This window comes from Metapseudomonas resinovorans DSM 21078, from assembly GCF_000423545.1.
GTDB lineage: Bacteria > Pseudomonadota > Gammaproteobacteria > Pseudomonadales > Pseudomonadaceae > Metapseudomonas > Metapseudomonas resinovorans.
The window spans coordinates 1-57,671 of the sequence record NZ_AUIE01000002.1; the positions used below are offsets into that span (position 1 = coordinate 1).

At 61.6% G+C, this 57,671-nt stretch carries 50 protein-coding genes (1 of these 50 running past the window's edge); 35 read left to right on the forward strand and 15 right to left on the reverse strand.

Going from position 1 to position 57,671, the window contains the following annotated elements; genetic code table 11:
• Positions 1–7 precede the first annotated feature (7 nt).
• The 13 genes from G559_RS30850 (at position 8) to G559_RS0102635 (ending at position 16,491) form a co-directional block, all read left to right on the forward strand.
• Positions 8–166, forward strand: a complete 159-nt coding sequence (locus tag G559_RS30850; protein ID WP_276325054.1) for a hypothetical protein — start codon at positions 8–10, stop codon at positions 164–166.
• 19 nt (positions 167–185) lie between these two features.
• Complete coding sequence (gene tnpC / locus G559_RS0102580; RefSeq protein WP_028626748.1) at positions 186–1,691, forward strand: IS66 family transposase; 1,506 nt, start codon at positions 186–188, stop codon at positions 1,689–1,691.
• A gap of 198 nt (positions 1,692–1,889) precedes the next feature.
• Positions 1,890–2,501 (forward strand): sulfotransferase family 2 domain-containing protein, encoded by a 612-nt coding sequence (locus tag G559_RS0102585; protein ID WP_028626749.1) that lies wholly within the window; start codon positions 1,890–1,892, stop codon positions 2,499–2,501.
• 760 nt (positions 2,502–3,261) lie between these two features.
• A complete protein-coding gene (locus G559_RS0102590; protein WP_028626750.1) occupies positions 3,262–4,698 on the forward strand; it encodes a mannose-1-phosphate guanylyltransferase/mannose-6-phosphate isomerase in 1,437 nt (478 codons plus the stop codon).
• A gap of 92 nt (positions 4,699–4,790) precedes the next feature.
• Complete coding sequence (locus G559_RS0102595; RefSeq protein ID WP_051246364.1) at positions 4,791–5,513, forward strand: ABC transporter permease; 723 nt, start codon at positions 4,791–4,793, stop codon at positions 5,511–5,513.
• 2 nt (positions 5,514–5,515) lie between these two features.
• Positions 5,516–6,190 (forward strand): ABC transporter ATP-binding protein, encoded by a 675-nt coding sequence (locus tag G559_RS28395; RefSeq protein ID WP_051246367.1) that lies wholly within the window; start codon positions 5,516–5,518, stop codon positions 6,188–6,190.
• The gene (locus tag G559_RS29530; RefSeq protein WP_051246369.1) at positions 6,187–8,217 is read left to right on the forward strand and encodes an FkbM family methyltransferase; all 2,031 of its coding nucleotides are present in this window, start codon (positions 6,187–6,189) and stop codon (positions 8,215–8,217) included. Before G559_RS28395 ends, G559_RS29530 begins: the two co-directional genes overlap by 4 nt.
• A 30-nt stretch (positions 8,218–8,247) precedes the next feature.
• Positions 8,248–10,773, forward strand: a complete 2,526-nt coding sequence (locus G559_RS29535) for a glycosyltransferase family 4 protein (protein WP_051246373.1) — start codon at positions 8,248–8,250, stop codon at positions 10,771–10,773.
• Positions 10,774–10,779: 6 nt separating this feature from the next.
• On the forward strand, positions 10,780–12,117 hold the full coding sequence (locus tag G559_RS0102615; RefSeq protein WP_028626753.1) for a sulfotransferase family protein: 1,338 nt from the start codon (positions 10,780–10,782) through the stop codon (positions 12,115–12,117).
• A 171-nt stretch (positions 12,118–12,288) separates the two neighbouring features.
• Positions 12,289–13,323 (forward strand): GDP-mannose 4,6-dehydratase, encoded by a 1,035-nt coding sequence (gene gmd, locus G559_RS0102620; RefSeq protein WP_028626754.1) that lies wholly within the window; start codon positions 12,289–12,291, stop codon positions 13,321–13,323.
• The gene (locus tag G559_RS0102625; RefSeq protein WP_028626755.1) at positions 13,323–14,219 is read left to right on the forward strand and encodes a GDP-mannose 4,6-dehydratase; all 897 of its coding nucleotides are present in this window, start codon (positions 13,323–13,325) and stop codon (positions 14,217–14,219) included. The genes gmd and G559_RS0102625 overlap by 1 nt, the downstream gene beginning before the upstream one ends.
• Positions 14,216–15,361: a glycosyltransferase family 4 protein gene (locus tag G559_RS0102630; RefSeq protein ID WP_036996813.1), complete on the forward strand. Its 1,146-nt coding sequence runs from the start codon at positions 14,216–14,218 to the stop codon at positions 15,359–15,361. Before G559_RS0102625 ends, G559_RS0102630 begins: the two co-directional genes overlap by 4 nt.
• A complete protein-coding gene (locus tag G559_RS0102635) occupies positions 15,361–16,491 on the forward strand; it encodes a glycosyltransferase family 4 protein (RefSeq protein WP_028626757.1) in 1,131 nt (376 codons plus the stop codon). Before G559_RS0102630 ends, G559_RS0102635 begins: the two co-directional genes overlap by 1 nt.
• Positions 16,492–16,506: 15 nt before the next feature.
• On the opposite strand, the gene G559_RS30210 is transcribed toward G559_RS0102635, so the two are convergent.
• A complete protein-coding gene (locus tag G559_RS30210; RefSeq protein ID WP_155945665.1) occupies positions 16,507–17,484 on the reverse strand; it encodes a sulfotransferase family protein in 978 nt (325 codons plus the stop codon).
• Positions 17,485–17,511: 27 nt separating this feature from the next.
• Here G559_RS30210 and G559_RS30215 point away from each other — a divergent pair, with 27 nt between their 5' ends.
• The 13 genes from G559_RS30215 (at position 17,512) to G559_RS0102705 (ending at position 33,187) form a co-directional block, all read left to right on the forward strand.
• Positions 17,512–18,015: a hypothetical protein gene (locus G559_RS30215; RefSeq protein ID WP_155945666.1), complete on the forward strand. Its 504-nt coding sequence runs from the start codon at positions 17,512–17,514 to the stop codon at positions 18,013–18,015.
• Positions 18,012–18,623, forward strand: coding sequence for an adenylyl-sulfate kinase (cysC, locus tag G559_RS0102650; protein WP_028626759.1), 612 nt, complete (start codon positions 18,012–18,014; stop codon positions 18,621–18,623). The genes G559_RS30215 and cysC overlap by 4 nt, the downstream gene beginning before the upstream one ends.
• A gap of 114 nt (positions 18,624–18,737) precedes the next feature.
• Positions 18,738–19,802, forward strand: coding sequence for a dTDP-glucose 4,6-dehydratase (gene rfbB / locus G559_RS0102655; protein WP_028626760.1), 1,065 nt, complete (start codon positions 18,738–18,740; stop codon positions 19,800–19,802).
• A complete protein-coding gene (gene rfbA, locus G559_RS0102660; protein ID WP_028626761.1) occupies positions 19,799–20,671 on the forward strand; it encodes a glucose-1-phosphate thymidylyltransferase RfbA in 873 nt (290 codons plus the stop codon). The genes rfbB and rfbA overlap by 4 nt, the downstream gene beginning before the upstream one ends.
• Positions 20,668–21,213, forward strand: a complete 546-nt coding sequence (gene rfbC, locus G559_RS0102665; protein ID WP_028626762.1) for a dTDP-4-dehydrorhamnose 3,5-epimerase — start codon at positions 20,668–20,670, stop codon at positions 21,211–21,213. The genes rfbA and rfbC overlap by 4 nt, the downstream gene beginning before the upstream one ends.
• On the forward strand, positions 21,210–22,073 hold the full coding sequence (rfbD, locus tag G559_RS0102670) for a dTDP-4-dehydrorhamnose reductase (RefSeq protein WP_028626763.1): 864 nt from the start codon (positions 21,210–21,212) through the stop codon (positions 22,071–22,073). Before rfbC ends, rfbD begins: the two co-directional genes overlap by 4 nt.
• A gap of 137 nt (positions 22,074–22,210) precedes the next feature.
• A complete protein-coding gene (locus tag G559_RS0102675; RefSeq protein WP_028626764.1) occupies positions 22,211–24,022 on the forward strand; it encodes a sensor histidine kinase in 1,812 nt (603 codons plus the stop codon).
• Positions 24,019–25,392 (forward strand): sigma-54-dependent transcriptional regulator, encoded by a 1,374-nt coding sequence (locus G559_RS0102680; protein ID WP_028626765.1) that lies wholly within the window; start codon positions 24,019–24,021, stop codon positions 25,390–25,392. The genes G559_RS0102675 and G559_RS0102680 overlap by 4 nt, the downstream gene beginning before the upstream one ends.
• 792 nt (positions 25,393–26,184) lie before the next feature.
• Positions 26,185–27,612: an arginine-ornithine antiporter gene (gene arcD, locus G559_RS0102685; RefSeq protein ID WP_028626766.1), complete on the forward strand. Its 1,428-nt coding sequence runs from the start codon at positions 26,185–26,187 to the stop codon at positions 27,610–27,612.
• Between the two features lie 19 nt (positions 27,613–27,631).
• A complete protein-coding gene (gene arcA / locus G559_RS0102690) occupies positions 27,632–28,882 on the forward strand; it encodes an arginine deiminase (protein ID WP_028626767.1) in 1,251 nt (416 codons plus the stop codon).
• 103 nt (positions 28,883–28,985) lie between these two features.
• Positions 28,986–29,996: an ornithine carbamoyltransferase gene (locus G559_RS0102695; RefSeq protein WP_028626768.1), complete on the forward strand. Its 1,011-nt coding sequence runs from the start codon at positions 28,986–28,988 to the stop codon at positions 29,994–29,996.
• A gap of 72 nt (positions 29,997–30,068) precedes the next feature.
• Positions 30,069–31,001: a carbamate kinase gene (arcC, locus tag G559_RS0102700; RefSeq protein WP_028626769.1), complete on the forward strand. Its 933-nt coding sequence runs from the start codon at positions 30,069–30,071 to the stop codon at positions 30,999–31,001.
• A gap of 278 nt (positions 31,002–31,279) precedes the next feature.
• Entirely contained in the window at positions 31,280–33,187 is a 1,908-nt protein-coding gene (locus G559_RS0102705; protein ID WP_028626770.1) for a beta-ketoacyl synthase, read from the forward strand.
• Between the two features lie 143 nt (positions 33,188–33,330).
• On the opposite strand, the gene cysQ is transcribed toward G559_RS0102705, so the two are convergent.
• Both cysQ and nudE read right to left on the reverse strand, forming a co-directional pair.
• On the reverse strand, positions 33,331–34,152 hold the full coding sequence (gene cysQ, locus G559_RS0102710) for a 3'(2'),5'-bisphosphate nucleotidase CysQ (RefSeq protein ID WP_028626771.1): 822 nt from the start codon (positions 34,150–34,152) through the stop codon (positions 33,331–33,333).
• Positions 34,149–34,715 (reverse strand): ADP compounds hydrolase NudE, encoded by a 567-nt coding sequence (gene nudE / locus G559_RS0102715; RefSeq protein ID WP_028626772.1) that lies wholly within the window; start codon positions 34,713–34,715, stop codon positions 34,149–34,151. The genes cysQ and nudE overlap by 4 nt, the downstream gene beginning before the upstream one ends.
• Before the next feature lie 129 nt (positions 34,716–34,844).
• On the opposite strand from nudE, the gene yrfG reads away from it, so the two are divergent.
• The gene (gene yrfG / locus G559_RS0102720) at positions 34,845–35,507 is read left to right on the forward strand and encodes a GMP/IMP nucleotidase (protein WP_028626773.1); all 663 of its coding nucleotides are present in this window, start codon (positions 34,845–34,847) and stop codon (positions 35,505–35,507) included.
• A 5-nt stretch (positions 35,508–35,512) separates the two neighbouring features.
• Here the strand turns inward: yrfG and lysM are convergent, their stop codons facing one another.
• Positions 35,513–35,953 (reverse strand): peptidoglycan-binding protein LysM, encoded by a 441-nt coding sequence (gene lysM / locus G559_RS0102725; protein WP_028626774.1) that lies wholly within the window; start codon positions 35,951–35,953, stop codon positions 35,513–35,515.
• Between the two features lie 129 nt (positions 35,954–36,082).
• Between lysM and G559_RS0102730 the strand changes: the two genes are divergently transcribed.
• The 5 genes from G559_RS0102730 (at position 36,083) to G559_RS0102750 (ending at position 41,750) form a co-directional block, all read left to right on the forward strand.
• The gene (locus G559_RS0102730) at positions 36,083–36,979 is read left to right on the forward strand and encodes a LysR family transcriptional regulator (RefSeq protein ID WP_028626775.1); all 897 of its coding nucleotides are present in this window, start codon (positions 36,083–36,085) and stop codon (positions 36,977–36,979) included.
• 96 nt (positions 36,980–37,075) lie between these two features.
• Positions 37,076–37,921, forward strand: coding sequence for a formate dehydrogenase accessory sulfurtransferase FdhD (gene fdhD / locus G559_RS0102735; protein WP_028626776.1), 846 nt, complete (start codon positions 37,076–37,078; stop codon positions 37,919–37,921).
• The gene (locus tag G559_RS0102740; protein ID WP_028626777.1) at positions 37,918–40,239 is read left to right on the forward strand and encodes an FdhF/YdeP family oxidoreductase; all 2,322 of its coding nucleotides are present in this window, start codon (positions 37,918–37,920) and stop codon (positions 40,237–40,239) included. The genes fdhD and G559_RS0102740 overlap by 4 nt, the downstream gene beginning before the upstream one ends.
• 452 nt (positions 40,240–40,691) lie before the next feature.
• Positions 40,692–41,180 (forward strand): hypothetical protein, encoded by a 489-nt coding sequence (locus G559_RS0102745; protein WP_028626778.1) that lies wholly within the window; start codon positions 40,692–40,694, stop codon positions 41,178–41,180.
• 171 nt (positions 41,181–41,351) lie between these two features.
• Positions 41,352–41,750 carry a glycine zipper domain-containing protein gene (locus G559_RS0102750; protein ID WP_028626779.1) on the forward strand — a complete coding sequence of 133 codons (399 nt, stop codon included), beginning with the start codon at positions 41,352–41,354 and terminating at the stop codon, positions 41,748–41,750.
• A gap of 59 nt (positions 41,751–41,809) precedes the next feature.
• On the opposite strand, the gene sstT is transcribed toward G559_RS0102750, so the two are convergent.
• The 5 genes from sstT to G559_RS0102775 form a co-directional block, all read right to left on the reverse strand.
• Positions 41,810–43,054, reverse strand: coding sequence for a serine/threonine transporter SstT (gene sstT, locus G559_RS0102755; RefSeq protein ID WP_028626780.1), 1,245 nt, complete (start codon positions 43,052–43,054; stop codon positions 41,810–41,812).
• 350 nt (positions 43,055–43,404) lie between these two features.
• Complete coding sequence (locus tag G559_RS0102760; protein ID WP_028626781.1) at positions 43,405–43,842, reverse strand: acyl-CoA thioesterase; 438 nt, start codon at positions 43,840–43,842, stop codon at positions 43,405–43,407.
• A 93-nt stretch (positions 43,843–43,935) separates the two neighbouring features.
• A complete protein-coding gene (locus tag G559_RS0102765; protein ID WP_028626782.1) occupies positions 43,936–45,099 on the reverse strand; it encodes an iron-containing alcohol dehydrogenase in 1,164 nt (387 codons plus the stop codon).
• A gap of 59 nt (positions 45,100–45,158) precedes the next feature.
• Positions 45,159–46,949 (reverse strand): acyl-CoA dehydrogenase C-terminal domain-containing protein, encoded by a 1,791-nt coding sequence (locus tag G559_RS0102770; RefSeq protein ID WP_028626783.1) that lies wholly within the window; start codon positions 46,947–46,949, stop codon positions 45,159–45,161.
• 2 nt (positions 46,950–46,951) lie between these two features.
• Positions 46,952–48,190, reverse strand: a complete 1,239-nt coding sequence (locus tag G559_RS0102775; protein WP_028626784.1) for a 3-hydroxyacyl-CoA dehydrogenase — start codon at positions 48,188–48,190, stop codon at positions 46,952–46,954.
• 105 nt (positions 48,191–48,295) lie between these two features.
• Here G559_RS0102775 and G559_RS0102780 point away from each other — a divergent pair, with 105 nt between their 5' ends.
• Complete coding sequence (locus G559_RS0102780; RefSeq protein ID WP_028626785.1) at positions 48,296–49,195, forward strand: LysR family transcriptional regulator; 900 nt, start codon at positions 48,296–48,298, stop codon at positions 49,193–49,195.
• 104 nt (positions 49,196–49,299) lie between these two features.
• Here the strand turns inward: G559_RS0102780 and G559_RS0102785 are convergent, their stop codons facing one another.
• From G559_RS0102785 to G559_RS0102805, 5 genes are all read right to left on the reverse strand, one after another.
• The gene (locus tag G559_RS0102785) at positions 49,300–49,902 is read right to left on the reverse strand and encodes a nitroreductase family protein (RefSeq protein ID WP_028626786.1); all 603 of its coding nucleotides are present in this window, start codon (positions 49,900–49,902) and stop codon (positions 49,300–49,302) included.
• Between the two features lie 117 nt (positions 49,903–50,019).
• On the reverse strand, positions 50,020–51,957 hold the full coding sequence (locus G559_RS0102790; RefSeq protein ID WP_028626787.1) for a RecQ family ATP-dependent DNA helicase: 1,938 nt from the start codon (positions 51,955–51,957) through the stop codon (positions 50,020–50,022).
• A gap of 201 nt (positions 51,958–52,158) precedes the next feature.
• Positions 52,159–53,703 carry a phosphoenolpyruvate carboxykinase gene (locus G559_RS0102795; protein ID WP_028626788.1) on the reverse strand — a complete coding sequence of 515 codons (1,545 nt, stop codon included), beginning with the start codon at positions 53,701–53,703 and terminating at the stop codon, positions 52,159–52,161.
• A 194-nt stretch (positions 53,704–53,897) separates the two neighbouring features.
• Positions 53,898–54,785 (reverse strand): Hsp33 family molecular chaperone HslO, encoded by an 888-nt coding sequence (gene hslO / locus G559_RS0102800; RefSeq protein WP_028626789.1) that lies wholly within the window; start codon positions 54,783–54,785, stop codon positions 53,898–53,900.
• 144 nt (positions 54,786–54,929) lie between these two features.
• Positions 54,930–55,331, reverse strand: coding sequence for an RNA-binding S4 domain-containing protein (locus G559_RS0102805; protein ID WP_028626790.1), 402 nt, complete (start codon positions 55,329–55,331; stop codon positions 54,930–54,932).
• Between the two features lie 120 nt (positions 55,332–55,451).
• On the opposite strand from G559_RS0102805, the gene rimB reads away from it, so the two are divergent.
• Together rimB and rimK are read left to right on the forward strand one after the other, a co-directional pair.
• Positions 55,452–55,916, forward strand: a complete 465-nt coding sequence (rimB, locus tag G559_RS0102810; protein ID WP_028626791.1) for a retropepsin-like aspartic endopeptidase RimB — start codon at positions 55,452–55,454, stop codon at positions 55,914–55,916.
• A complete protein-coding gene (gene rimK / locus G559_RS0102815; RefSeq protein ID WP_028626792.1) occupies positions 55,913–56,818 on the forward strand; it encodes a 30S ribosomal protein S6--L-glutamate ligase in 906 nt (301 codons plus the stop codon). Before rimB ends, rimK begins: the two co-directional genes overlap by 4 nt.
• A gap of 32 nt (positions 56,819–56,850) precedes the next feature.
• Here the strand turns inward: rimK and G559_RS0102820 are convergent, their stop codons facing one another.
• Positions 56,851–57,671, reverse strand: partial view of a bifunctional diguanylate cyclase/phosphodiesterase gene (locus G559_RS0102820; protein ID WP_028626793.1) — the 3' portion only. It continues 2,965 nt past the right edge of the window; the window shows 821 of its 3,786 coding nt (coding positions 2,966–3,786); its start codon lies beyond the right edge, outside the window — the gene reads right to left on this strand; the stop codon is at positions 56,851–56,853.

Here is a 57,671-nt window from a genome sequence, read left to right on the forward strand (position 1 = left end):
CTTCTGCCTGTGGTTCAAGCGCCTGCAGGCTGAGCGCTTCAAGACCAAGCCCAATGCTGATGAGCCCATCGTGTTGACGGTGCGGGAACTGAATCAGCTGCTGGCCGGTTTCGACCTCTGGGGGAACCAGCCACACAAGGTGCTGACCCCGCGTTTTGTGAGCTGAGCCGGTATAATCCGGCGCCATGAAATCTGGCGCCGACAACCTTCCCGACGATCCCGTCCTACTCAAGGCCCTGGTTCTGCAATTGCAGGAGCAGGTCGCTCTGCTGCGCCACAAACTGTTCTCGCCAAAGTCCGAGCGCAGCCCCGAGGATGCCGACTCCCCGCAACTGGCCATGTTCAACGAGGCTGAAGAGCTGCTCGAAGAGCCTGCTGGCGGATCGATTGAGACCGAGGTCGAAGAAGTTGTCGCCCCCGTGAAACGACGTGGCAAGCGCAAGCCTCTTCCAGCCGAGCTGCCGCGCGTGGAAATCGTCCACGAACTACCTGAGCACGAGCGCACCTGTGCCTGCGGCGCCTGCAAGCAGGCCATCGGCGAAGAGACCAGCGAGCAATTGGAGATCATCCCGATGCAGGTACGGGTGATCCGCCATATCCGCAAGACCTACGCCTGCAAGGCCTGCGAAAGCGCCCCGGTCACGGCCGACAAGCCAGCCCAACTGATCGAGAAAAGCCTGGCCAGCCCCAGCGTGCTGGCCATGCTGCTGACCACCAAGTACGCCGATGGCATCCCGCTGTATCGTTTCGAGAAGATGCTCAGTCGCCATGGTATCGACATCCCCCGCCAGACGCTGGCGCGCTGGGTGATCCAGTCCGGCGAACAGTTGCAGCCCCTGCTCAACATCATGCGCGACCAGTTGCTGGGCTACCCGGTGTTGCACTGCGACGAAACCCGGCTGCAGGTATTGCATGAACCCGGGCGAGATCCCTCGGCGCAGTCCTGGATGTGGGTGCAGAGCGGCGGCCCGCCGGAGAAACCCGTCGTCCTGTTCGACTACAGCACCAGCCGTGCGCAGGACGTGCCGTTGCGCCTGCTCGAAGGCTATCGCGGCTACCTGATGACCGATGACTACGCCGGCTACAACACCGTGGCCGCGCAAGAGGGGATCGAGCGCTTGGCCTGCTGGGCCCACGCCCGACGCAAGTTCATCGACGCGCAGAAGGTGCAGCCCAAGGGCAAGATCGGACGCGCCGACATAGCCTTGAACCTGATCAACAAGCTCTACGGCATCGAGCGCGATCACAAGGACAGCGGCGACCTGGAACGCCATGCCGTACGACAGCAGCGCAGCCTGCTGGTCCTGGAGCAGCTCAAAGCCTGGCTGGACAAGACTCAGCCGCAGGTCGCCGTCCAGAACGCCCTGGGCAAAGCGGTGAACTACCTGGCCAGCAACTGGAACCGGCTCGTGCGCTATGTCGAAGGCGGGCATCTGCCCATCGACAACAACCGTGCCGAGAACGCCATTCGCCCCTTCGTGATCGGCCGCAAGAATTGGCTATTCAGCGACACACCCAAGGGCGCCACGGCCAGCGCGCAGATTTACAGCCTGATCGAAACCGCGAAAGCCAACGGGCAGGAGCCCTATGCCTGGCTGCGCTACATCCTCGAACGCGTGCCGCTGGCCAATAGCATCGAAGACTTCGAAGCCCTGCTGCCGTGGAACTGCCCACCGACAAACGCATCCTGATCACGGCAACTCGTCAAAGGAAGACGGGGTTTATGGAGCGGATACGAACCATTAGGCTGGAAAGGTCAGGCTAATTCATCCCAACCGTAACACTAATCCGAGCGAGCGACGAATATCGATTGAGCTAGAGATTCAGGGCCTGTTATGTTCACCCCCAAAAATATCACATCGCCACCAAGCACTAGCCCAGGTCACAGAATGATTATCTCTCACAAGCACAAGTTCATTTTCATCAAGACAAGAAAGACAGCAGGAACTAGCATAGAGGCCTATCTATCGCCGCTTTGCGGTGACGCTGATATATTCACTCCCATCAAGCCTCACGTGTCACCGCACTTGCCACGCAATCACGAAGGATTCTTCAACCACATACCTGCTCATAAGGTGCGCGATGCTCTTGGCCAGGACATCTGGGATAGCTACTTCAAATTTTGCGTAGAGCGTAATCCGTGGGACAAGATGGCATCCTTCTATCATTTCATAAATAAATTCAGATATTCAGGCGAGCTTTCCCTAGAGCAGTTTTTCGAATCAAAGTATTCGTGCTCCGACGTGGATAAATACACAGAGCCGACTAATCACAAGAACATCATGGTCGATAAAATCATCAGGTATGAAGAACTGAAAGGCGGGTTGCACGAAGTATTTGACCGATTGGAAATACCTTTCAATGGCAATCTAGGAATTTACGCAAAGTCAGAGTTTAGGGATGACAGGCGGCATTACACAGAATTCTTCAACAAGGAGCAACTCAACCATATACAGAATGAATTTTCCCGAGAAATAGACCTGCATGGGTACCAACTTTAATTACACGCGCGGCATCCACCGAACAGAATGAACGATACGGCTACGCAGCAGCGGCGTGACCGAACGCGAAGGCACTGGCTTCTGAGTGTCCGCACGCTCGTTTCCATCCACCGATCAAACCATCCAGCGCCCCCGCCTCACGACCGTTGAAATCCCGACGCCGCAATCTGCCTGGGCTGCACGTTTCGACTGGAAAAATCTGTGGCGCTGTAAGTAAAATCCGCAGTTCAGATGAAGTTGGTCTGTCAGAGCGGGCGCAATTGCGGCTCCTTTGACTAGCACCAAAAGGGACAAAAAAGCTTGCAAAGCGGGGAGCTACCAGCCCTTCGAGCAAGAAAATGCAGCAAAGGAAATGCTCCGTGGCATCGTGCCCACTCGCATTGAGCAGTGAAGCTCAATCCAAAGCATCAGAAAAACGCTACCCGCCTCTTCGCCCGCCAGCCTGTCAACGGCGCCGCCCAGCAGTTGGACGCACCACCATGGTTCACGTTTACCGACGCATGACGTGTGACCCATTGGCCCCTTGCCGTATCCTACACATCGATTTGCAATTCCTGACACAGTTCACAAAACGAGGCTTTGAAGGCTCCCGGTACCTCTATGTCGGAAACTCAAGGTCTTCAATGACTCTAAGAATCTCACTCCCAGGAGATCGTTGACTTGCATAACATCCCCACGAGCCTTCCGGAAACGGCACGCTTCATGCTGCCAGTCATGCAACGCCTCACTCCGCCTTCTCACTGGCTGTAACGGACTACCCATGAAGCTCATTCCCGTAATCATCTGTGGCGGCGCCGGCAGTCGTCTTTGGCCGATCTCCCGTACCTGCCACCCGAAACCCTTCATGCCCTTGCCTGAGGGCGGGAATCTGATTCAGAAGACCTTCCAGCGCGCGGCCAAGCTGGATGGCGTAGGCGAAATCCTGACGGTGACCAACCGCGAGCTGTTCTTCAAAACCGACGACGAGTACCGTCAGGCGGGGTTCCCGAACTGCCGCGCCAGCTTCGTCCTGGAACCCTTCGGTCGCAACACTGCCGCCGCCATTGCAGCCGCAGCACTTGACCTCGCTACCCGTGAAGAGCCGGACACCATCCTCCTGGTGCTTCCTGCTGACCACCTGATACGCCAGGATGATCAGTTCGCGACTGCCGTGGCGAATGCCGCCAAGCTAGCCGCCCACGGCTGGCTGGTAACTTTCGGCATCAAGCCGGAATATCCGGAGACCGGATTCGGCTACATCGAACTTGATCCATCAGCGAAGCTTGCCTCCGGGTTCAAGGTCAACCGGTTCGTGGAAAAGCCCGACCTTGCCACTGCGCAGGGCTACCTGGAATCGGGCAACTATCTCTGGAACTCGGGCATGTTCTGCTTCCGGCTGGGCACCCTGCTCGATGAACTGCAACAGCACGCCCCCGACGTAATGCAGAGCGTGTCGGCCAGCCTGACCGGTAACGTCCTGTCCGATGGCAAGGGCCAGCACTGCACCAACATCGATCCCGACCAGTTCAACACGGTGCCGGACATCTCCATCGACTATGCATTGATGGAGCGCTCGGCCAAGGTAGCCACCGTTCCCTGCGACATCGGCTGGAGCGACATTGGCTCCTGGAACGCTTTCAGCGAACTCACCCAGGCGGACGAAAGCGGCAACCGCTGCAATGGCGAAGTCCTTCACCATGGCGCGAAGAACAACTTCATCCATAGCCAGGATCGACTGACCGCCCTGGTCGGCGTCGAAGACCTGATCGTCGTCAATACCCCCGATGCCCTGCTGGTGGCCCACAAGGACAATGCCCAGGACGTCAAGCATATCGTTGGCCAGCTGAAGAGCCGGAACCACGATGCGCACTCGACCCACCGCACGGTTTCCAGGCCCTGGGGCAACTACACCACCCTCGAAGAGGGTGAGCGCTTCAAGATCAAGCGTATTGTCGTCAAACCGGGAGCCTCGCTGTCCCTTCAGATGCACCACCACCGCAGCGAGCATTGGGTTGTCGTGACCGGCATGGCAAAGGTGACGAATGGCGAACAGATGCTGATGCTGAACAGCAATGAGTCGACCTTTATTCCTGCAGGCCACAAGCATCGCCTGGAGAATCCCGGGGTCATTGATCTGGTGATCATTGAAGTGCAATCCGGCGACTACGTGGGAGAAGACGACATCGTTCGCTTCGAAGACCACTACGGTCGCGCTTGAAATTTCCCGCAGTCGAGCAGTCCATGCATAGGAAAACAACTCGCTCAGAAGCTATTTCTCGAGTTCTCCAGGTTTCTTGGCTACGAGCAGTAATGGGGTTGAAATCAGAATCCCGGGGCACACGGCTCGGCTATCTCTGGTGGATTATCGAACCGGCGATGCACCTGGCTGTGTATTACCTCGCCTTCGGCGTGCTTCTCAAACATGGTGGCGATGATTACGTCGCGTTTCTCCTGATTGGTATCGTGCATTGGCTCTGGTTCTCCAAGAGCATCATGAACGCCAGCCAATCGATCCTGGTGGGGCGGGGCCTGATCCTTCAACTGCCCCTTCATACGGGAATCTTCCCGCTCGCCGAAATTTTCCGGGACCTGATCAAGCAGATCATCGTTGTCGTGATCCTGCTGCTGATACTCAGCATCATGGGATATCTGCCAACGACGTATTGGCTCATCTATCCGGTCATTTTCCTGCTGCAGATTCTCCTGACACTCCCGTGCGCGGGTCTGGTTGCAGCGTTGATGCCCTTCATCCCGGATCTACGCGTGATAGTTCCTGCCTGCCTGCAACTTGCGATGTTTCTATCAGGTGTCTTCTTCTCCAGTGACCTGGTGCCGGAGAGCTTTCACTGGGTACTGAACCTCAACCCCGCGTACCTCTTGCTGGAAGCCTACCGGGACATTCTGATCAGGCAACAACAGCCCGACTGGCACATGCTCGCAAACCTCCTGGCAGCGCTCTTGCTCTTTAACATTCTTGTTATTGCGCTGTTTGGCCGGTTCAACCGGCAATACGCCCGAATCATTCAGGAGTGAGCATGACTCGCCTGCTGTTGGAAATGCACGACGTGCATCTGGCCTATCGCCTGCGCAAGTCGCTTCTTCGCAGTGACTATCACCCCGTCATAAATGGCGTCAGCCTGAAGGTTCACCAAGGGCAACGCCTCGGGATCATGGGACACAACGGCGCGGGCAAATCGACACTGCTAAGACTCATGGCGGGCATCTACGCGCCTGACCGTGGACGCGTAACCAATCATGGCGCTCGCGTTTCACTCCTGTCTCTGCAGGCCGGCTTCGATCCTCGCCTGAACGGCTGGGACAACGCCTTGCTGAGCGGCGTGCTGATGGGCATGAGCCCCAAGGAAGTCAGGCTGCGTCTGAAAGGCATACATGAGTTCTGTGAACTCGGCGATCAGATGAATGATGTGCTTGGAACCTATTCGTCAGGCATGCGCGCCCGCCTTGGCTTCGCGGTCGCCCTGGCAATGGAAGCCGATCTCCTGTTGATCGATGAAGTCCTCTCGGTGGGGGACCAGGACTTCCAGGAAAAGTCTGAAAAAGCCGTGATGCATGCCGTCAACCAGGGTTGCGCCATGGTCCTGGTCTCCCACTCGCCGATAAAACTCAAGAAGTGGACCGACTCAGTCCTTACATTCGAGAAGGGCATGATCTGCCTTCCCGCACCAGAAAAGGCCGTATCTTCCGCATGATCAGCTACGCCCAAAACTTCGAAGACGTCATCCTAGAGCGCATATTCAAGGATAAGGAATCTGGCTTCTACGTCGATGTAGGGGCGTGCCACCCGGTCTATGACTCCGTTACCTATCACTTCTATCTGAAAGGCTGGAGTGGCATCAATGTCGAGCCGCAGCCAAAGCTTTTCTCTGAACTTGAGGCGATGCGCGAACGGGATACGAATCTCCGAATGTGTGTTGGCGCCCGAGAGGGAAGCGAAACCCTCTTCATCACACGCGATGTGGGTACCTCCACGCTGAGCCAATCTATCGCGGAAAACTACCGCAGGGACCTGAACATCGACGAGGAGCTGACGGTCGAGTTGGTCACCCTGGATCAGATCTGGTCCCAGCACGTAGGCGATCGACAGGTCGACTTCTTGAAGATCGACGTTGAGGGTTTCGAAAAGGATGTACTGTCTGGTGCCGACTTTTCCAAGGTCGCTCCATCTATCCTGGTCATTGAAGCCACAACCCCGAACTCCCAGGAGCTTTGCTACGACCAGTGGGAAGCCCTGATTCTGGAGTACTACGAGTTTTTCTACTTCGATGGGCTGAACCGCTTCTATTCCCGCAAGGGATATCCGCTGGACAAGGCTACTTTCAGCACCCCGCCAAATGTCTTTGATCAGTTCAAGGTATTACCCCAAGTACTGGTAGAGCAGGCAAACGAGAGCCTCGCCATCGAAAACCAGGAGCTGAAGAAGCAGCTCTTGATGAGCCTTGCGCAACTGAGCCGTAAAGACGAGGCCCTGGACGACGCTGGCAACGCATACGCTGACTTGCAGTCCGAAGATCAGAACCTGCACCAGCAACTTGAGCTGGCTAACAAAGCTGTTTCAGGTCACCAGGCGGAAATTGCCAAGGCCCAACGGGCATACGAGTCCCTGCAGGCGGCCTTTGGCACGAAGGAGAAGGATCTCCTGGACGCCCTGGAATTCCTTCGCGCCAAGGAGAGCGCGCTGGCCAACGCGAGCGAGACCTACAAAGCGCTCCAGGAAAAACACCTCGAGCTACAAGCCTCGCTTGAAGCGTCATTCCAGGAAGTCAGGCAACTGACGGATTTCGTCCAGCAGAAGGAAACCGCACTCGTCGAGGCATCCTCTGCCTACGAGGCCCTGCACATAGAGTTCCAGGCCAAGGAAGCCGAGCTGCGGCTGTTGCAGGGGCATCTCCACGACAAGGACGCCGCGCTTCAGCACGCGACAACTGCGTTCCAGGCCCTGCAGGACGAACTGAGCCAGCAGCACCACGTCTTGCAGGCGACGCATTCGTTGTTCGAGGACAAAGACGCCGCCCTCCAGGATGCGACTCGGGCCTATGAGGCCTTGCAGGCGGAATTCAGTCGCTCTCAGCAGGAAATCCGCAATATCGGCGAGCTTCTGGGCGCAACCAAAGCGAGCTACGAGCAAGCCGCAGACGCGTACACCAGCCTGCGCACCGAGTTCGAGCACAAGCTGAGCGAACTCGCGACACTCGAAGCAATCCTCCAAGAAAAGGAAAGCGCCATACAGGCAGCTGGCGTGGCATACGAAGTGCTGAAGGCAGCATTTGATGACGCGCAAACCGGTGCCCTGCATGCCTCCGAGCTATTCCAATCAAGCACCCGCAGCCTGGAAGAGGCGAGCACGGCCTATGAAGCGCTGAAGACCCAGTTCGAAGAGAAGCTATCGGAGCTGGCTCGGACGCAGCATCTCCTCTCTCAAAAGGAGTCGGCTGTGCAAGAGTCGGTAGGCGCCTGCGCTGAACTGCATCAGACACTGGCCAACGCCCAAGCGCAGCTCCAGGTATCTTATGACCGTCAGAAGGAAAGTGACCAGGCACTGAGCGAGGCCACTTTGTACTGTGAGTCCCTCGCGGCCCAGCTTCAGCGCAAAGACGACGCGCTGGCCGACGCCGCCAAGGCCTATCAAGTCCTCAAGGAAGAATTCGATGAAAAGATCCGGGAATTGGGAGAGCTGCACGACCGGCTCTCCAAACAAACACAATCAAAAGACCAATAAGCATCTGCCAATAATCTGAACGAGCATCGTATGACCCAGAATCTGAACAGCGACGTTTGTATTTTCACAATCGTCTCGAACAACTACCTGCACTATGCAAATACCCTCTTCGAGAGCCTGCAGGAACATTGTCCCCAAGCTGACCTTGTACTGGGCCTTTGTGACCGGAAGACACCGGAGACTTATTGCCCTGCAGCTGAAATCGTCGAAATCAATGAGCTCGACATTCCTGAACTGGGCACATTCACCTATCAGTATTCAATTCTGGAACTGAACACGGCCATCAAGCCCTACGTGGTCGAGCTGCTGATGAATCGCGGCTACAAGAAGGTCATCTATTTCGACCCTGACATTCGCATCTTCAACAGCCTTGACTCGATGCTTGGGCTGCTGGACGAACACAATGTCTTGCTGACCCCGCACCTCACCAACCTGCTGGACGACGGCAAGTGGCCAACCGAGCTCAGCATTCTCCAAGCGGGATCGTACAACCTTGGCTACATCGCGCTGAGCACCTGCGAAGAAACGCGCAAGCTGGTCAAATGGTGGCAGGCCAAGCTCTACAAGGAATGCGTCGTAGACCTTCCGCGCAACCTGTTCGTCGACCAGAAGTGGATGGACCTGGTTCCGTCGATGTTCGCAGGCGTCTATATCAACCGCGACCCGAGCTGGAACATCGCGTACTGGAACCTGAATCACCGCCGCCTGGGGCAACGTGCCGATGGTGGCTTCGACGTTGATGGCAAGCCGCTCACCTTCTTCCACTTCTCCGGCTTCTCCATCGAGGCGACGACGCTCAGCAAACACCAGAGTCGCTTCGACAAGGGACCACGCGGGACTCCGCTGAGGGAGCTGTGTTCCCTTTATGAAGATGCCCTGACGCGCAATGGAATCGAACGCTTCAAGAGCCTTCCCTACGCGTTCAGCAATTTCGCGGATGGTACCAAGGTGCCCGACGCCGCCCGACGCCTGATTCGCACCAGCGACGCACTGGCAGGGATTGATTTCTTCGACCAGAAACAGTGCCCCCACATCCATGCGGTACTCAATCGCCTTGTGCACTCCAAGAAGGGCGGTATCAGCTTGACTGCACTGGCGCTGGCGCTATGGGAGTCGCGTGCCGACCTCCGTGACGCCTTCCCCGCGGTGGAGAGTGTCGACAGCATCCGGTTCGCCGAGTGGTTCCTCGATGCGGCCCCCCGTGAAGCGGGCTTCAGTGAACTTTACCTGGCGCCGGTTCGCGAGCAACTTGAACGCGCGCGCGCGACAATTGCGGCGCAACCCCAGGCAATCAGCGATACCGTGATGAGCAAACTGTGCCGCATTGCATGGCAGCAGCGTCGTCGTATCCCGCTGAAAATGCGTATTGCCCTGGCCCCCTATGCAGGCTGGGCGCTAAGGCGTGCTTACCCCCGCCCGGAATTGCTGCCGGCGCCTGAACGCAGCAGCGAGACTGGGGTTAACCTCATCGGCTATCTCCATGCTGAAAGCGGAGTCGGCGAAGCAGCACGCGCCTCGCTGCGTGCCCTGCGACAGTCCGGCCTGCCATTTTCATTGGTCGACTATCGCCTGGGGAACATTTCCCGCATGGGCGAAGCGGTGCACGGCAATGGTGATCAAGTGCGGTACCCGATCAACTTGGTTCACGTGAATGCGGACCAGAGCAAGATTGCTCGGGACCATCTGGGCGACGAGCTGTTCCGTGATCGTTACACCGTTGGCTACTGGTACTGGGAAATGCCGGTGTTTCCAGACTTCCTGCATTTCGCCTACGACCAGGTGGATGAAATCTGGGTGTCGACCGAATACAACCGCGCTGCGATTTCCCAGTTCACTCACAAGCCCGTGACGCTCATTCCGCCGGCTATCGAAGTGAACATCGAGAAACCGCTGACGCGTAGCGAACTGCACCTCGACGAGGACGCCTTCATTTTCCTGCACATGTCCGACACGCTCAGCATGCCGGAACGCAAGAATCCCTTTGGCGTGATCAGAGCTTTCCAACTGGCATTCGGTGACAAACCGGACCTGAACGTGAAGCTGGTCATCAAGCTGTCCAACCTCGACCGTCAGCCGGAACTGGCGGCGGAAGTCTACGCAGCCATGGAGCAGGACCCGCGCATACAGCTTATCGATGGCTACCTGGACCGAAACACCCTTAACAACCTGGTTAACGCCTGCGATTGCTATGTAAGCCTGCACCGCGCAGAAGGCTTCGGACTGCCCATCGCGGAGGCGATGTATCTGGGCAAGCCCGTGATTGCCACGTACTGGTCCGGAAACGTCGACTTCATGAACGAAGAGAACTCGCTGCCAGTGCATTACTCCTTGGTAGAGCTCGAAAGGGATATTGGCCCCTATCAGAAAGGCCAGGTTTGGGCAGAGCCGGATATCAATGACGCAGCAGAAAAAATGTTCCACATCGTCAGTGACAAAGAGCTCTCCGTCCAGCTGGGTCAAGCTGCAAGCGAAACCATTCGCAAGAATTTCAGCCCTAGCAACACTGCCAAGCTAATCAGCGCGCGAGCAGCTGATATTAATTTCATTGCGAGCTGAGTGAAGATGATTTCTGAGCCCCTGTCTTTTAACGTTGCCACCATTGAGCTTCTGAGTCTTCCAGAAGAAGTGGAAGGTTTCAGTCTGGATGCGCCGACCGCGAACGCGCAGTACAACGGCCATAGCCTCCCAATTGCAGGATGGGCATCCGGGCGATCCCCCTACGTTGTACCATCCATTGAAATCATGAATGGGGAAACGCTTCTCAAGCGTGTGCCGATTCAAGTTCCAAGGCCAGATGTGGCCGACTATCTAAAGAAAGCTCCAGGGGCAGGAAACAAATTCGGATTCCACGGATTCATCGGGACGCTCGGCCTGCATAACAGCACCAGACTTGATATCGTCCTGAACATTTACGACCCACGCGATCAAAGTCGAGTAAAGAAGAACGTCGCCACGATTCGCGGAAAGAAGAACAATAGTCTCTTGACAGAGAGCAAATACCAGCCGCTTATGCTTACAGCGATAGGACGGAGCGGTACAACGCTTGTCATGCAGATACTTGGCGAGCACAACAAGATACTTACCTCAAACTTTTACCCTTACGAGGTAAAACAGTCGGCCTATTGGATGCATCTTCTAAAGGTCCTCAACGACCCAGCCGACTTTGATAATTCATCGCATCCAGATAAATTCGAAAGCAACCTTGGCTTGATTGGCCACAACCCCTACACCCACCAGGAGTCCATGCGCCAATTCAAAGAGCCAGATCGTTTCTATGACTACTACAACAAAAAACTTCCTCGAGAACTAGTTAAGTTCTCCGTATCGCGCATAGAAGAATTCTACGACCTGATTGCTGCCAGCGAAAAGCGGCCCGATGCAGTTTATTTCGCTGAAAAATTCCTGCCGACTCATTTGCAGCCAATGTTCAACGATGTGTTCACCAAGCCGAAAGAAATAATTCTAACCCGGGACTTCCGGGACATGATCTGCTCAGCACAGTCTTTCAATGAGAAGCGAAACAGCCAGGCATTTGGAAGAGAGCGCGCTTCTGATGAGTTCGACTGGGTCCACCGGATATTCAGCACCGGAGCGAGAAGAGTTGTCGAGGCCTGGGAGGACAGAAAATATTCTGCGATCCATGTTCGTTACGAGGACCTCATCCTTGAGCCCGAAGCTCAAATGAAGAGAATATTTGAATACCTGGAGATCGATAGCTCCACGTCATTGATACACAAGATAAAAGAGAAGATCTTCAACTCCTCTGGAAGCACTCACCACAAGACATCGGAAAACCCCGAAAAGTCTATTGCACGCTGGAAGAACGAAATGCCTAAAGAGCTTCTTGAGTATTGCAACGAGAAGCTGTCGAAAGAACTGAAGACCTTTGGCTACGAATGAAATACAAGCCGGGCAACTACGTCTCACGCGCACACACCCAGAGACTGCCCCATCAGAACCTCACCAATTGTTAAAATGCTCATCTCTCGAAGCGAGCAAAGAAAACAATGCAATCAATTGAGGCCAGCGTTCTTTAATCGCCTCGACTTTATAGGAAGGTAGGGAATGACGATGAAATCCGCCATCATCACAGGTATCACTGGTCAGGACGGAGCCTACTTGGCCCAACTTCTCCTGGAGAAAGGCTATAGCGTCTACGGGACCTTCCGTCGCACCAGCTCAGTAAACTTCTGGCGTATTGAAGAGCTTGGGATCAAGAACGATCCGAATCTCCATCTGGTCGAGCATGACCTGACCGATCTCAGCGCCAGTATCCGCCTGATGGAAAAAGCACAGCCGTCGGAGGTCTACAACCTCGCCGCGCAGAGCTTTGTTGGGGTCTCCTTCGACCAGCCCCTGACCACGGCTGAGATTACCGGCCTCGGTGCCGTGAACCTTCTCGAGGCGATCCGCATCGTCAACCCGAAGATCCGCTACTACCAAGCCTCCACATCCGAGATGTTCGGCAAGGTCCAGGCCATTCCGCAAATCGAAAGCACACCGTTCTATCCACGCAGCCCCTATGGCGTGGCCAAGCTCTATGCACACTGGATGACCATCAACTATCGGGAGTCCTATGACATCTTTGGCAGCAGCGGGATTCTGTTCAATCACGAATCCCCGCTGCGCGGCAAAGAGTTCGTCACCCGCAAGATCACTGACGCGGTAGCCTGCATCCAGTTGGGCAAACAGGATCGCCTGGAGCTCGGGAACATGGACGCCAAACGCGACTGGGGCTTCGCCAAGGAATACGTGGAAGGCATGTGGCGCATGCTGCAGGTCGACACCCCTGATACCTACGTGCTGGCCACCAACCGCACCGAGACGGTTCGCGACTTTGTCACGATGGCGTTCAAGGCTGTAGGCACGGAACTCGAGTGGCGTGGCGAAGCCGAAAACGAACAAGGACTCGATGCTTCCAGCGGGAAGGTGTTGGTCGCGATAAATCCGAAGTTCTATCGCCCGGCGGAGGTTGAACTGCTTATCGGGAACCCTGAAAAAGCGAAGAAGGAACTGGGCTGGGAACCGCGAACCAATCTGGAAGAGCTGTGCCAAATGATGGTTGAGGCCGACCTACGGCGTAACCAGAGCGGATTTTCTTTCTGATGATCGACACAGCCAAGCAGGTCCTTATCACCGGAGCACAGGGTTTTACCGGCCGTTACATGGCCACGGAGCTTCGCAACCACGGCTACCGCGTTAGCGGCATTGGCTCGCAACCCGGCAACTCGCCTGGCTATTACCAGGCCGACCTTGCCGATGCTGAGGCGCTCAAGGCCTGCCTGGCTGAGGTTCAACCCGACATCATCATCCATCTGGCAGCCGTGGCCTTCGTGGGTCACGGCGACGCGAATGCGTTCTACCAGGTGAACCTGATCGGGACCCGAAATCTCCTCGAAGCCATTTCGGCCATGGGCAAGACTCCGGATTGCGTATTGCTGGCCAGTAGCGCCAACGTCTACGGCAATGCCTCAGCCGGGGTGCTTGGCGAGAGCTCGCCTCTAGCCCCTGCCAATGACTATGCCGTGAGCAAGATGGCAATGGAGGCAGCCGCTCGGTTGTGGACCGAGCGCTTGCCAATCCTGGTCACTCGGCCGTTCAACTACACAGGGGTGGGCCAGGCGGATAACTTCCTACTCCCGAAAATTGTCTCCCACTTCCGGCGAAAAGCTGCCCATATCGAGCTGGGTAACCTTGACGTCTATCGGGACTTTACTGACGTTCGCGCGCTGACAGAGGCGTATCGCCGCCTGGTCGAGCACAAACCGGCGGGTGAAGTCGTGAATGTCTGTTCTGGTATGACGCACTCTCTCCGGGACGTAATCGCCATGTGCGAAGCGATCACTGGCCATCACATGGAGATTCGGGTGAACCCCGCCTTTGTGCGGGCAAACGAGGTCAAGTCTCTTTGCGGCGATGCGTCGACGCTACGTCGTTTGATTGGTGCCTGGGAAACCCCGCCACTTGAAGAAACACTTCGCTGGATGCTCGAGGCCGAATGACCAAGGTCATACTTTCGGTCGAACCCATTCGTTTTCCACTGACGGGAATTGGGCGTTATACCTTCGAGCTGGCCAAGGCACTTGCGGCGGACAAGGGCGTGGACGAGTTGCTGCTGTTTGGTGCAACCCGGTTTCTCGATACCATCCCGGAGGCAGTGGAAAGTGCTGGCAAAGTTCATCAACTGAAAGGATGGGTTCAGAAGAGCCGACTTGCCACTGAGGCCTATCGACTAATCACCCCGGTAATCAAGCAACGTGCCTTGCGTGACTATCAGGACTTCCTGTTCCACAGCCCGAATTTCTACCTGCCTCCCTTTCCGGGCCGCAGGCTCACCACATTTCACGACCTGTCGCCCTTTACCTGGCCTGATTGCATCCCCCCGGAGCGCAGACGCTTCATGCAAAAGGAATTGGAGCTGGCAGTAAAGCGGGCAGATGCATTCATTACGGATTCCGAGTTCAATCGGCGGGAACTGGCCGCCTACTTTGGCTTGCCCTTGACGAAAGTCTTCGCCGTCCCGCTGGCCAGTAGTGAAGAGTTCCATCCTCGCTCAGTGGCCGAACTCGCGCCTATCCTGTCGAAGTACAACCTGGCGCCGGCAGGCTACAGCCTCTATGTTGGAACAATCGAGCCGCGCAAGAACCTGAAGAACCTTCTGGCCGCTTATGAGTGCCTGCCGCTCTCGCTGCGCCGACGCTATCCACTGATCCTGGCCGGATACCACGGCTGGCAGAGTGAGGAGATTCATGCAGCAATCGAGCGTGCTACTCGGCAGGGGTGGGCCAGATATCTGGGCTTCGTGCCGGCCTTAGACTTGCCGTTCCTCATTGCAGGCGCCCGGCTGTTCTGCTTCCCGTCCTGTTACGAAGGATTCGGCCTCCCTGTCCTGGAAGCCATGAGCTCTGGCGTTCCCGTTGTCTGTTCCAACAGCTCTTCTTTACCCGAAGTGGCAGGAGGCGCAGCCCTGATGGTCGAACCTGAAGATGTGGACACTCTGAGCACACATATTGCCAGGGGTTTGCAGGACGAACCGTGGCGGTCCTACGCCCGAGAGTCAGGCCTGGATCGTGCAGGATCCTTTTCATGGCGGAACTGCGCGCGCAGTACGCTCGATGTTTACGAAGGCGTAATGAGCGATTGATGCGAGTCCTACACTTCTACAAGACCTATTACCCCGACAGCTTCGGCGGCATAGAGCAGGCGATCTTCCAATTGGCGGAAGGTGGCATTCAATACGGCGTAGACTCCGAAGTGCTCTACCTGAGCAACACAGGGGAAGCCAGGGATCAGCAAGTCGCGAACCATGTAGTCCACCGCTCCAAGTTGGACTTCCATGCGTTGTCGACAGGTTTTTCCGTGTCGGCATTCAGGGACTTTTCAAGGCTTGCCAGCCAGGTCGACCTCGTGCATTACCATTTTCCATGGCCGTTCATGGATGTCGTTCATTTCGCCACGAGAGTGAAGAAACCAACTGTCCTCAGCTATCACTCGGACATTGTTCGGCAGAAGTACCTTCTCCAGCTCTATCGCCCCCTTATGCACCGGTTTCTATCGCAAATCGATTGCATTGTTGCGGCTTCGCCCAACTACATAAGAAGCAGCCCGGTTCTAAGGAAATACCCGGATAAGGTAAGTGTTATCCCCTATGGCCTGGACCGGAACACTTATGCGCAGCCCGATGCCGAAGTGCTGGAACGTTGGCGGTCGAGAGTAGGGGAGCGCTTTTTCCTGTTCCTGGGAGTACTTCGCTACTACAAGGGCCTGCATATTCTGCTCGAGGCAATGGCCACGACGGACTACCCCGTAGTGATTGCCGGAGCAGGCCCGATGGAGGATGAGCTCAAGCAGCATGCCGCGCGCCTGAATTTGAAGAATCTGCACTTTGTCGGAAAGGTGAGCGAGGAAGACAAGGCAGCTCTCTTTCAACTGTGCTACGCCGTGACCTTTCCGTCACATCTGCGTTCAGAAGCATTCGGCATCTCGCTTCTCGAAGGCGCGATGTACGGCAAGCCTCTCATTTCCAGCGAGATTGGCACCGGCACGACCTATATAAACATCGACGGGGAAACCGGACTCGTCATCCCCCCAAGCGACCCGCTGGCGCTACGTCACGCGATGGCCACGCTATGGAACGCTCCGGAACTTGCCAAGCAAATGGGGGAAAGCGCCAAGCAACGCTTCGAGCATCTGTTCACCGCTGAACAGATGACGAAGTCCTATGTCGAGCTTTATCGGAAAGTACTGGCGAATCAGGCGCATACAGGCAAATGAATGCGTGCAGCAGGATCACGCCTGATGGAGCCGCTGTTCGAACAGCTCCATGGCACCTGAATACAGCTCAAGGTCCGCAGGTACCAGTTCTTCGACGATTGACCTCAGCTCCGGTGACTCTTTCGCGACCTCGACAGTTCGATAGTTTCCGGCACCTGCGATCAGATCAGACAGCACCATTTTGTTTTCTATCGATTCAGGTCTGTCGAATCCAAGGCTGTCGAATATCAGGCTCACTGACTCCTCGTAACGCTCAAGTAATCCAAATGCGGTCAAGGCAGACAGTTGCTCGAGCGCTTGCTTGCCTGCCCCGGAAACATCGGAAAGAGGAGTACTGGCATCGATGACGGGCCACACCTCTATCGGTAGTGACGCAACGAGTGCACGCGTCATGCCATTGTCTATGTATGGATGCGTCCTGACCGAAGGATGGCTAAAGAACTCATCTGCACTGAGATTCGACGCCAGCTTCGCAAGCTCCCAATTATTACGTTCGACAACATCGGGACGGTGCGCTTTCAGGAAGTTATACAGCGATACAAGGCGAGACACAGGCTCCCTGAGAAAGGTTACGATTTGTTTTTCGCCAGGAATCAGCTGACATGAAACAAGATCATAATGCCCAGAGAAGAATCGGTATTTCGCAAGCACCCCAGCGGCATGATTCTTTAGCCCATTGAATCTTTCTGGACAGACCACTTCCTCTTTATACCGACCAAGAAGAAGATGATGCAACGTTGTACCGCCAGTCTTTGGACTATGCATGAAAACCAGGCGAGAGCCCCCTATATCATTCCACTCTGGAAATGGGACATCTGTCTTCTGGCGCGAGACGCGAGGGTACAACTGGGAAAATTCCTCGGACTCCAGAAGTACCTTCCTGAACTCAAACAAACTCTCATGCTGGCAATGGTAATCAATGGCCGCGTCACTTTCAGGTTCACGCCCAAGAATCAAGCGATAACCCGAAATGACATTGTCACGCGAAATCATGCTGTCCAGCCTCTTGAATCAGTAAAAATGTTCAACCATCCAGAGCAGATGCATACCGCTTTCCGCTCACCCGCCAATCTGCATCACGGGTCCCACCCGACTGGTACCGTTCGCGACCTCAAACCCGGGCTTCCCGCATTATGCCCCAGCAACCAGCGAAGCCTCCTGCCGGTTTTTCCGGGGAAGACCAGCGGCACACACTCCGTCACCTCGTCATTCGAAGTAGTTGACGCGACACAGATCATGGGGCTTGCTTGGTCACTGAACAAGGGTGACTTATCGCTCACCACAATCCGAGACAACAAGCAATACCCGCAATTCAATCGTGACTTACAACGTGGAATTCCGTCTAAAACATCAGAAATCACTGTCTTGAACGACATTTCATGCACTGATGCATTCACCTGCAACCTGGTACTGGTCGAGTTGAAACATACAAAGATGGCTCAAATGACTGCAAAGCCAAACACATTCAACTCGATACATCCGCATAACGCGACAAACAATTCAAGAACGAGCTCGAAAAAATGAAGTCAAAGAATATTGTCTGGCAAGATGGCCACATCACCCGGGAAACACGACAAGACTTTTTCGGACACTCAGCAGCGACCTTGTGGATGACAGGTCTCAGCGGAGCGGGAAAATCCACCCTTGCCTTTGCGACAGAATCGCGGCTGCTCTCCATGGGCATCGCGTGCTTCGTGCTTGATGGCGACAACGTGCGGCACGGACTCAATCGCGACCTCGGATTCTCACCGGAAGACCGGAGTGAGAATATTCGGCGTGTCGCAGAAGTTGCTCGGCTGATGAATGAAGCGGGCCTCATTGTCGTTACCTCATTCATCTCGCCCTACAGGGAAGACCGGGAACTGGCACGCACCATCATAGGCGCGGACCGTTTTCTCGAAGTTCATATGGCTACACCGCTCGAGGTCTGCGAGCAGCGCGATGTGAAAGGGTTGTACCAGCGGGCACGTTCCGGCGAGGTGAAGGAGTTCACCGGAATCAACTCTCCCTACGAACCGCCGCTCGATCCGGCACTCACTGTCAATACTCAGCAGTACGACATCAACTGTTCCGTCGACATGCTGATCGAAATGCTGAAGTCGAACATCGTCATCTCCAACCAGCAAGGCTAAGCCGGGCCATCGATGGAACAGGATGCCGGACAGGCATCACCGGCGATCTCAAAGCCGTACAATAACGCCGACATGCACATAGCCAGGGCATAGTGCCCGAGAGTGGATCTGTATATGAGAATTCTGGTCACCGGCGGAGCCGGTTTCATTGGTTCGGCCCTGATTCGTCACCTGCTGGCTGAAACCCAGCATGAGGTGCTCAACCTCGACAAACTCACCTACGCCGGCAACCTCGAATCCCTGACTTCGGTCTCGGATTATCCGCGCTACCAGTTCCTCCAGGCCGACATTGCTGACAGCCAGGCGGTCGGCGAAGCGCTTGCTCGCTTCCAGCCCGATGCCGTGATGCACCTGGCCGCCGAATCCCATGTCGATCGCTCCATCGACGGACCCGCAGAGTTCATCCAGACCAATATCGTCGGCACCTATAGCCTGCTGGAGAGCGTCCGCACCTACTGGCTCGGTCTGGATGATGAGCGCAAGACCGCGTTTCGTTTCCATCACATTTCCACGGACGAGGTGTACGGCGACCTGCACGGCGTGGACGACCTTTTCACCGAAACCACGCCCTATGCGCCCAGCTCGCCTTACTCGGCCAGCAAGGCCGCATCCGATCACCTGGTTCGCGCCTGGCATCGCACCTACGGGCTGCCGGTACTGCTGACCAATTGCTCGAACAACTACGGCCCCTATCATTTCCCCGAGAAGCTGATCCCGTTGATGATCCTCAACGCCCTTGAGGGTAAGCCGCTGCCGGTTTACGGCAATGGCCAGCAGATCCGTGACTGGCTGTTCGTCGAGGACCACGCTCGAGCCTTGCTCGAAGTCGTCACCCGCGGCGAAGTGGGCGAGACCTACAACATCGGCGGACACAACGAGCAGAAGAACCTTGATGTGGTCCATGCCATCTGCAACCTGCTGGAAGAGCTGGCACCGCAGAAACCGGCGGGGATCACTCGCTTTGACGAGCTGATCAGCTTCGTAAAGGATCGCCCGGGCCACGACGTGCGCTACGCCATCGATGCCGGAAAGATCGAGCGCGAGCTCGGCTGGACGCCTCGGGAAACCTTCGAGACCGGCCTGCGCAAGACCGTGGAGTGGTACCTGAACAACCTGCAATGGTGCCGTCGCGTGCAAGACGGCAGCTATCAACGTGAAAGACTGGGAGCAACAGTATGAAAGGGATAATCCTCGCCGGCGGTTCCGGCACTCGACTGCATCCGATTACCCTGGGCGTTTCCAAGCAGCTGCTGCCCATCTATGACAAGCCGATGGTGTACTACCCCCTGTCGGTACTCATGCTTGCCGGAATTCGCGAGATCCTGCTGATTTCGACACCTCAGGACCTTCCCCAGTACCGCAATCTGCTGGGCGACGGCAGTCAGTTTGGCGTCCATATCAGCTACGCCATTCAACCCTCTCCCGATGGACTGGCACAGGCGTTCATTATCGGGGAAGAGTTCATTGGCACTGACTCTGTCTGCCTGATCCTGGGCGACAACATTTTCCACGGCCAGCACTTCACCGACCAACTCAAGCGCGCGGCTGGCAATTCGTCGGGTGCGACTGTCTTCGGATATTGGGTCAAGGACCCGGAGCGTTTCGGCGTCGTCGAGTTCGACGAGCACAGCCGGGCAATCTCGATTGAGGAAAAGCCCAAGCAACCGCGTTCCAGCTACGCGGTCACCGGACTCTACTTCTACGATAACGACGTCATCGAGATCGCCAAAGCCGTGAAACCGTCGGAGCGGGGCGAGTTGGAGATCACCGATGTCAACAACGCCTACCTCAAGCGCGGCGACCTGAAAGTCGAACGCCTTGGCCGCGGCTTCGCCTGGCTGGATACCGGCACTCACGACAGCCTGCTCGAAGCAGCCCAGTATGTGCAGACCATCGAGCACCGCCAGGGCCTGAAAGTTGCGTGCCTCGAAGAGATCGCCTACCAGAACGGCTGGATCGACAAGGAAAGGTTGTTGATTCAAGCCAAGGCTTTTGGCAAAACCGGCTACGGTCAGTATCTGTTCAAATTGGCGGGAGAGAATGAGTGAACGTCATAACCACAGCGCTTCAGGATGTACTGATTCTCGAACCCCGAGTGTTTGGCGATGAGCGTGGCTTCTTCTTCGAGAGCTTCAACGCCCGCACTTTCGCCGAAGCGACCGGCGTCGAACGCGACTTCGTCCAGGACAACCATTCGCGTTCCCAGCGCGGCGTTCTACGCGGCCTCCACTATCAGCTGCAACAGGCCCAAGGGAAGCTGGTGCGGGTGGTCGAGGGGGAAGTGTTCGATGTCGCGGTAGACATCCGCCGTAGCTCCCCGACCTTCGGTCGCTGGGTCGGCGTGCATCTCTCCGCGGAGAACAAGCGCCAACTCTGGGTTCCGGAAGGATTCGCCCACGGCTTCGTGGTCCTGAGCGAGTACGCCGAGTTCCTCTACAAGACAACGGACTACTACGCCCCCGAACACGAGCGTTGCATCCGCTGGGACGACCCGGACCTGGCAATCGACTGGCCGCTCGCCGAAGCGCCACAGCTGTCCGCCAAGGACAAGGCTGGCGTCAACTTCAAGGACGCGGACCTGTTCGAATGAAGATCCTCATTACAGGCAACAACGGCCAGGTGGCTCAGGAACTCCAGCTCGCCCTGGCCGGCAAGGCAGAAGTCATTGCCCTTGGGCGCGAGCAGCTCGACCTCGCCAATCCCGAGCGAGTTCGCCAGCACGTGCGTGCCCAGGCGCCCGACCTGCTGATCAACGCCGCCGCCTATACCGCCGTAGACCAGGCCGAGAACGATTCGGAAGCGGCCTTTGCAATCAATGCCACGGCCCCCGGCGTGCTGGCTGAAGAAGCGGCCGCCCTCGGCGTTCCGCTGTTCCATTACTCCACCGACTACGTCTACGACGGAAGCAAGGCCGGCCTGTACAGCGAGGACGACCCGACCCATCCGCTGGGTGTCTATGGCAGCAGCAAACTGGCCGGCGAACAGGCAATCCAGGCGGTCGGCGGCCAGCACCTGATCCTGCGCACCAGCTGGGTTTACTCCCTACACGGACGCAACTTTCTGCTCACCATGCAGCGCCTGCTGCAGGAGCGCGAAGAGCTGCGTGTGGTGGATGACCAGGTTGGCGCACCGACCTGGGCGGGCAGCATCGCCGAGGCCACGCTCCAACTGATGGACCAGTGGCAAGCGGGCAACCAGCACTGGGGCGTCTACCACCTGACCAATCAGGGAGAGACCTCCTGGTTCGGTTTTGCCAGCGCCATTGCCGAGCAGTTGAAGGCCGCCGGCAAGCCCTGCGCACACCTGGTGGCCATCCCCTCCAGCGAGTACCCAACGCCGGCGAAGCGCCCGCTCAATTCGCGACTCGACGGCAGCAAGCTGCAGCGGGACTGGCAGGTAGCCCTGCCAGACTGGCGCGTCGCCCTGGCGGAATGCCTACGCAGAAGCTGACGCCAACCTAGGAGCGAGCTTGCTCGCGAATCTTCGCAGCAAGCGCGCTCCCCCCCTTCTCCGCGCGGGACTTTCCTGGCAACAGCCCGCTGCCGCGATGCCATAATGCGCTTCATCGACCGGCGCACAGTGACCGCATGACTGCCATCCCCACTCCCCACCGCCCACGTTGGCGCAGCCTGGTGCTGCTGGCGCTGCTGTTGGCGCCACTGTTGTGGCCGCTGCAGCACTTCAGCGAGCGCTACTACAGCGAGTCCCTGGCTGAACAGAATCGCCAGACCCTGGACCTCTACGTCGCCAACCTGCTGGGCACTCTGCACCGCTACGAGGTCCTGCCGCCCATCCTGGCCGACCTGCCGCCGCTGCGCGATCTGCTGGCGGCACCCGACAGCGCGGCCCTGCAGGCCGAAGCCAATCGCGTGCTGGCCGAAGTCCGCAAGGATACCGGGGCCGACGTGATCTACCTGATGAGCCCTGCCGGTCTCACCCTGAGCTCCTCCAACTGGGATCAGTCAGACAGCTTCGTCGGCCGCAGCTTCACCTTCCGCCCCTACTTCCGCGAAGCCTTGTCCGGCAAGCAGGGTCGCTTCTTCGGCCTGGGAACCACCTCGCGCAAGCGCGGTTACTTCTTCGCCAGCCCGGTGCGCGATGGGGCACGGATCATCGGCATCCTGGTGGTGAAGGTGGACCTGGACGATGCCGAGACGCTGTGGGGCAATACCCCGGAGCAGCTCATGGTGACTGACGCCAACGGCGTGGTGATCATCTCCTCGCGCAGCGACTGGCGCTTCCACGCCACGCGATCGCTGGACAATGCCGAGCGCGCTGCCATCGCCGCCAACCAGCCCTATCCGACGCAATCACCGCCACCGCTCAAGCTCGATGACAACGCCTGGATGACCCAGAGCCGGGAACTGCAGGAAACCGGCCTGACCGCCAGCATCCTCGCCCCGCGCCAATTGGTGGATCGCCAGGTGACGACCACCGTCGCCATCGGCGGCGCCACCCTGCTGACCCTGCTGTTGCTGCTCGGCCTGATGATGCAACGCCGCCGCCACTACCTCGACCGTATCGCCCTCGACGCCCGCGCCCGCCACGAACTGGAGTTGCGCGTGCAGGAACGCACCCAGGACCTCGAAGCCTTGAACAGCCGGCTGAAGGACGAAGTGCTGGAGCGCGAACAGGCCCAGCAAGAGCTGGTACGCGCCCAGGACGAATTGGTGCAGGCCAGCAAGCTCTCCGCGCTCGGCACCATGTCGGCGAGCATCAGCCACGAGCTGAATCAACCCCTGGCGGCCATCCGCAGCTACGCCGACAACGCAGGCGTCCTGCTGGACCACGAACGCTTCGACGACGCCCGCGGCAACCTGCGCCAGATCAGCGAGCTGACCGGCCGCATGGCGTCCATCATCGCCCACCTGCGCGCCTTCGCCCGTCGCGATCGGCACGCGCCGGAGAGTGTCGCGCTGCAACCCGCCCTGGACGACGCCCTGGCCCTGCTGGCCAAACGCCGACGCGCCATGGACGTGGAACTGATCCGCGACCTGCCTGACGCACCGCTCTGGGTCCAGGCCGGTGAAACCCGTCTGCGCCAGGTGCTCGGCAACCTGCTCGCCAATGCCCTCGACGCCTTGAAGGAAAAGCCCCAGCCACGGCGCATCTGGCTCAGCGCCGAAACCACGGCCGAGGGCGTCGAGCTGCACCTGCGCGACAATGGCCCCGGGTTCTCCGAAGACGCCCTGCGCCATGCCCGCGAGCCCTTCTTCACGACCAAGACCAGCGCTCAGGGCCTTGGCCTGGGCCTGGCCATCTGCGATAGCCTGATGCGCGCCCTCGGCGGCGAGTTGCTGCTCGCCAACCACCCCGATGGCGGCGCCCTGCTGACCCTGCGCCTGCGCAACGCCGCTCCGGGCGTCATCCCACAGCCCCCCGAGGACCTCTCTGCATGACCAACGCCCTAGACGCCCGCACCCAGGTGTTGCTGATCGATGACGACCCGCACCTGCGCCAGGCCCTCAGCCAGACCCTCGACCTGGCCGGCCTCAAGGTGCAGGCCCTGGGCGACGCCCAAGGTGTGGCGGAGAAGATCGAAAAGGACTGGCCCGGCGTGGTGGTCACCGATATCCGCATGTCCGGCATCGATGGCCTGGAGTTGCTGCGCCAGCTGCGCGAGCGCGACCCTGACCTGCCGGTCCTGCTGATCACCGGCCACGGCGACGTGCCGCTGGCGGTGCAGGCCATGCGTGCGGGCGCCTACGACTTCCTGGAAAAACCCTTCCCCAGCGACCAGTTGCTGGACAGCGTGCGCCGCGCGCTGGATCTGCGCCGCCTGGTGCTGGAGAACCGCAGCCTGCGCCTGGCCCTGTCCGATCGCCAACAGCTCAGCGGCCGTCTCGTAGGTCAGTCGCCGGCCATGCAGCGCCTGCGTGAACAGATCGGTGCCCTCGCCGCCACCAACGCGGACGTGCTCATCCTCGGCGAAACCGGCGCCGGCAAGGAGGTCGTGGCGCGCGCCCTGCACGACTTGTCGGCACGCCGTGATGGCCCCTTCGTCGCCATCAACGCCGGCGCCCTGGCCGAGTCTGTGGTGGAGAGCGAGCTGTTCGGCCACGAGCAGGGCGCGTTCACCGGTGCGCAGAAACGCCGCATCGGCAAGTTCGAGTTCGCCAACGGCGGCACCGTATTCCTCGACGAAATCGAGAGCATGAGCCTGGACGTCCAGGTCAAACTGCTGCGCATGCTGCAGGAGCGCGTGGTGGAGCGCCTGGGTGCCAACCAGCTGATCCCCCTGGATATCCGTGTGATCGCCGCCACCAAGGAAGACCTGCGCCAGGCCGCCGACCAGGGCCGCTTCCGCGCCGACCTTTATTACCGCCTGAACGTCGCCAGCCTGCGCATTCCGCCACTGCGCGAACGCGGTGAAGACGCCTTGACGTTGTTCCAGCACTTCGCCGACGCAGCGCGCGGCCGTCATGGGATGGCCCCGCGCAGCCTCGACAGCAGCCAGCGCGCCCTGCTCCTGACCCACGCCTGGCCGGGCAACGTGCGCGAGCTGCAGAACGCCGCGGAACGCTTTGCCCTCGGCCTGGACCTGGCCCTGGACAACACGCCGGTGGACCTGCCGAAAGTGGACGGTGGCCTCAGCGAACAGGTGGAAGCCTTCGAGCGCGCACTGATCGCCGCCGAGCTGACCCGCCCCCATGGCTCGCTGCGCAGCGTGGCCGAAGCCCTTGGCCTGCCGCGCAAGACCCTCTCGGACAAGCTGCGCAAGCACAACCTCAGCTTCAGCGGCGGAAATCCCGCCGACGAGCAGGATTGATCGGCAATAATCCGCTCAACCGGCGTATCCGCGCTGGCGCGAAAGCCCGAGACAGAGCGGTTTCGCCGCAATGGCACAAGGCTTGCCCTTCGAGAAGCAATCCCTGCCTGGTGCAGGGTCAGGAGGCTGGGCTCGCAAGTGCCTGACCTCTCCCCGACCTGGCCACAAGCCAGCCACGGGGTCCTCTCATGATCGCCGTCGGGTACTGGCCCGCGGCAACACCTGGCTACCCGCCGGGTGTCCGAACGAGCCCGGCCCTGCGCCGGGCTTTTTCATGCGCGCGAGACGCGGGGCGATGAACCGGAGCAGAACGCCCCGAACGGGCGCTTTTCTCGCTTCTCAAGTTCGTAATTCAACGCCATTTCAGAAGTCGGACCTGATCCAAAAGACGCTCATCTGATGTCAATGTGCCTACGCGCGAACATGATTTCTCTTGTTGAAATTTCACGGCTTTCCTAATTAAAAAACTCCCACTTATAGCGAAATAAACGGGATTAATTCGTCAATTTCCTACAAGAAAAATAGTGCTTTCCCGTAGAAATCAATGCCATGCAAGTTGCAACTTGAAGGCCCTGCAAAACCGACTAGTTTGTATTAGGCGCCGCCTGGGATGGCTTGCCAAACCCTCTAGATTGCTAGTCCTGAGCCGCAATCCGCAGTAGCCCCCTTCCCTCCACGACAGTAAGGAAATTGTCAGAATGACACATTAGCCAGCTATTGATCTGGATCAGAACGCAGTCAAAAGACTGCGCGCTCAATAAGCACAGTTCCTACTTGGGATGGAGGTGCAAAATGTCAGAATCGTCCGACAAGCTTAAACTAGGCGCTTTAGTGGCCCTGGTTGTCGGCTCAATGGTGGGCGGGGGTATTTTCTCGCTTCCGCAGAACATGGCTGCCAGTGCCGATGTCGGCGCCATTCTTATCGGTTGGGCCATTACCGCGGTGGGCATGCTCACCCTGGCATTCGTCTTCCAGACCCTGGCCAACCGCAAACCGGACCTCGACGGCGGGGTGTACGCCTACGCCAAGGCCGGGTTCGGCGACTACATGGGTTTCTCCTCGGCCTGGGGCTACTGGATCAGTGCCTGGCTGGGCAACGTCGGTTACTTCGTGCTGTTGTTCAGTACCCTGGGGTACTTCTTCCCGATCTTCGGCGAGGGCAACACGCTGGCGGCCATCATCGGCGCCTCCATCGTCCTCTGGGCCGTGCATTTCCTGGTGCTGCGCGGGATCAAGGAAGCGGCCTTCATCAACCTGGTGACCACCATCGCCAAGGTGGTGCCGCTGTTCCTGTTCATCCTCATCTGCCTGTTCGCCTTCAAGCTGGATATCTTCACCGCTGACATCTGGGGTTCGAAGAACATCGAGCTGGGCAGCGTGATGAACCAGGTGCGCAACATGATGCTGGTCACCGTCTGGGTGTTCATCGGCATCGAGGGCGCGAGCATCTTCTCCGCCCGCGCCGAGAAGCGCAGCGATGTGGGCAAGGCCACCGTGCTGGGCTTCATCATCGTGCTGTTGCTGCTGGTGCTGGTGAACGTGCTGTCCCTCGGCATCATGACCCAGCCGGAACTGGCCAAGCTGCAGAACCCCTCGATGGCGGCTGTGCTCAAGCACGTGGTCGGCGACTGGGGTGCGGTGCTGATCAGCGTCGGTCTGGTCATCTCCCTGGTCGGTGCCCTGCTCTCCTGGGTGCTGCTCTGCGCCGAGATCCTCTTCGCCGCGGCCAAGGACCACACCATGCCGGCCTTCATCCGCAAGGAGAACGCCAACCAGGTCCCGGCCAACGCCCTGTGGCTGACCAACGCGATGGTGCAGATCTTCCTGATCATCACGCTGTTCAGCGCCAGCACCTACCTGTCGCTGATCTACCTCGCCACCTCCATGATCCTGGTGCCCTACCTCTGGTCCGCCGCCTACGCGTTTCTACTGCCCCTGCGTGGCGAAGGCTACGAACAGGATGCCTCGGACCGGAACAAGGACCTGGTCATCGCGGCCATCGCGCTGATCTACGCCGTCTGGCTGCTGTATGCCGGCGGCGTGAAGTACCTGCTGCTCTCCGCCCTGCTTTACGCACCAGGCGTGATTCTCTTCGCCAAGGCCAAACGGGAAGTTGGCCAACCGGTATTCACCAATGTCGAGAAGCTGATCTTCGCCGCCGTGGTAATCGGCGCGCTCGTGGCGGCCTACGGCCTCTACGACGGCTTCCTGACCCTGTAACCCGTAAGGAGACCCTGCCATGTCCAAAGTCAAACTCGGCGTTCATTCGGAAGCCGGCAAGCTGCATAAGGTAATGGTCTGCTCGCCGGGGCTCGCACATATGCGCCTGACCCCCAACAACTGCGACGAGCTGCTGTTCGATGACGTGATCTGGGTGAACCAGGCCAAGCGCGACCACTTCGACTTCGTCACCAAGATGCGTGAGCGCGGCATCGACGTCCTGGAAATGCACAACCTGCTCACCGACATCGTGCAGAACAAGGAAGCCCTGAAGTGGATCCTCGATCGCAAGATCACCGCTGACCAGGTGGGTGTCGGCCTCACCAACGAAGTGCGCTCCTGGATCGAAGGCCTGGAGCCGCGCAAGATCGCCGAATTCCTCATCGGCGGCGTCGCCGGCTCCGACCTGCCGGAAAGCGAAGGCGTCAGCGCCATCAAGATGTACCGCGACTACCTGGGCCATTCCAGCTTCATCCTGCCGCCGCTGCCCAACACCCAGTTCACCCGCGACACCACCTGCTGGATCTACGGCGGCGTGACCCTCAACCCGATGTACTGGCCGGCCCGTCGCCAGGAGACCCTGCTGACCACCGCCATCTACAAGTTCCACCCGACCTTCACCGAGGCCGAGTTCGAAGTCTGGTACGGCGACCCTGACAAGGACCATGGCATGTCCACCCTGGAAGGTGGCGACGTAATGCCCATCGGCAACGGCGTAGTGCTGGTCGGGATGGGCGAGCGGACCTCGCGCCAGGCCATCGGCCAGCTGGCTCAATCGCTGTTCGCCAAAGGCGCCGCGCAGAAAGTCGTCGTCGCCGGCCTGCCCAAATCCCGCGCCGCCATGCACCTGGACACCGTCTTCACCTTTTGCGACCGCGACCTGGTCACGGTCTTCCCGGAAGTGGTCAAGGAAATCGTGCCCTTCGTCCTGCGCCCGGATGAAAGCCGCCCGTACGGCATCGACATCCGCCGCGAGGACAAGGACTTCATCTCGGTGGTGGCCGAATCCCTCAACCTCAAGAAGCTGCGCGTGGTGCAGACCGGCGGCGACGCCTTCGAAGCCGAGCGCGAGCAGTGGGACGACGGCAACAACGTGGTCTGCCTGGAGCCCGGCGTGGTGGTCGGCTACGACCGCAACACCTACACCAACACCCTGCTGCGCAAGGCCGGTGTCGAAGTGGTCACCATCAGCGCCAGCGAACTCGGCCGCGGCCGTGGCGGCGGTCACTGCATGACCTGCCCGATCCTGCGCGACCCGATCGACTACTGAGTTGATATTCCACGGCGGCTCTCAACCCGGAGCCGCCCGCCCCGCCAGCCACGAGCTGTTCTGACGGGGCCAGGTTTCAAGCTGCCCACAAGGAGAAAGAACCATGGCTTTCAACATGCACAACCGTAACCTGCTCAGCCTGATGCACCACAGCACTCGCGAGCTGCGTTACCTGCTGGACCTGTCCCGCGACCTGAAGCGCGCCAAGTACACCGGTACCGAGCAACAGCACCTCAAAGGCAACAACATCGCGCTGATCTTCGAGAAGACCTCCACCCGTACCCGCTGCGCCTTTGAAGTGGCCGCCTATGACCAGGGCGCCAACGTCACCTACATCGACCCGAACTCTTCGCAGATCGGCCACAAAGAGAGCATGAAGGACACCGCCCGCGTGCTCGGCCGCATGTACGATGCCATCGAGTACCGTGGCTTCAAGCAGGAGATCGTCGAAGAACTGGCCACCTACGCGGGCGTGCCGGTGTTCAACGGCCTGACCGACGAATACCACCCGACCCAGATGCTCGCCGACGTGCTGACCATGCGCGAGCACAGCGACAAGCCCTTGCACGAGATCTCCTATGCCTACCTGGGCGACGCCCGCAACAACATGGGCAACTCCCTGCTGCTGATCGGCGCCAAGCTCGGCATGGATGTACGCATCGCCGCGCCGAAGGAACTGTGGCCGACCGACGAGCACGTCGCCGCCTGCAAGAAATTCGCCGAGGAAAGCGGCGCCCGCCTCACCATCACCGAAGACCCGAAAGTAGCGGTCAAGGGCGTGGACTTCATCCACACCGACGTCTGGGTGTCCATGGGTGAGCCGGTGGAAGCCTGGGGCGAACGCATCCAGGAGCTGCTGCCCTACCAGGTCAACATGGACATGATGAAAGCGGCCGGCAATCCGCGCGTGAAGTTCATGCACTGCCTGCCGGCGTTCCACAACAGCGAAACCAAGGTCGGCAAGGAAATCGCTGCCAAGTACCCGAACCTGAAGAACGGCATTGAAGTCACCGAAGACGTCTTCGAGTCCCCGTACAACATCGCCTTCGAGCAGGCGGAAAACCGCATGCACACCATCAAGGCGATCCTCGTTTCGACCCTCGCCGACATGTAAGTCCCGATACGCCCCGGACCGCGACGCGCTCGCCGGTCCGGGACGCATTTTCACCCTCAGGAGGAAATCACTATGCGTATCGTCGTCGCATTGGGCGGTAACGCCCTGCTGCGTCGTGGCGAACCCATGACTGCCGACAACCAGCGCGCCAACGTGAAGATTGCCGCCGAGCAGATCGCCAAGGTCGCGCCCGGCAACGAACTGGTGATCGCCCACGGCAACGGCCCCCAAGTCGGCCTGCTGGCCCTGCAGGGCGCGTCCTATGACAAGGTCACGCCCTACCCGCTGGACGTTCTCGGCGCCGAGACCGAAGGCATGATCGGCTACATGATCGAACAGGAAATGGGCAACCTGCTGCCGTTCGAAGTGCCATTCGCCACCCTCCTCACCCAGGTCGAAGTCGACGCCAAGGACCCGGCCTTCCAGAACCCGACCAAGCCGATCGGCCCGGTCTACTCCAAGGAAGAAGCCGAGGCCCTGGCCAAGGAGAAAGGCTGGAGCATCGCGCCCGACGGCGACAAGTTCCGCCGCGTGGTCGCCAGCCCGCGTCCCAAGCGCATCTTCGAGATTCGCCCGGTCAAGTGGCTGCTGGAGAAAGGCACCATCGTCATCTGCGCCGGTGGTGGCGGCATCCCGACCATGTATGACGAATCCGGCAAGAAGCTCTCCGGCGTCGAAGCGGTGATCGATAAAGACCTCTGCTCCTCGCTGCTGGCCGAGGAACTGGACGCCGACGTCCTGATCATCGCCACCGACGTCGATGCCGCCTATATCGACTGGGGCAAGCCGACCCAGAAAGCCATCGCCCAGGCCCACCCGGACGAGCTGGAGCGCCTCGGCTTCGCCGCTGGCTCCATGGGGCCGAAGGTCCAGGCGGCGATGGAATTCGCTCGCAACACCGGCAAGGACGCGGTGATCGGCTCCCTGGAAAACATCGTGGCCATCACCGAAGGCAAATCCGGTACCCGCGTTACCACCAGGAAGGCTGGTATCGAATACCGCTGATCGCGAACCACCCTCCCCCGTAGGGGCGAATTCATTCGCCCCTACGGCATTCCCCGCCCACCGGCCCCTCCTTTTCTCCATCCGCCGAATGACCATCGGAGTGACTTGATAGTCACACCCCGCGTCAGGTAGACATCCCATTCATTCGAGCTGCCACCTGGCTCATGCCACCTGGCCCGTGATGCTTGATGCCGCAAACTGCCGCCACCTGAGCGCGGCGCCCCGCGGCCAAGCCTGCCGGCCGGCATGAGATGGTCTTTTTGAGGAGTTTCCGAGAGATGTCCCGACTTCCAGTGATTGTGGGTTTTGGCGGCTACAACGCGGCCGGACGAAGCTCGTTTCACCACGGTTTCCGTCGCATCGTGATCGAGACGCTGGACACACAGGCCCGTCAGGAGACCCTGGCTGGCCTCGCCGTGATGATGAAGCTGGTTTCCGTGACCGACGGCCAGTACCTGGATGCCGACGGCAAGGCCCTGACCCTGGCCGAGATCGAGACGCGCTACACCGCCGAAATCCTCGACTCCACCCTGGTACGCCGCATCGGCAAGCAACACCTGGACGTGGACGCCGCCCACTGGCACAAGAGCCTCACGGCCCAGGTCGGTGACAACCAGGCCCTCAGCTTCACCACATCGCGCAAGCAACTGCCCGAACCGCTGCCCGCCAATTGGGACGTGGAAGCCCTGGATAATGGTGAAGTCCGGGTGACTCTCCAGGGCACCTGCGACTTCAAGGTGGACAGCTACCGCGAACTGCCGGTGAAGTCCGCCGGGCAGCTGCCCACCGGCTTCGAGCCGGGCGAGCTGTACAACTCGCGCTTCCACCCGCGCGGCTTGCAAATGTCCGTGGTCGCCGCAACCGACGCCATCCGTTCCATCGGCCTGCCGTGGAAGAGCATCGTCGACCGCGTGCAGCCGGACGAGATCGCCGTGTTCTCCGGCAGCATCATGAGCCAGCTGGACGAGAACGGCTTCGGCGGCCTGATGCAATCGCGCCTCAAGGGCAGCCGCGTCAGCGCCAAGCAGCTGCCGCTGGGCCTGAACACCATGCCCGCCGACTTCATCAATGCCTACGTGCTGGGTAGCGTCGGTACCACTGGCAGCGTCACCGGCGCCTGCGCCACCTTCCTCTACAACCTGCAGAAGGGCATCGAGCTCATCACCTCCGGCCGCTCCCGCGTGGTCCTGGTGGGTAACGCCGAGGCACCGATCAACCAGGAATGCATCGACGGTTACGGCGCCATGGGCGCCCTGGCCACCGAAGAAGGCCTGCGCCAGGTGGGCGGCCGCGAGGACGTCGACTTCCGCCGCGCCAGCCGTCCGTTCGGCGAGAACTGTGGCTTCACCCTGGCCGAGTCCAGCCAGTACGTAGTGCTGATGGATGACGAACTGGCGCTGGAACTGGGCGCCGATATCCACGGCGCAGTGACCGATGTCTTCATCAACGCCGACGGCTTCAAGAAATCCATTTCCGCCCCCGGCCCGGGCAACTACCTGACCCTGGCCAAGGCCGTGGCCGCCGCCACCCAGCTGATTGGCCCGGACGGTGTGCGCGAACGCAGCTTCGTCCACGCCCACGGCTCCAGCACCCCGGCCAACCGCGTGACCGAATCCGAGCTGCTGGACCGCGTTGCCGGCGCCTTTGGCATCGATGAATGGCCGGTCGCCGCCGTGAAGGCCTACCTCGGCCACTCCCTGGCCACCGCCAGCGGCGACCAGGTGATCGCCGCCCTGGGCACGTTCAAGTACGGCATCCTCCCGGGCATCAAGACCATCGACCGGGTGGCCGACGACGTGCACCGCCAGCACCTGTCCATCGAAACCCGTGACCGCGTCCTGGGCGAGCGCCAGCTGGACGTCTGCTTCATCAACTCCAAGGGCTTCGGCGGCAACAACGCCACCGGTGTGGTCATCTCCCCGCGCCTGGCCGAGAAGATGCTGAAGAAACGCTACGGCGAAACCGCCTTTGCCACCTACGTAGCCAAACGCGAGCAGACCCGCGCCAACGCCGAGGAATACGACCGCCGCGCCCGCCTGGGCGAGTTCGACATCATCTACAACTTCGGCAACGACCTGATCGACGAGCAGCAAATCGAACTGAGCCCTGAGGGCATCCAGGTGCCCGGCTTCGCCCAGACGCTGCGCTACCGGAAGGACGAGCGTTTCGCCGACATGCTCGACTGAAACCGCTACTCGGCGCCGCGAGCCTGCGAAACCCGTCGATTGCGGTGATGGGTTTCGCTTCGCTCTACGCCATCCTACGAATCTTGTATGAAGCGACAGCCATGAAAAAGGGCCCCTCGGGGCCCTTCTCGTTTCCGGTGTTTTCAGTCCAGCGCACGCGCCAGCTGAATCAGCTCCGCCCGCCATTCGGCGGCTGCCGGCAACGCCAGGAAGGACGGATTGAGGAAACCCTCGCGGGCTTCATAGGTAAGCGCCTTGCCGGAAAGATCCAGCACCTCGCCGCCAGCGCCTTCGAGCACGCCCTGAGCGGCGGCTGTGTCCCACTGGGAAGTGGGGGCCAGGCGCGGGTAGCAATCCGCAGAGCCCTCGGCCAGCAGGCAGAACTTCAGCGAGCTGCCGATACTGGCCAGTTGCAGATCACCGAAGCGCTCACACAGCCACGCCAACAGACGCTCCTGGGCCGGGCTCGAATGACGCTTGCTGGCGACCACGGTGAAGGCTTCGTCCGGCGCGATGCGTACGGTGATTTCGTCGGCTTCGAACTCCTCATCCTGACTCCAGGCGCCAAGGCCGGCACCGCCGTAGTAGCAGCGTCCGGTGACCGGCATGCCGACCACACCGAACACCACCCGGCCGCCTTCGATCAGCGCCACGTTGACGGTGAACTCTTCGCTGCCCGCGATGAATTCCTTGGTGCCATCCAGTGGGTCCACCAGCCACCAACGCTGCCAGCTGGCACGCTCGGCCAGGGGGATATTCGCCGCCTCTTCGGAAAGCACCGGAATGCTCGGATCCAGTGCTGCGAGGCCGGCGTCCAGCACTTTGTGAGCCGCGAGATCAGCAGCGGTAACGGGAGAGGCGTCGTCCTTCTCGGTAACGTCCAGTTCGCCGCGCCAGAAAGGCAGGATGGCGTCACCCGCCTGGCGCACCAGTTCGATCACGGCGGGAAGCAAGGGATGGTTCAAGGTTGGTACTCCCCACGTTGGGTCAGGATGTCTCGGGTCAGGTAGAGCGCGGCCAGGGCGCGGCCTTCGCTGAATTGTTGGTGCTGGGCGAGGCTGGACAGTTCGCGCAGGCTGATGCGGTCGACCCGCAGCGGTTCGGGCTCGTCGCCCGGCAGGCTCTCCTCGAAAAGATCGCGAGCCAGGACCACCTGGATCTTCTGGCTCATGTAGCCAGGGGAGAGGGACAGTTCGGTGAGGTGCTCCAACTGGCGCGCGCCAAACCCGGCCTCTTCCTTGAGTTCACGGTTGGCGGCGGCGAGCACCTCCTCGCCTGGCTCGATCAAGCCCTTGGGCAGGGACAGCTGGTAGTCGTCGGTGCCGGCGCAGTACTCCTCCACCAGCAGTACGTGTTCGGCATCGGCCATGGCCACCACCATCACGGCGCCGTAGCCGGCGCCTTTGCCAACCAAGCGTTCGTAGGTGCGTTCGACGCCATTGGCGAAGCGCAATTGCAGCTCCTCGACACGGAACAGGCGGCTGCTGGCGACTATCTCGCGAGCAAGCACCGTGGGCTTCTGACGCATAACGGACTCCTTGGCATGACCGGCGGGTTATCATACCCCGCCTTTGCCCAATGTCCCCGCTGGAGATTGCGTGCCAGCGACGGCCAGCGACGTAACGGCGACAGCCCACCGGAACGACCGACAGCACCCATGCCATCACTGCCCTGGAACGACATCGACACCGTCCTGCTCGACATGGACGGCACCCTGCTCGACCTGCACTTCGATAACCACTTCTGGATGGAGTACCTGCCGCAGCGCTATGCCGAGCACCACGGCATCAGCCGCGAGCTGGCCGACGCCGAGCTGCTGCCGCTGTTTCGCGACAACGCCGGGCAACTGAACTGGTACTGCACGGACTTCTGGAGTCGCGAGCTGCGCCTGTCGATCCGCGAACTCAAGCGCGAGGTGGCGCACCTGATCGCCCTGCGCCCGGATGCCGACCTCTTCCTCGCCGCCCTGCGACGCTCGGGCAAGCGCGTGGCACTGATCACCAACGCCCACCGCGACTCCCTGTCGCTGAAGATGGAGCGCGTCCAGCTCGCCCCCTGGTTCGACCGCCTGATCAGCTCCCACGACTACGGCTTTCCCAAGGAAGACCAGCAGTTCTGGCACGCCCTGCAACAGGACTTCGGCTTCGATGCAGCGCGCAGCCTGTTCATCGACGACAGCCTGCCGGTCCTGCGCAGTGCGCAACAGTACGGCATCGCCCAACTGCTGGCGGTACGCGAGCCGGACAGCCGCAAGGGCCCGAAGGACACCGAGGAATTCGCGGCAGTGGACAGCTACCGGACCCTCGTCGAGGATTTGTAGGGACCCTATTCAGGAATACGCAGTACCTGCCCCGGATAGATCTTGTCCGGATGCGAAAGCATCGGCTTGTTGGCCTCGAAGATCTTCATGTAGGCATTGGCGTTGCCGTACTCAGTCTTGGCAATGGCGCTCAGGGTGTCCCCCTTCTTCACCGTGACGAAGCGGGCCGGCGCCACGGCGGGTGCACTGACGCTGATCTGATCCTCGACCTGGGCCACACCTTCGACGTTGCCCAGGGCCAGGAGGATCTTCTCCTTCTCTTCCTGGGTCGCCACTTCACCACGGGCGATCACCTTGTCACCCTCCACCGTCAGCTCGATGGCCGGATTGCCCAGCCCCACCTTGGCCACGTGCTCCTTCAACGTCTCGGCGGCCTGCGCCTCCTGCCCTACCAGGGTTTCCCACAGTTTCACACCCGCTTCTTTGACAAAGTCGAAGATGCCCATGACAGATCCTCTCGTTCCATAGGGATGGCGCGCCCGGCGCCTGGGAAGTGCAAGTCTAGACGGCCGTTCCAGTTCGACCTCCCCACGGCGACGACAGGCTAGAATCCATGCCCTGATCAAGGAGCCGGCATGGACATCAAGCAACTGAAGTTCCTCATCGCCCTGGAAGAGACCCGCCACTTCGGCCAGGCCGCCGCGCGCTGCCACGTCACCCAACCAACACTGTCGATGCGCCTGCGCAGCCTTGAAGAAGAACTGGGTCTGGAACTGGTTGTCCGTAGCCAGCGCTTCGAGGGCTTCACCGACGCCGGCCTGCGCGTGCTGGCCTGGGCGCGCACGCTGCTGGCGGCCCACGATGGCCTCTATGCCGAGGCGGCAGCCTGCCGCGGCCAACTGGTCGGCACCCTGCGCCTGGGCATGGTGCCGTTGGCCGGCTTCGACCCCATGCGCCTGGTGCAAGCCTTCTCCGGCCCGCACCCGAGCCTGCGCTTCCAGCTGTTCTCCCTGAGCTCCGAACAGATTCTCGAAGGCCTGGCGCGCAACCAGCTGGACCTGGGCCTTTCCTACCTCGACCGCCTGGACCGCGAGCACTTCGAAAGCCTGGAACTGGCCCAGACCCGCATGGGCCTGCTGCACGACCGCCGCCACTTCAGTTTCGACATCCCCGCATTGCCCTGGGAAAGCCTGGTGGACCTGCCCCTGGGGCTGCTCTTCGGCGGCATGCACTTTCGCCAGTCCATCGACCATGGCTTTCGCAGCCGTGGCCTCTCGCCTCAGCCCAGACTGGAGACCGACGCCGTCCACCAGCTGCTGCAAGCCGTCAGTGCCGGCCTGTGCTGCGCCATCATGCCGCTGGACAGCGGCCTCGACGACTTCACTGAACACCTGGCGCTGACCCCCATCGAAGACGCCCGCACCCTCGCCCCGCTGGGCCTGATCCTGCGCCGTGGCGCGCCCCGCTCGGCCCTGGCGGATGCCTGCTTCTCCGAAGCGCGGACCTTGTTGGGGCTCGATTCCGCCTCATGATAAACGCGCTCGATCACTGAATCGGGAATAGCGATTAGACGCCCTTGCCAGAGGGGCCTAGGATGGCTGAGTCAATCCGTCGCAGGGGGCAATTCGATGCCAAACCCAGACGCCAAGCGCCATCTCACCGCTGTGGATAACCCACCCGCACCCACTGGTTACCAATATGCCGAGTTGGACGCCGCCGCACGCGTAGAGGATGCCGACCTGGCGGAAGAATGCGCCCTGGCGATTTCCTACAACGGCATCAGCTACGCCGTCATGATGGTTTCCCCGAGCGCCTTGGAAGACTTCGTCGCGGGCTTCAGCCTGAGCAGCGCGGTGGTGCAGTCCATCGACGACATCTATGACATCCAGATCGAAGGCGAAGGTATCGCCCTGCACGCCGAAGTGGACATTGGCAATCGTGCCTTCTGGTCGCTCAAGGAACAGCGCCGCAACCTGGCCGGCACCACCGGTTGTGGCCTCTGCGGCGTGGAAGCGCTGGAACAGGCGCTGCCTGAGCTGCGCTCGCTGGACCCGGCCCCCCTGCCGCCAGCCGAACACTTCCGCGACCTGCGCCAGCGCATCAACCAGGCGCAGGAATTGGCCCGGCGCAGCGGCGCCCTGCACGCCGCGCTGTTCGTCGATGCCAGCGGGGAACTGCGCCTGTGCCGTGAAGACATCGGCCGCCACAACGCCCTCGACAAACTCATCGGCGCCCTGCTGCGCCAAGGCCTGGACCCACGCGCGGGTTTCGCCGTGGTCACCAGCCGCTGCAGCCTGGAACTTATCCACAAGGCGGTGCGCGCCGGCCTGTCCACCCTGGTCAGCCTCTCCGCGCCCACCAGCCTGACCGTGGAATGGGCACGTCGGCACCACCTCAACCTCATCCACCTGCCCCACCATAGCGCCCCACGGGTCTACAGCCCGGCGCCAGAAGCGAAAGCCCCGAAAGAATGAGCCTGCAACCCGTACAACCCCGCTACAAACCCTACAAGGGCGCCGCGGCCGGATGGGGTGCGCTGAAGAGCGTCACCCGCTTCTGGCTGGACAGCAAACAGCCGTTCAAAAACCTGCGCGCCTTGCTCAAGACCAACCAGAGCGGCGGCTTCGACTGCCCCGGCTGCGCCTGGGGCGACTCCCCCGAGGACGGTCGCATCAAGTTCTGTGAGAACGGTGCCAAGGCCGTCAACTGGGAAGCCACCAAGCGCCGGGTGGATGCCGCCTTCTTTGCGCGCTACAGCGTCAGCCAGTTGCGCGAGCAGAGCGACTACTGGCTCGAGTACCAGGGCCGCCTGACCCAGCCCATGCGCTACGACCGCCAGACCGACCACTATGTGCCAGTCAGCTGGGAGCACGCCTTCGCCCTCGTCGCCCGGCACCTCCGCAACCTCGAAAGCCCGCACCAGGCCGAGTTCTATACCTCCGGCCGCGCCAGCAACGAGGCAGCCTACCTCTACCAGCTGTTCGTCCGCGCCTTCGGCACCAACAACTTCCCCGACTGCTCGAACATGTGCCACGAGGCCAGTGGCGTAGCCCTGGGCCAGAGCGTTGGCGTGGGCAAGGGCAGCGTGACCTTCCACGACTTCGAACATGCCGATGCCATCTTCGTGCTTGGCCAAAACCCGGGCACCAACCACCCACGCATGCTCGAACCGCTGCGCGAAGCGGTGAAGCGCGGCGCCCAGGTGGTCTGCTTCAACCCGCTCAAGGAGCGCGGCCTGGAGCGTTTCCAGCACCCGCAGCACGCCCTGGAAATGCTCAGCAACGGCTCACGGCCGCTGAACACCGCCTTCTTCCGTCCGGCACTGGGTGGCGACATGGCCGCCATCCGCGGTATCGCCAAGTTCCTGCTGCAATGGGAACGCGAGGCCCAGGCGAACGGCGAGGCGCCGGTGTTCGACCACGCGTTCATCACCGAGCACACAGACGGCGTCGACGCCTACCTGAGCGAACTGGACGCCACGCCCTGGACGCAGATCGAACAACAATCCGGCCTGACCCTGGATGAGATCGAGATTGCCGCGCGTATCTACCGCAACGCCGGCAGCGTGATCATCTGCTGGGCCATGGGCATCACCCAGCATCGCCACTCGGTGGCGACCATCCAGGAAATCGTCAACCTGCAACTGCTGCGCGGCAATGTCGGCCGCCCCGGCGCCGGCCTCTGCCCGGTGCGCGGCCACAGCAACGTGCAGGGCGACCGCACCATGGGCATCAACGACCGGCCGCCGGCAGCGCTGCTCGATGCCCTGGAGAAGCGCTTCGGCTTCCGGGTCCCTCGGGACAATGGCCACAACACGGTGGAAGCGATCAACGCCATGCTCGATGGCCACGCGAAGGTGTTCATCGGCCTGGGCGGCAACTTCGCCCAGGCCACACCGGACAGCCCGCGCACCCATGCCGCGCTACAGCGTTGCGATTTGACGGTGCAGATCAGCACCAAGCTCAACCGCAGCCACCTGACCGTCGGCCAGGAAGCGCTGATCCTCCCCTGCCTCGGCCGCACCGATATCGACCGGCAGGCCGAAGGCCCACAAGCGGTGACGGTGGAAGACTCCTTCAGCATGATCCATGCGTCCTACGGTCAACTGGAGCCCTCCTCCCGCGAGATGCGCTCCGAGCCGGCCATCATCGCCGGCATCGCCAAGGCCACCCTGGGCAACCACCCGGTGGACTGGGACGCCCTGGTCGCCCACTACGACCGCATCCGCGAGCTGATCGCCGACACGATTCCCGGCTTCGAGGACTTCAACCACCGCGTGCAGCACCCGGGCGGCTTCTACCTGGGCAATACCGCCAATGCGCGGCAATGGAGCACGCAGAGCGGCCGCGCCAACTTCAAGGCCGCTCCACTGCCGGCTGACCTGCTCCACGAAAAGGTACGCAGTACCGGCGAGAAGCCGCACCTGATCCTCCAGACTCTGCGCTCGCACGACCAGTACAACACCACCATCTACGGCCTGGACGACCGCTACCGCGGCGTACGTGGCCAACGCGAAGTGGTCTTCGCCAACGAGGCAGACATCCGCCGCCTGGGCTTCGAGCCAGGGCAGAAGGTGGACATGGTGACCTTGTGGGACGACGGCGTGGAGCGCCGGGTATCCGGTTTCAGCCTGTTGGCCTTCGACATTCCAACCGGGCAAGCCGCCGCCTACTACCCGGAAACCAACCCGCTGGTGCCGCTGGAAAGCTACGGCGAGGGCAGCTACACCCCCACCTCCAAGTTCGTGGCCATCCGCCTCGAAGCCTCCCGCGACAACGGCCGCATCCTCTGAGGATGCGGCTCCGGACCGGCACCTGCCGGGTCCGGAGCCGCTGGCCGGCGCACGATACTCACCAAGGTATCCACTCGAAATTTCCGCGCGCACGCTACCCTGCCGACACGCAACAGTGGGGCGCAAGCCAGTCTTTAACTGCAGTAAGGGAAGTTTGTTTATCTAACTTGTTTCCGGCAGAAACAATTTGAAATAGGGAATTAATGCCTATATAAAGTTCCGACGGAACTTTATTTGATTGGGCACTTTGCCAGCATTGCGAGTGGCGTAAAGAGCAGGAATGACGCGGGCGGGAATAGGTCTCAGACAGCCCGACTCGGAAAAAGTTCTGCCGGCAAATCAAGCAATTAAAAAAATAAGAAAAGTTAGTGCTTTTCGTCGTCCGACACTTGCGTAAGTTAATTCCCACAGCAAATATCGCCTCACCAAAAACCACTGAGGCGATCCTCACCATGAAGTACACCTCGATCCTTCTCCTGTCTCTTGGCCTGGCCAGCGGCAGCGTCTTCGCAGGCGGCAATACCGATGCCGGTATTGGTGGTGCGCTGGGCGGGGTCCTGGGTTCCGTGGTCGGCAATGCCGTGGGCGGCAGCACCGGCGCAGCCATCGGCGCTGGCGTAGGTGGTGCCGCGGGTGGTGCAGTCGCTGCCCCGCGCCGCAACCGTACTGAAGCCGCCATCGGCGGTGGCCTCGGCGCCGCCGGCGGTCAAGTCGTCGGCCGGCAGATGGGCGGAACCACCGGCGGCCTGATCGGCGCAGCCCTGGGCGGCGGCGCTGGCGGCGCTCTGGGCAATGAATACGGCGACAGGAACCGCTACGACGATGACGACTACGATGATGATCATCGCCATTACCGTCGCTCCTACCGCGATCACCCCGGTCGTGGCCACGCCTGGGGCCATCGCAAGCACAAGCACAAGCACCGCGGCTGGGATGACTGATCAACACCGCCAACCAAAAAAGCCCGCTTCCAGCGGGCTTTTTTCCAGACCTGAGGCCTGGTCGAGCGACGACCGGTCCCCTTCCGAATCCATAATCTGACCTGTGTCATGGGGCCCTTGGCGTTGCCGCGGGACCATGGACATCCCCCTTCGAAACGGAGAATCAGCACGATGCGCAAAGCAGTAACCGCCCTCGCCCTCAGCCTACTGGCAACCCAGGTCGTTGTAGCCGGCGAGACCACCAACAACGCCATCGGCGGCGGCCTCGGCGGCGCCCTGGGCAACGTTGTCGGCAATGCCGTCGGCGGCAGCACCGGCGCGGCAATTGGCGCCGGCCTGGGTGGTGCAGCCGGTAGCGCCATGACCGCCAAGAGCGGCAAGAAGACCGAAGCCGCCATCGGCGGCGGCCTGGGCGCAGCGGGCGGCTCGGTAGCCGGTCGCGCACTGGGCGGCTCCACCGGCTCCGCTATCGGCGCGGGCCTCGGCGGCGCGGCAGGTGGTGCCATCGCCACCGAACTGACCAAGGACGATCACGACGGTCACCGCAAGCACCGCAAGCATCGCCACTGATCGATGCGCCCATGAAAGAGCCCGGCACGCGCGCCGGGCTTTTTCGTTTCAGGCGGATATCAACCGATCTGCTCGGCGCGCGCCTCGCTCACATCACCGCTGGCCATGCAGGCAGCCGCGGTGAAGAGTGCGTCAGTGGAGGAGTTCAGTGCCGTTTCGGCAGCGTCCTGGAGGATGCCGATGATGAAGCCAACGGCCACCACTTGCATCGCCACTTCGCTGGGGATGCCGAACAGGCTGCACGCGAGCGGAATCAGCAACAGCGAGCCGCCAGCCACGCCGGAAGCGCCGCAGGCGCAGATGGAAGCCACAACGCTGAGCAGGATGGCGGTGGGGATGTCCACCTGGATACCGAGCGTGGTCACCGCTGCCAGGGTCAGCACGGTAATGGTGATAGCGGCACCGGCCATGTTGATCGTGGCGCCCAGCGGGATGGATACCGAGTAGGTGTCCTCGTGCAGGCCCAGCTTTTCGCACAACTGCAGGTTGACCGGAATGTTGGCTGCCGAGCTGCGGGTGAAGAAGGCGGTGATGCCGCTTTCACGCAGGCAGGTCAGCACCAGCGGGTAGGGGTTGCGACGAATCTTCCAGAGCACGATCAGCGGGTTCACCACGAAGGCCACGAACAGCATGCAGCCCAGCAGCACCGCCAGCAGGTGGGCATAGTCGGCTAGCACGCCAACACCGTTCTCCGCCAGGGTCGAAGCCACCAGACCGAAGATACCCAGCGGCGCGAAGCTGATCACCACACGGACGATCAACGACACACCGTGGGACAGGTCGCTGAACACGTTGCGGGTGGTTTCGCTGCCCTGGCGAATGGCAATGCCCAGGCCCACGGCCCACACCAGGATGCCGATGAAGTTGGCCTCCATCAGTGCCTTGACCGGGTTGGCCACAGCGCTGGACAGCAGACTCAACAGCACCTCGGAGATACCTGCCGGCGGTGCCACGTCAGTGGCTGCTGTGGTCAGCGTCAAGGTGGACGGGAACAGGCTGCTCGCCATTACCGCCACCACGGCAGCGGAGAAGGTGCCGATCAGGTAGAGGACGAGAATCGGGCGGATCTGGGTGCGCTCACCCGGTTTGTGGTTGGCGATGGCCGCTGTCACCAGGATGAAAACCAGGATCGGTGCAACCGCTTTCAGCGCAGTGACGAAGAGCGTGCCGAGCAGGCCAACGGCGCTGGCGTACTCGGGCGAAGTCAGGGCGAGGGCGATGCCGGCGATCAGACCGATGACGATCCGGGTCACCAGGCTGGTGCGTTTCAAGCGTTGCAGGATGGAGCCGTTTGCGTGAGTCATGGCAGGTACCGCTGAACGTCGGGCCGTGCACTGGCTGGCCCAGAGTGGACATTGAACCCCGATGACACCTCGCCTTCACTGCCGCAGATCAGCGAAAAAGAAAGCGCCGCGCCGCGTGGTGAATCACCTCGCAGCCGGACGGGTCGTTTCGAGTTTGGCGCGCATTGTGCGGATTCGCACTGCGGATGGGTAGAGCGGACAGACGGTCGGGCCGCTGGATGTCGCTATTTCAGCCGTTTCGGGTCGACTGGGTGAAAGTTGGCTGTAGGGGGGAATTCATTCGCCATGCAGACCGCAGGTCTGCCCCTGAATCTCTCGAGGGCAGTTGCTTTCCCCCGTGGTGACCGGGATCAGCCCTCCACCACCAGCTCCGCCAGCGCCGCGCGCAGTTGCTCGGGGATCGGCACCGGCCGATTGCTCTCGCGGTCGACGAACACGTGCACGAATCGCCCGGCCGCACAGGCTTCGTCTTCGCCCTGCTTGAAGATCGCCAGTTCATATTGCACCGAGCTGTTGCCGAGCTTGCCCACACGCAGGCCCACTTCGATGCGGTCAGGAAAGGCGATGGAGGCGAAGTAGTCGCAAGAGGAACTGACCACGAAGCCCACCACGTTGCCGTCATGGATATCCAGGCCGCCCTGCTCGATCAGGTAGGTGTTCACCGCGCTGTCGAAGTAGCCGTAATACACCACGTTGTTCACATGGCCGTAGATGTCGTTGTCGTGCCAGCGCGTGGTGATGGGCTGGAAGTGGCGGTAGTCGACACGCAGGTGCTGGGGTTGGCTCATGGGGTTCCCTGGGTTCGGTTGGGTCGATTCCTGTAGGAGCGAGCTTGCTCGCGAACGGATGCATTCGCCAACAAACAGGCTCCTACAGGAGGCTCAGTAGGCCGCCTGGTAAATGGCCAGGGCCTGGGCCTCACTGACCTCGCGCGGATTATTCACCAGCAGCCGCTGTTGCAACATGGCGTCGCTGGCCAGCTTGCCCAGCATATCCTGCGGCACGCCGGCTTCTCGCAAGCGTGTCGGCAGGCCACTGCGGGCGCTGAAATCGGCCAGTTCGAGGATCAACTGTTCGGTGAGTTGGGCGTCGCTACCGGGTTTGAGCTTGCTCCCGAGCACCAGGGGCGCCAGCTCCGCATAGAGCGGCGCGGCCACCTCGGCGTTGAAACCCAGCACATGGGGCAGCACCAGCGCGTTGGACAGCCCGTGGGGAATATGGAAGTGCCCGCCCAGGGGATACGCCAGGGCATGCACAGCCGCCACCGGGGCGTTGGCGAATGCCTGGCCGGCAAGACAGGCGCCCAGCAACATGGCCTGGCGGGCCTCACGGTTGCGGCCGTTGTGTACCACCGTATCCAGATTACCGGCCAGCAGGCGCAAGGCCTCGCGGGCCAGCAGGTCGGACAGCGGGTTCTTCTTCAACTTGCTGGTGTAGGCCTCGATGGCATGGACCATCGCGTCGATTCCGGTGGCCGCAGTTACCGCCGCCGGCAGGCCAAGCGTCAGGTCCGCGTCCAGCAATGCCAGGTCCGGCAACAGCAGCGGCGACACCACGCCCATCTTGGTGGTCTCGCCGGTGGTGACGATGGCAATGGGGGTTACCTCGGAGCCGGTTCCGGCAGTGGTCGGCACCTGCAGCAACGGCAGGCGCCGACCCCGCGCGTTGCCCACGCCATAGATATCCGCCAGCCCCTGGCGACATTCCGGGTGCGCCAGCAGGGCCACCAGCTTGGCCACATCCATGGAGCTGCCACCGCCGAAGCCCACCACCAGTTCCGCATCGAGGGTCCGCGCCAGCGCAACCGCCTCCAGCACGATGGCTTCCGGTGGATCGGCCTGGACGCGGTCGTAGACGGCAACGGTCAGGCCGGCGGCGGCGAAACCGGGAAGGACCTCATCGAGCAGGCCGAAATGCGTAATCCCCGGGTCGGTGACCAGCAGCACACGCTGGGCGCCGCGCTCGCGGCACAGCTCGGCCAGGCGCACGGCCGAACCGGATTCGCAGAGAATCTGCGCGGTGGTGGCAAAACTGAAGGGCTGCATCTTGGCGTCCTCCTTTGTTGTGTGTGCGCCGCGATGGCGCGGCGCGCAGAGTGGCAGGCTCAGAACGCGAAATGCGCCTCAGGCAACGCCATCAGGCAATCCGCGCCACCCAACAGGGCTTCACGGTGACCGCTGGCACGCGGCAGCACACGGCGCATGTAGAAGCGCGCGCTGTGCAGTTTGGCCTGGTAGAAATCCACGTCGGACGTGCCCGCGTCCAATGCGTCCTGGGCACGGGCCGCAGCCAGCAACCAGAACCCTGCCAATAGCACATAGGCCGAGTATTGGAGGAAGTCCACCGAGGCGGCGCCGATTTCCTCCGGGTCCTCCCGTACCCGATCCAGCAAGGTGACGGTCAGGGCACGCCATTCCTGCAGGCGTGCCAGTACCGCGCCGGCCAGCTCGGCCAGTTCCCCACGGCTGGCCTGGACATCGGCCAAGGCAGCGAACTCATCCTGCAACGCGGCCAGCTCGGTGCCGCCGTCACCCATCAGTTTGCGGCGGACCAGGTCGAGCGCCTGGATGCCATTGGTGCCTTCGTAGATCTGCGTGATGCGGCTGTCGCGCATCAGCTGTTCCATGCCCCACTCGCGGATGAAGCCGTGACCTCCATAGATCTGCACACCCAGGCTGGCCACCTCCTGCCCCATGTCGGTAAGGAAGGCTTTGACGATGGGGATCAGCAGTGCCGCGCGGCGACCGGCCGCCTTGCGCTGCGCGACGTCCGGATGCCCGTGCTCCAGGTCCAGTTGGCGTGCGCAATAGGCGGCCAGCATGCGGCTGCCTTCCACCAGGGTCTTCTGGGTCAGCAGCATGCGCCGCACGTCGGGGTGGTGGATGATCGCGTCAGCGGGCTTGTCCGGCGCCGCCGGGCCACTGAGGGCGCGCGACTGCAGGCGTTCACGGGCATAGGCCAGAGCCCCCTGGAAGGCCTGTTCGCCAATGCCGAGCCCTTGCAGGCCGACCTGGAAGCGCGCGTCGTTCATCATGGTGAACATGCAGGCCAGGCCCTGGTTGGCTTCGCCGATCAGCCAGCCGGTGGCGCCGTCGAAGTTCATGACGCAGGTGGCCGCGCCCTTGATGCCCATTTTGTGCTCGATGGCGCCGCAACCCAGGGCGTTCTTCGTCCCCGGCGTGCCGTCGGGGTTGGCAATGAACTTGGGCACCAGCAGCAGGCTGATGCCCTTCACCCCGGCAGGGGCATCCGGCAGGCGCGCCAGCACCAGGTGGACGATGTTCTCGGAAAGGTCCTGCTCACCGCCGCTGATGAAAATCTTGCTGCCGCTGACCTTGTAGCTGCCATCGGCCTGAGGCTCGGCACGGGTGCGCAGCAGGGCCAGGTCAGTGCCGGCCTGGGGCTCGGTCAGACACATGGTGCCGGCCCATTGGCCACTCACCAGTTTTTCCAGGTAGGCCTGCTTGAGTGCGTCGCTGCCGTGCTTGTGCAGCGCCACCACGGCGCCTTCGGTGAGGCCGGAGTAGACGCGGAAGGACAGACTGGCGCCCATCAGCATCTCGTGGAAGTTGCAGGCGACCATCTGCGGGAAGCCCTGGCCACCAAACTCCTGCGGCCCGGTCATGCTCGCCCAGCCGTTGTCGCAATACTGCCGATACGCCTCGCGGAAGCCCTGGGGCGTGGTCACCGCGCCCTGTACCAGGGTCACGCCTTCCTCGTCGCTGTTACGGTTGAGCGGCGAAACCACTTCGCCGGCATAGCGCGCGCCTTCTTCCAGCACGCCGTCGATCAGCTCGCGGTCCAGGCCGTTGGCCAGCAGCTCGCAGTGGCTGGAAACGTCGAAGAGTTCGTGAAGCACGAAGCGCATGTCGCGCAGGGGTGCCTTGTAAGCCATGTTCAGGACTCCTGTTGGAAATCGGCAAAACGGCCATCGGATTCAGCCAGCCGGCGAATCAACTCCGCCGGTTGCCAGTGGGTGCCGAAGCGCTCGGCCAAGGCATCCAGGCGCCCGCGAATGGCAGGCAGCCCCTGGCTGTCGGCCCAGGTCATGGGGCCGCCCTTGTCCGCCGGGAAGCCGTAGCCATTGAGGTAAACGGTGTCGATATCAGCGCTGGAAGTGGCGATGCCTTCTTCGAGAATCTTCGCCCCTTCGTTGACCAGGGCCAGCAAGCAACGCTCGAGGATTTCCTCCGGGCCGATATCGCGGCGCGAAAAGCCGAGTTGTTCGGAAACCTGCAGCACCAGGGCATCCACTTCCGGGTCGTGTTCGGCCTGACGACTGCCTTCGGCGTAGCGGTAGTAGCCCATGCGCGCCTTCTGGCCGAAGCGACCGAGGCCGCAGAGGCGGTTGTCCACCTGCACCGCCGGGTCGTCCTGGCCTTTGCCGGCCAATTCGCGGGCGCGCCACTCCAGGTCGATGCCCACCACGTCGTACATGCGGAACGGGCCCATGGCGAAACCGAAGCCTTGCAGGGCGCTATCCACCTGGTGCGGGAAGGCGCCCTCCAGCAGCATCATCCGCGCCTCGCGCACGTAGGTGTGAAGCATGCGGTTACCGATGAAACCCTTGCAGTTCCCCGCCACCACACTGACCTTGCCCATGCGCTGGCCCAGTTCCAGGGTGGCGGCGAGAACGGCTGGGGCGGTGCGGGCGCCGCGGACGATTTCCAGCAGCTTCATGATGTGCGCCGGGCTGAAGAAGTGCAGGCCAAGGACCTGCTCCGGGCGCTGGGTGATGGCGGCAATGGCGTCGATGTCCAGGGCCGAGGTGTTGCTGGCGAGGATGGCGTCCGGCTTCAGGCGGGCATCCAGTTCACGGAAGATGGCTTGCTTGAGTTCGAGGTTTTCAAACACCGCCTCGATCACCAGGTCGACCTCCGCCAGGTCGTCGTAGCTGCCCACCGCCTGGATGCGCGCCACGCGCTCGGCAGCCTGGGCCTCGCTGACGCGCCCCTGGCGCACGTTGTGGGCGTAGGTGTCGGCAACCGCCCCCAGGGCTTGCTCGAGCATCTGCGGGTTGTTGTCCAGCCAGCGGACCTCAAGGCCGGCGCTGGCCAGGCTCATGACGATACCGCGGCCCATGGTGCCGGCGCCGATCACGGCGGCCCGCTGGATGTTGAATACGCGCTGGGTCATGGGTGGCCCTCTTGTTGTTCTGATGGGGAGACAAAATCGCCAATCACCTTAAGGAAGCCGGTACTATTTTTGAAATTTAGTCTTGTGATACGTGGCATTCCCCCGGTGAATATCTCCAACTTCGATCTCAACCTCCTGCGGGTGCTGGACGCCCTGCTGCGCGAGCGCAACGTCTCCCGCGCGGCGGAGCGCCTGTCCCTCAGCCAGCCGGCGGTGAGCAATGCACTCAACCGCCTGCGCGAACTGCTCGGCGACCCGCTTCTGGTACGCGTGGGCCGGGCGATGCAGCCCACGCCGCGGGCGCTGGCCCTGGAAACGCCCATTCGCGCTGCGCTCAAACAGATCGAACAGAGCCTGGTGGTCGGCGAAGGCTTCGACCCGGCGCGCAGTCGCCAGCGCTTCACCATTGCGCTGACCGACTACGTGGAGCTGATCTGCATGCCACGCTTGCTGCAGCAACTGGCCGAAGAAGCGCCGGGGGTGAAGATCGCCATCCGCCATTTGTCCCCCAGCCTGCCCTCTGCGGCGCTGGACCAGGGTGAGCTGGACCTGGTGCTGGGCCGCTTCGAAAGCATTCCGTCACGCTTCGCCAGCCGCCGCTGGATGAGCGAGACGCTGCGCCTGGTGGCCCGCCACGACCACCCGCAATTGCAGGAGGCGCCCGACCTGTCCAGCTTCCTCAGGCTACGTCACCTCTGGGTACACGGTGGCCAGACCAAAGGCATGGTCGATCAGTGGCTGGGGGAGCAGGGCCTGGCGCGGGACATCGTCTACACCACGCCGAACTACCTGCAGGCAGCGCATATCGTGGCCGGTACCGACCTTACCGTGGTGCTGCCGGCGCGGCTGGCCCAGCACTTCGCCAGCCTGTTGCCCTTGCGGGTGCAGCCCCTGCCCTTCGCCCTCGGCCCCTTCCATCTCGACCTGGTGAGCGTGGCCCAGCGTGAGGAGGACGAAGCGCTGCAATGGCTGATCGAACGCTTGATGGCCATTGGGCGTCTGTAGGATGGGTCGGGCGGCGTTCCGCGAGCGAAGCGAAACCCATCACCACTGGACGATGGGTATCGCTGCGCTCCACCGCATCCTACGGAGCGTGCAGCATCACGGCATCAGAACTGGTTGCGGATCACCGCCTCGTCGAAGTCCAGCTTGCCGATGCGCGGGTGGGCGGGGGCGGTCTGCTTGCCCACGGCCACCATCAGGCCGATGGCGTGGTTTTCCGGCAGACGGATCAGGTCGGCGACGGCGTCGAAGTCGAAGCCGTCCATGGGGCAGGTATCCAGCCCCTTGCCACGAGCGGCGAGCATCAGGGTCTGGGCGACCAGGCCACAGCTGCGCATCACTTCATCACGCTGCACGCGGGGCTTATCACGGTAGTAGTTGTCGATGGCGCCGGCCATGAAGTCCTGCACCGGCTGCGGGGCTTCGGCCCAGACGCGGGCGGCGTCCTTTTCCCAGGCATCGAGGCGGGCGCAGACAATTACCAGCATCGAGGCCTCGGTCACCTGGGCCTGGTCCCAGGCCACGTCGCGAATGCGCTGACGCAGCGCCGGATCGCTGACTTCCACCAGGCGCACGTGCTGCAGGTTGAAGGCGGTAGGCGCGAGCAGGGCCAGCTGCAGCAGCTCGTCCTTCTCTTCACGGCTGATGCTGTGATTGGTGTCGTAGCCCTTGATGGCGCGGCGGCTGCGGATGGCTTCATCGATATGCATGGAGTGCTCCTTGGAGTGGCGAAATTGAAAGTGCGCCATCCTAAGCAGCCGACACGCCCGCTACCAACGCTGATTAATGATGTAACCCATCAAAAAATCAGAATGCCTGTGTGAGTCTCAACCTGCTTGCTGACTCACCCAGTCGCGCACTTCAGCGTAGGGATAAGCCTCCAGCGCGGCGAAGCCCGGCAGGTTGCGCGCCTTGAGCCGGGTGAAGAGCGGCGCGCTGATGCCACAGAGCAGACGGGTCAGGCACTCGGCGCTGGGTGGTTCGCCCTTGAGTTCAGCGAAGCGCTGGATGAAACCGTTGCACAGGGTACTGAAGCTGCGCTCCGCAAGCGGAGCCAGTGCCGGCGGCGCGGGCAGGCGTGCTACGCGGCCCTCACAGACCGAGCAGTGGCCGCAACGCTCCGGCACGTCGCGGTCGCCAAAGTAATGCGCCAGTCGCGCGCTGAGGCAGGTCTCGCTGGCGAACAGTGCCAGCATCGCCTGGATCCGGGCGATCTCGCTGTCTTCCTGCTGGCGGAAGTAGCTGTGCAGCTCGGCGGCCAGCGCGTGCGTATCGAAGTCGGGCTTCAGCACGGCGTAGACCTCGGTCATCTGCTTGCTCTCCAGCTCGATCCAGCCGCGCTCCTGGAAGTAATCCAGGGCCTTCACCACGCGGCTGCGCTCGGCGCTGTGCTGGCGGTAGAGACTGTCGAAATCCACTGTGCACCAGGTGCGCGCGCGGGTTGAGGTGCGCACCAGCGCTTCGACGAACTGGCGGCGCTCGCCTTCGAATTTCGCCACCAGCGCTTCAGGCTCGATCAGGTACTTGAAGCGGTACTCGGCAAAGTAGGCGAACAGCGGCGCGATGATGCCGCGAAGCTCCAGTTGCACCAGCAGCGTCTTGAGCGGCAACTGGCGAATATTGCTCTGGTCGGAGAGCGCGCCGAGCATCAGCTCCCAGCGGTCGCCGCCCTGCCCCGCCGCCTTGAGTTCCGCCAGCACCTGGCGGATGCCGGACGACTCCGGGGTGTCGCCATAGACAAAGTTTTCCAGCACGTTGAGGCTGTCGCGGTTCGCCAGCACCAGGCAATCCGAAGGCTGGCCGTCACGCCCGGCGCGGCCGATTTCCTGGCTGTAGTTCTCCACCGATTTGGGCAGGTCGTAGTGCACCACCTGGCGGATGTCGCTCTTGTCGATGCCCATGCCGAAGGCGATGGTGGCGACCATCACATTGACCTCTCCGGCCATGAACCGGCGCTGCAGCACCTCGCGCGCTTCCATGGGCATTCCGGCGTGGTAAGCGCTGGCAGCGACGCCGCGCTCGCTGAGCTGCCTGGCAACCTCTTCAGCGGTCTTCTGCAGGGTCACGTAGACGATGGCCGGCTGCCCGACGCGGGAGCCCAGCCAATCCACCAGCCGCTGCAGTTTGCCTGCGCCGGCCACCGGCTCCACCAGCAGGTTGAGATTGGGGCGATAGAAGCCGGTGGTGATGACATCGGCGTCAGCGATAGCGAACTTGCGCTGCATGTCGACGATCACCGTCGGCGTCGCGGTGGCGGTCAGCAACAGCACCTGGGGAATGCCGAACTGGCGCTGGTACTCGGGCAGCTTGAGGTAGTCGGGGCGGAAGTTGTGGCCCCACTCGGAAATGCAGTGGGCCTCGTCCACCACCAGCAGGGAAATCGGCACCTGCTGGATGAAGCTGCGGAAGCGCTCGTTCTTCAATCGCTCCACCGAGATCATCAGGATTTTCAGTTCCCCGGAGCGCGCCCTGGCCATGACCTCGGCGGCCTCCTCGCGGCTCTGCGCCGAGTCGATACTGGCGGCGGCGATGCCGTGGCGGTGAAGGAAGGCCAGTTGGTCCTGCATCAGCGCCAGCAGCGGCGACACCACCAGGGTCAGGTGCGGCAAGTGCAAGGCCGGCAACTGGTAGCACAGCGACTTGCCGGAGCCGGTGGGGAAGATGGCAGCGGCCGAACGGCCAGCCAGCACGGCAGAGATGGCGGCTTCCTGGCCGGGGCGGAAATGGTCGTAGCCGAAGACGCGGGCAAGGCTGGTTGCGGGCATGGGGATCACTCCTTTGATGGGGCATTGATCATGGACCGCGATGAACGCGGCAGGGGCCTGAAACCGGGTACGACGTTTCGCCTTTGAATCCCATCATCCGCTTTGATGGGTTTCGCTCCGCTCTACCCATCCTACGGGAGGGCCGGGGCTCGCCGGGAATGAAAAAGCCGCCCGGAGGCGGCTTTCTCGACGCGGTGCAGCTTAGAGCTGCGGGCCGGCGTTCTTGATGGCGTCGGAGACGTCGAACTTCTTGAAGTTCTCGACGAACTGCTTGGCCAGGGCCTTGGCAGCTTCGTCGTAGGCAGCCTTGTCAGCCCAGGTGTTGCGCGGGTTGAGCAGGTTGGTTTCGACGCCCGGAACGGCCTTCGGCACGTCCAGGTTGATGGTGTCCAGGTGCTCGGTCTCGGCACCGATCAGGGCACCGCTCTGGATGGCAGCGATCACGCCACGGGTGGTCGGGATGTTGAAGCGCTTGCCAACGCCGTAGCCACCGCCGGTCCAGCCGGTGTTGACCAGGTACACCTTGGAGCCGAAGCCCTGGATGCGCTTGATCAGCAGCTCAGCGTACTCGCCAGCCGGACGCGGGAAGAACGGCGCGCCGAAGCAGGTGGAGAAGGTGGACTTGATGCCACCGCCGGAACCCATTTCGGTGGAACCAACCAGCGCGGTGTAGCCGGACAGGAAGTGGTAGGCAGCCTGCTCGTTGTTCAGGATGGAAACAGGCGGCAGCACGCCGGTCAGGTCGCAGGTCAGGAAGATCACTGCGTTCGGCTCGCCGGCGCGGTTGGCCTCGACGCGCTTCTCGACCAGCTGCAGCGGGTAGGCGGCACGGGTGTTCTGGGTCAGGCTGTCATCGCTGTAATCAGGCAGGCGGGTTTCCGGGTTCAGCACCACGTTTTCCAGCACGGCGCCGAACTGGATGGCTTTCCAGATCACCGGCTCGTTTTTCGCGGACAGGTCGATGCACTTGGCGTAGCAGCCGCCTTCGATGTTGAACACGGTGCCCACGCCCCAGCCGTGCTCGTCGTCACCGATCAGGTAACGGCTTTCGTCAGCGGACAGGGTGGTCTTGCCGGTGCCGGACAGGCCGAAGAACAGGGTGGTGTCGCCTTCTTCGCCCACGTTGGCGGCGCAGTGCATCGGCAGCACGTCTTTTTCCGGCAGCAGGAAGTTCTGCACGGAGAACATGGCCTTCTTCATTTCACCGGCGTAGCGCATGCCGGCGATCAGGACTTTCTTGGCGGCGAAGTTGAGGATCACGCAACCATCGGAGTTGGTGCCATCACGCTCCGGCTCGCAGACGAAGTTCGGCGCGTTGATGATCTGCCATTCCTGGCGGGACTGCGGGTTGTACTGTTCCGGGTTGATGAACAGGCAACGGCCGAACAGGTTGTGCCAGGCGGTCTCGGTGGTCATCTTGACGGCCAGGTAGTGCTCAGGATCAGCACCAACGTGCACATGCGAAACGAAACGCTCACGTTCGGTCACATAAGCTTCAACACGAGCCCACAGCGCATCGAATTTATCCGCCGGGAAGGGGCGGTTGATGTTGCCCCAGGCGATCTTGGCTTCGGTGCTCGGCTCTTGAACGATGAAACGATCTGCCGGAGAACGACCGGTGCGGTGGCCGGTCTGGACGACCAACGAACCGTTGGCGGCCAGTTCACCCTCGCCACGGCGGATGGCCTCTTCGACCAGTTGCGCGGCGCTGATATCGGTGTACACGGCGGTATTGGCTTGCGTCATGTGGTTCCCCGTCGGCGAAAAGCCGAGTCCTCCAAACGATTTGTAGTGGGTACTGCGACCCCCTACAGCGAAAAAAGTGCGCGCGATTATGCCAGAAAAGCCCGCTTTGGGTAGAAACCTCCTGTCAGCCGGGCATATTCCTGACCGATAATCGCACTCCGGTCACGCGGCGACCTTGCGGGCACGCTACATATTCAGTGGCGCGTTTCCGAAGGCGCCGCACTGCCGCCACCGGCGAACAGCTGGGCGATATCCGCCGCGTCGAAACTGTAGCGCTGGTTGCAGAACTGGCAGTCGATCACCACGTTGCCGCCGCTCTCTTGCAGCAGGGCTTGCGCGTCGTCCTTACCCAGGCTGACCAATGCATTGGCCGAACGCTGGCGCGAACAGCTGCAGCGGAAATGGATGACCTGCGGATCGAACAGGCGCACCGCTTCTTCATGATAGAGGCGATGCAGCACGGTTTCGTTGTCCAGGCCGAGCAGCTCCTCAGCGGTCAGCGTGTCGGCCAGGGTGGTGAGGTGCTGCCAGTTGGCCTCGCGCGCCTCTGGATCCTTCAGTCGGTCGGCCGGCAGGGCCTGGAGCAACATGCCACGGGCATTGCGACCATCGGCGTAAAGCCAGAACCGAGTGGGCAGTTGCTGGGAGTTGTCGAAGTAGCCGGAGAGGGATTCGGCCAGGCTGGCGCCTTCGAGGGCGACGATGCCCTGGTAGCGCTGGCCCTGCTTCGGGTCCACGGTCAGGGTCAGCGAGCCCTCGGGCATCAGCTCGTGCAGGCCGGCACCGGGGGTGACCTGGCTCGCATGGTATCGGGCGATGCCGCGCACTTCACGATCGCTGGAGCATTCCACCATCAGCAGAGGAACTGCGCCGCTGGAGCGCGCCTGCAGCACCAGCAGACCGTCGAACTTCAGGGTGCCGACCAGCAGGGAAGCGGCGGCGAGCATTTCACCGAGCAGTTGGGCAACCGGCTCCGGGTAGGGGTGCTTGGCCAGGACGTGAGCGTAGCTCTCGCCGAGGGAGACCAGTTCGCCACGCACATCGGTGTCGTCGAACAGAAAACGTTGGGTGAAATCGGTCATGCCGGACTCGCTGCATTTGGGCCAATTTGGCCGAAAGGCTGGCGATTTTATGCGCAAATCCGTTGGCTGACCAAGGGCCGGTTGTCTATCGCCGGCGCGGGTGTTTTCTATCGATGCCGAGCGCCGCCCCTTTGCGTCGCTGTCCTAATCGTGACCGCCGCGCAGGAAATGGATCTGCCGCCTCTGTTTCTTGGTCGGCCGGCCGTCGGTCTGGATGCCCAGGGCGCCGGCCTTGCGCATGGCGGCGGCCGCTTCGCGCTTGGTCAGGCTCTCGGCGGTTTCCTCGTAGAGGGCCTGCGCTTCGGGGGCCCCGCGACGCACTGCGGAGAGCGCGCGAACGACCACGGTGCGCTCATCGAAGCCCGCGCGGATCACGTATTCGTCACCGACCCTCGGCTCCTTCGACGCCTTGCAGCGCTCGCCATGGTGGTGGACCTTGCCGCCCTCGATGGCTTCTTTTGCCAGGGCACGGGTCTTGTAGAAGCGCGCAGCCCAGAGCCACTTGTCGAGGCGAACCTTGTCGTCTTTTTCGTCTTTCTCACGCATCACTCGTTTCCATCCCGCCAGGGCTGCCCCATTCGTCAGCCCGGTCTAAGCTCAGCCAGGGCCTGATGCAGTTGTCACATCGGCCCACTAGAATGCGCCAACTTTACCGGAAAGCCTGCATTGAAGACTTTCGACCATCTCTCCGTAATCGGACTCCGCGAATGGATCGCCCTGCCAGAACTTGGCATGGTTGGCCTGCGCGCGAAGATCGATACCGGGGCCAGCACCTCCACCCTGCATGCCAGCGACATCGTCCCCTTCGAGAAGAGCGGCGAGCGCTGGGTCAGGTTCACCGCGCACCTCGGCACCCTGGTGCAACGGCGTCACCGCTGCGAGGCGCAGGTCGTAACGGTAAAGACCATAAAAAGCTCCAACGGCCAGGCACAGACCCGCTACGTCATCCGCACCCTGCTCGCCCTGGGTGACCGGGTCTGGCCCATCGAGTTCACCCTGGCCTGCCGCAAGACCATGCGTTACCGCGTACTGCTGGGCTCCAAGGCCCTGGTGCAGGCGCAACTGGTGGTCAACCCGGCCCTCACCTACGTCCAGGAAAAACCGACACTTTCCCTTCCGGGTGCCCAATGAAAATCGCCGTGTTATCGCGCAATCCGCGCCTGTATTCGACTCGCCGCCTGGTAGAGGCTGGCCAGCAGCGCGGCCATGAAATGGTGGTCATAGACACCCTGCGCGCCTATATGAACATCGCCAGTCACAAGCCGCAGATCCACTATCGCGGCCAGGCACTGGAAGGCTTCGATGCGGTGATCCCGCGTATTGGCGCCTCGGTCACTTTCTATGGCTGTGCCGTGCTGCGCCAGTTCGAAATGATGGGCGTATTCCCGCTCAACGAGTCCGTAGCGATCACCCGCTCGCGGGACAAGCTGCGCTCGCTGCAACTGCTGTCGCGCAAGGGCATCGGCCTGCCGGTGACCGGTTTCGCCCACTCCCCCGACGACATCCCCGACCTGATCCGCATGGTCAACGGTGCACCTCTGGTGATCAAGGTGCTGGAAGGCACCCAAGGCATCGGTGTGGTGCTGTGCGAGACGGAGAAGGCCGCCGAGTCCGTGATCGAGGCCTTCATGGGCCTGAAGCAGAACATCATGGTGCAGGAGTACATCCGTGAGGCCGGTGGCGCCGACATCCGCTGCTTCGTGGTGGGCGACAAAGTGATCGCAGCGATGAAGCGCCAGGCCAAGCCCGGCGAATTCCGCTCCAACCTGCACCGTGGCGGCAGCGCCAGCCTGATCAAGATCACGCCGGAAGAGCGCATGACCGCCATTCGCGCCGCCAAGGTGATGGGGCTGTCGGTGGCGGGCGTGGACATCCTGCGCTCCAACCACGGGCCGCTGGTGATGGAGGTGAACTCCTCGCCCGGCCTGGAAGGCATCGAAACCACCACCGGGCATGATGTCGCCGGCATCATCATCCAGTACCTGGAAAAGAACGCCTGCCCCAACTCGACCAGGACGAAAGGCAAGGGGTGACCCGGTAACCCCCACAAAAAGGCAGCGGCGCCCTACAAACTGCGCTCAACCACCTGCCGCCCCTCGCGCTCACGTATCCAGGCACGGAAGCCGGCCTCGTCCAGGGGCCGGCTGAAGTAGTAGCCCTGGCCCAGCTCGCAACCCCGCTGGCGCAACATGGATAGCTGTTCTTCGCTCTCGATGCCTTCAGCGATGCACTCCAGGCCCAGGTTGCGGCCGATGGCCAGGATGGTCTCCACCAGGGCCAGATCGCTCGCGTCGACGGCCAGGCCATCGACGAAACTGCGGTCGATCTTCAGTCGGTCCAGCGGCAGGCGCTTGAGGTAAGCCAGGGATGAATAACCGGTGCCGAAATCGTCGATGGCGAAACGCACGCCCAGGGCCTTGAGCGCCTGCATGGCGGCTATGCACTGCTCGACTTCTTCCAGCAGGCTGCCCTCGGTAATTTCCAGCTCCAGCCGCCCCGCCGGCACGCCGTGGCGTTGCAGCGCGCTGCTGATGCGCTCGACGAAACCAGGCTTGCGCAGTTCGCGGGGGCTGACGTTGATGGCCAGCACCAGCCAGGGCAGATCGGCCTGCCAGTTGGCCAGGCACGTACAGGCGCGCTCCAACATCCAGTCCGACAGTTCGATGATCAGGCCGGTTTCTTCCGCCAGCGGAATGAACTGCGCCGGCGGCACCTCGCCGCGGGTGGGGTGGCGCCAGCGCATCAGGGCCTCCGCACCCAGTACCCGGCCATCCGCCAGGGCCAGCTGGGGCTGGAATTCGAGCCCCAGCTGGCCGCGATCGATGGCCTGGCGCAACTCGTTCTGCAGTTGCAGGCGCTGGTCGATGGCCGCTTGCATTTCCGGGG

Bases quoted from the DNA above. Each gene is read 5' to 3' on its own strand.
- cysC (WP_028626759.1), top strand. From the start codon at position 18,012: ATGAAGTCAAAGAATATTGTCTGGCAAGATGGCCACATCACCCGGGAA.
- G559_RS30215 (WP_155945666.1), top strand. From the start codon at position 17,512: ATGTTCAACCATCCAGAGCAGATGCATACCGCTTTCCGCTCACCCGCC.
- arcA (WP_028626767.1), top strand. From the start codon at position 27,632: ATGTCCAAAGTCAAACTCGGCGTTCATTCGGAAGCCGGCAAGCTGCAT.
- G559_RS28395 (WP_051246367.1), top strand. From the start codon at position 5,516: ATGACTCGCCTGCTGTTGGAAATGCACGACGTGCATCTGGCCTATCGC.
- G559_RS30210 (WP_155945665.1), bottom strand. From the start codon at position 17,484: ATGATTTCGCGTGACAATGTCATTTCGGGTTATCGCTTGATTCTTGGG.
- G559_RS0102615 (WP_028626753.1), top strand. From the start codon at position 10,780: ATGATTTCTGAGCCCCTGTCTTTTAACGTTGCCACCATTGAGCTTCTG.
- G559_RS0102595 (WP_051246364.1), top strand. From the start codon at position 4,791: ATGGGGTTGAAATCAGAATCCCGGGGCACACGGCTCGGCTATCTCTGG.
- G559_RS0102785 (WP_028626786.1), bottom strand. From the start codon at position 49,902: ATGCATATCGATGAAGCCATCCGCAGCCGCCGCGCCATCAAGGGCTAC.
- G559_RS0102740 (WP_028626777.1), top strand. From the start codon at position 37,918: ATGAGCCTGCAACCCGTACAACCCCGCTACAAACCCTACAAGGGCGCC.
- G559_RS0102585 (WP_028626749.1), top strand. From the start codon at position 1,890: ATGATTATCTCTCACAAGCACAAGTTCATTTTCATCAAGACAAGAAAG.
- lysM (WP_028626774.1), bottom strand. From the start codon at position 35,953: ATGGGCATCTTCGACTTTGTCAAAGAAGCGGGTGTGAAACTGTGGGAA.
- G559_RS0102765 (WP_028626782.1), bottom strand. From the start codon at position 45,099: ATGCAGCCCTTCAGTTTTGCCACCACCGCGCAGATTCTCTGCGAATCC.
- G559_RS0102635 (WP_028626757.1), top strand. From the start codon at position 15,361: ATGCGAGTCCTACACTTCTACAAGACCTATTACCCCGACAGCTTCGGC.
- G559_RS0102590 (WP_028626750.1), top strand. From the start codon at position 3,262: ATGAAGCTCATTCCCGTAATCATCTGTGGCGGCGCCGGCAGTCGTCTT.
- G559_RS0102680 (WP_028626765.1), top strand. From the start codon at position 24,019: ATGACCAACGCCCTAGACGCCCGCACCCAGGTGTTGCTGATCGATGAC.
- G559_RS0102775 (WP_028626784.1), bottom strand. From the start codon at position 48,190: ATGACCCAGCGCGTATTCAACATCCAGCGGGCCGCCGTGATCGGCGCC.
- G559_RS0102795 (WP_028626788.1), bottom strand. From the start codon at position 53,703: ATGACGCAAGCCAATACCGCCGTGTACACCGATATCAGCGCCGCGCAA.
- G559_RS0102790 (WP_028626787.1), bottom strand. From the start codon at position 51,957: ATGCCCGCAACCAGCCTTGCCCGCGTCTTCGGCTACGACCATTTCCGC.
- yrfG (WP_028626773.1), top strand. From the start codon at position 34,845: ATGCCATCACTGCCCTGGAACGACATCGACACCGTCCTGCTCGACATG.
- G559_RS0102625 (WP_028626755.1), top strand. From the start codon at position 13,323: ATGATCGACACAGCCAAGCAGGTCCTTATCACCGGAGCACAGGGTTTT.
- G559_RS0102695 (WP_028626768.1), top strand. From the start codon at position 28,986: ATGGCTTTCAACATGCACAACCGTAACCTGCTCAGCCTGATGCACCAC.
- G559_RS0102805 (WP_028626790.1), bottom strand. From the start codon at position 55,331: ATGCGTGAGAAAGACGAAAAAGACGACAAGGTTCGCCTCGACAAGTGG.
- G559_RS0102705 (WP_028626770.1), top strand. From the start codon at position 31,280: ATGTCCCGACTTCCAGTGATTGTGGGTTTTGGCGGCTACAACGCGGCC.
- G559_RS0102730 (WP_028626775.1), top strand. From the start codon at position 36,083: ATGGACATCAAGCAACTGAAGTTCCTCATCGCCCTGGAAGAGACCCGC.
- arcD (WP_028626766.1), top strand. From the start codon at position 26,185: ATGTCAGAATCGTCCGACAAGCTTAAACTAGGCGCTTTAGTGGCCCTG.
- G559_RS0102770 (WP_028626783.1), bottom strand. From the start codon at position 46,949: ATGGCTTACAAGGCACCCCTGCGCGACATGCGCTTCGTGCTTCACGAA.
- G559_RS29530 (WP_051246369.1), top strand. From the start codon at position 6,187: ATGATCAGCTACGCCCAAAACTTCGAAGACGTCATCCTAGAGCGCATA.
- rfbB (WP_028626760.1), top strand. From the start codon at position 18,738: ATGAGAATTCTGGTCACCGGCGGAGCCGGTTTCATTGGTTCGGCCCTG.
- nudE (WP_028626772.1), bottom strand. From the start codon at position 34,715: ATGCGTCAGAAGCCCACGGTGCTTGCTCGCGAGATAGTCGCCAGCAGC.
- G559_RS0102750 (WP_028626779.1), top strand. From the start codon at position 41,352: ATGCGCAAAGCAGTAACCGCCCTCGCCCTCAGCCTACTGGCAACCCAG.
- G559_RS0102630 (WP_036996813.1), top strand. From the start codon at position 14,216: ATGACCAAGGTCATACTTTCGGTCGAACCCATTCGTTTTCCACTGACG.
- arcC (WP_028626769.1), top strand. From the start codon at position 30,069: ATGCGTATCGTCGTCGCATTGGGCGGTAACGCCCTGCTGCGTCGTGGC.
- gmd (WP_028626754.1), top strand. From the start codon at position 12,289: ATGAAATCCGCCATCATCACAGGTATCACTGGTCAGGACGGAGCCTAC.
- sstT (WP_028626780.1), bottom strand. From the start codon at position 43,054: ATGACTCACGCAAACGGCTCCATCCTGCAACGCTTGAAACGCACCAGC.
- hslO (WP_028626789.1), bottom strand. From the start codon at position 54,785: ATGACCGATTTCACCCAACGTTTTCTGTTCGACGACACCGATGTGCGT.
- tnpC (WP_028626748.1), top strand. From the start codon at position 186: ATGAAATCTGGCGCCGACAACCTTCCCGACGATCCCGTCCTACTCAAG.
- rfbA (WP_028626761.1), top strand. From the start codon at position 19,799: ATGAAAGGGATAATCCTCGCCGGCGGTTCCGGCACTCGACTGCATCCG.
- G559_RS29535 (WP_051246373.1), top strand. From the start codon at position 8,248: ATGACCCAGAATCTGAACAGCGACGTTTGTATTTTCACAATCGTCTCG.
- fdhD (WP_028626776.1), top strand. From the start codon at position 37,076: ATGCCAAACCCAGACGCCAAGCGCCATCTCACCGCTGTGGATAACCCA.
- G559_RS0102745 (WP_028626778.1), top strand. From the start codon at position 40,692: ATGAAGTACACCTCGATCCTTCTCCTGTCTCTTGGCCTGGCCAGCGGC.
- G559_RS0102675 (WP_028626764.1), top strand. From the start codon at position 22,211: ATGACTGCCATCCCCACTCCCCACCGCCCACGTTGGCGCAGCCTGGTG.
- G559_RS0102760 (WP_028626781.1), bottom strand. From the start codon at position 43,842: ATGAGCCAACCCCAGCACCTGCGTGTCGACTACCGCCACTTCCAGCCC.
- rimK (WP_028626792.1), top strand. From the start codon at position 55,913: ATGAAAATCGCCGTGTTATCGCGCAATCCGCGCCTGTATTCGACTCGC.
- rfbD (WP_028626763.1), top strand. From the start codon at position 21,210: ATGAAGATCCTCATTACAGGCAACAACGGCCAGGTGGCTCAGGAACTC.